The organism is Arthrobacter stackebrandtii (assembly GCF_017876675.1).
Taxonomy (GTDB): Bacteria; Actinomycetota; Actinomycetes; order Actinomycetales; family Micrococcaceae; genus Specibacter; species Specibacter stackebrandtii.
Genome location: NZ_JAGIOI010000001.1, coordinates 2,238,724 through 2,294,552 on the forward strand (window position 1 = coordinate 2,238,724; position 55,829 = coordinate 2,294,552).

Annotated in this window: 55 protein-coding genes (2 of these 55 only partly in view); 34 read left to right on the forward strand and 21 right to left on the reverse strand. The window is 67.4% G+C overall.

What is annotated here, in order from left to right; all coding sequences use genetic code 11:
- The 4 genes from JOF48_RS09480 to JOF48_RS09495 form a co-directional block, all read left to right on the forward strand.
- A protein-coding gene (locus JOF48_RS09480; protein ID WP_209680058.1) for a GNAT family N-acetyltransferase crosses the window boundary here: on the forward strand, positions 1-662 show its 3' portion. It extends 1 nt beyond the left edge of the window; only the last 662 of its 663 coding nucleotides appear in the window; only part of the start codon is in view: it crosses the left edge, with 2 bases visible at positions 1-2; it ends in the stop codon at positions 660-662.
- A 261-nt stretch (positions 663-923) separates the two neighbouring features.
- Positions 924-1,526, forward strand: coding sequence for an RNA polymerase sigma factor (locus tag JOF48_RS09485; protein WP_209680061.1), 603 nt, complete (start codon positions 924-926; stop codon positions 1,524-1,526).
- Complete coding sequence (locus JOF48_RS09490) at positions 1,523-2,296, forward strand: peptidase M56 family protein (RefSeq protein WP_209680066.1); 774 nt, start codon at positions 1,523-1,525, stop codon at positions 2,294-2,296. Before JOF48_RS09485 ends, JOF48_RS09490 begins: the two co-directional genes overlap by 4 nt.
- Before the next feature lie 123 nt (positions 2,297-2,419).
- Complete coding sequence (locus tag JOF48_RS09495; protein ID WP_209680069.1) at positions 2,420-2,866, forward strand: cytidine deaminase; 447 nt, start codon at positions 2,420-2,422, stop codon at positions 2,864-2,866.
- A gap of 626 nt (positions 2,867-3,492) precedes the next feature.
- Here JOF48_RS09495 and JOF48_RS09500 read toward each other — a convergent pair.
- Entirely contained in the window at positions 3,493-5,718 is a 2,226-nt protein-coding gene (locus tag JOF48_RS09500; RefSeq protein WP_209680072.1) for a S9 family peptidase, read from the reverse strand.
- Between the two features lie 193 nt (positions 5,719-5,911).
- Here JOF48_RS09500 and JOF48_RS09505 point away from each other — a divergent pair, with 193 nt between their 5' ends.
- The 4 genes from JOF48_RS09505 to paaZ all read left to right on the forward strand — a co-directional run bounded on the left by JOF48_RS09505 (position 5,912) and on the right by paaZ (position 11,079).
- Entirely contained in the window at positions 5,912-7,138 is a 1,227-nt protein-coding gene (locus JOF48_RS09505; protein ID WP_209680075.1) for a thiolase family protein, read from the forward strand.
- On the forward strand, positions 7,138-7,974 hold the full coding sequence (locus JOF48_RS09510; RefSeq protein WP_209680078.1) for an enoyl-CoA hydratase/isomerase family protein: 837 nt from the start codon (positions 7,138-7,140) through the stop codon (positions 7,972-7,974). Before JOF48_RS09505 ends, JOF48_RS09510 begins: the two co-directional genes overlap by 1 nt.
- The gene (locus JOF48_RS09515) at positions 7,971-8,873 is read left to right on the forward strand and encodes a 3-hydroxyacyl-CoA dehydrogenase family protein (RefSeq protein WP_209680081.1); all 903 of its coding nucleotides are present in this window, start codon (positions 7,971-7,973) and stop codon (positions 8,871-8,873) included. Before JOF48_RS09510 ends, JOF48_RS09515 begins: the two co-directional genes overlap by 4 nt.
- Positions 8,874-8,949: 76 nt before the next feature.
- Positions 8,950-11,079, forward strand: a complete 2,130-nt coding sequence (paaZ, locus tag JOF48_RS09520) for a phenylacetic acid degradation bifunctional protein PaaZ (RefSeq protein WP_209680084.1) — start codon at positions 8,950-8,952, stop codon at positions 11,077-11,079.
- A 36-nt stretch (positions 11,080-11,115) separates the two neighbouring features.
- Here the strand turns inward: paaZ and JOF48_RS09525 are convergent, their stop codons facing one another.
- Positions 11,116-11,493, reverse strand: a complete 378-nt coding sequence (locus tag JOF48_RS09525; protein WP_245346476.1) for an HNH endonuclease signature motif containing protein — start codon at positions 11,491-11,493, stop codon at positions 11,116-11,118.
- Positions 11,494-12,023: 530 nt separating this feature from the next.
- On the opposite strand from JOF48_RS09525, the gene JOF48_RS09530 reads away from it, so the two are divergent.
- Positions 12,024-12,263: a hypothetical protein gene (locus JOF48_RS09530; RefSeq protein WP_209680089.1), complete on the forward strand. Its 240-nt coding sequence runs from the start codon at positions 12,024-12,026 to the stop codon at positions 12,261-12,263.
- 104 nt (positions 12,264-12,367) lie between these two features.
- Here the strand turns inward: JOF48_RS09530 and JOF48_RS09535 are convergent, their stop codons facing one another.
- The 3 genes from JOF48_RS09535 to JOF48_RS09545 are packed head-to-tail and all read right to left on the reverse strand — an operon-like array spanning position 12,368 to position 14,896.
- Positions 12,368-12,982, reverse strand: a complete 615-nt coding sequence (locus JOF48_RS09535; protein ID WP_209680092.1) for a TetR/AcrR family transcriptional regulator — start codon at positions 12,980-12,982, stop codon at positions 12,368-12,370.
- A gap of 33 nt (positions 12,983-13,015) precedes the next feature.
- A complete protein-coding gene (gene paaK / locus JOF48_RS09540) occupies positions 13,016-14,347 on the reverse strand; it encodes a phenylacetate--CoA ligase PaaK (protein ID WP_209680095.1) in 1,332 nt (443 codons plus the stop codon).
- Between the two features lie 18 nt (positions 14,348-14,365).
- On the reverse strand, positions 14,366-14,896 hold the full coding sequence (locus tag JOF48_RS09545) for a hotdog fold thioesterase (protein ID WP_209680098.1): 531 nt from the start codon (positions 14,894-14,896) through the stop codon (positions 14,366-14,368).
- 113 nt (positions 14,897-15,009) lie between these two features.
- On the opposite strand from JOF48_RS09545, the gene paaA reads away from it, so the two are divergent.
- From paaA to JOF48_RS09575, 6 genes are read left to right on the forward strand one after another with little or no spacing between them, the layout of a single operon-like run.
- Positions 15,010-15,969, forward strand: a complete 960-nt coding sequence (gene paaA, locus JOF48_RS09550; RefSeq protein WP_209680101.1) for a 1,2-phenylacetyl-CoA epoxidase subunit PaaA — start codon at positions 15,010-15,012, stop codon at positions 15,967-15,969.
- A 2-nt stretch (positions 15,970-15,971) separates the two neighbouring features.
- Complete coding sequence (gene paaB, locus JOF48_RS09555; protein ID WP_245346477.1) at positions 15,972-16,343, forward strand: 1,2-phenylacetyl-CoA epoxidase subunit PaaB; 372 nt, start codon at positions 15,972-15,974, stop codon at positions 16,341-16,343.
- Positions 16,340-17,233, forward strand: coding sequence for a 1,2-phenylacetyl-CoA epoxidase subunit PaaC (gene paaC / locus JOF48_RS09560; protein WP_209680104.1), 894 nt, complete (start codon positions 16,340-16,342; stop codon positions 17,231-17,233). The genes paaB and paaC overlap by 4 nt, the downstream gene beginning before the upstream one ends.
- Positions 17,234-17,238: 5 nt before the next feature.
- On the forward strand, positions 17,239-17,781 hold the full coding sequence (paaD, locus tag JOF48_RS09565) for a 1,2-phenylacetyl-CoA epoxidase subunit PaaD (protein WP_342591206.1): 543 nt from the start codon (positions 17,239-17,241) through the stop codon (positions 17,779-17,781).
- Positions 17,781-19,004 (forward strand): 1,2-phenylacetyl-CoA epoxidase subunit PaaE, encoded by a 1,224-nt coding sequence (paaE, locus tag JOF48_RS09570; RefSeq protein WP_209680107.1) that lies wholly within the window; start codon positions 17,781-17,783, stop codon positions 19,002-19,004. The genes paaD and paaE overlap by 1 nt, the downstream gene beginning before the upstream one ends.
- 24 nt (positions 19,005-19,028) lie before the next feature.
- Positions 19,029-19,811, forward strand: a complete 783-nt coding sequence (locus JOF48_RS09575) for an enoyl-CoA hydratase/isomerase family protein (RefSeq protein ID WP_209680110.1) — start codon at positions 19,029-19,031, stop codon at positions 19,809-19,811.
- 106 nt (positions 19,812-19,917) lie between these two features.
- On the opposite strand, the gene JOF48_RS09580 is transcribed toward JOF48_RS09575, so the two are convergent.
- Together JOF48_RS09580 and JOF48_RS09585 are read right to left on the reverse strand one after the other, a co-directional pair.
- Positions 19,918-20,751 carry an SDR family oxidoreductase gene (locus JOF48_RS09580; RefSeq protein ID WP_209680112.1) on the reverse strand — a complete coding sequence of 278 codons (834 nt, stop codon included), beginning with the start codon at positions 20,749-20,751 and terminating at the stop codon, positions 19,918-19,920.
- Entirely contained in the window at positions 20,748-22,433 is a 1,686-nt protein-coding gene (locus JOF48_RS09585; protein WP_209680114.1) for an FAD-binding oxidoreductase, read from the reverse strand. Before JOF48_RS09585 ends, JOF48_RS09580 begins: the two co-directional genes overlap by 4 nt.
- Positions 22,434-22,450: 17 nt before the next feature.
- On the opposite strand from JOF48_RS09585, the gene JOF48_RS09590 reads away from it, so the two are divergent.
- Genes JOF48_RS09590 through JOF48_RS09600 form a run of 3 tightly spaced genes read left to right on the forward strand, consistent with a single transcriptional unit; the run spans position 22,451 to position 25,565 of the window.
- Positions 22,451-23,065: a TetR/AcrR family transcriptional regulator gene (locus JOF48_RS09590; protein WP_209680116.1), complete on the forward strand. Its 615-nt coding sequence runs from the start codon at positions 22,451-22,453 to the stop codon at positions 23,063-23,065.
- 2 nt (positions 23,066-23,067) lie between these two features.
- Entirely contained in the window at positions 23,068-24,633 is a 1,566-nt protein-coding gene (locus JOF48_RS09595) for a glycerol-3-phosphate dehydrogenase/oxidase (RefSeq protein WP_209680118.1), read from the forward strand.
- On the forward strand, positions 24,630-25,565 hold the full coding sequence (locus JOF48_RS09600; RefSeq protein WP_209680120.1) for a diacylglycerol/lipid kinase family protein: 936 nt from the start codon (positions 24,630-24,632) through the stop codon (positions 25,563-25,565). Before JOF48_RS09595 ends, JOF48_RS09600 begins: the two co-directional genes overlap by 4 nt.
- Positions 25,566-25,629: 64 nt before the next feature.
- Here the strand turns inward: JOF48_RS09600 and JOF48_RS09605 are convergent, their stop codons facing one another.
- The 4 genes from JOF48_RS09605 to JOF48_RS09620 all read right to left on the reverse strand — a co-directional run bounded on the left by JOF48_RS09605 (position 25,630) and on the right by JOF48_RS09620 (position 29,053).
- On the reverse strand, positions 25,630-26,166 hold the full coding sequence (locus tag JOF48_RS09605) for a hypothetical protein (protein WP_209680123.1): 537 nt from the start codon (positions 26,164-26,166) through the stop codon (positions 25,630-25,632).
- Positions 26,167-26,238: 72 nt separating this feature from the next.
- Positions 26,239-27,630, reverse strand: coding sequence for an LssY C-terminal domain-containing protein (locus JOF48_RS09610; RefSeq protein ID WP_209680125.1), 1,392 nt, complete (start codon positions 27,628-27,630; stop codon positions 26,239-26,241).
- A gap of 87 nt (positions 27,631-27,717) precedes the next feature.
- Positions 27,718-28,503 (reverse strand): isocitrate lyase/PEP mutase family protein, encoded by a 786-nt coding sequence (locus JOF48_RS09615; RefSeq protein ID WP_209680128.1) that lies wholly within the window; start codon positions 28,501-28,503, stop codon positions 27,718-27,720.
- A 97-nt stretch (positions 28,504-28,600) separates the two neighbouring features.
- A complete protein-coding gene (locus JOF48_RS09620) occupies positions 28,601-29,053 on the reverse strand; it encodes an Lrp/AsnC family transcriptional regulator (protein ID WP_209680131.1) in 453 nt (150 codons plus the stop codon).
- Positions 29,054-29,288: 235 nt separating this feature from the next.
- Here JOF48_RS09620 and JOF48_RS09625 point away from each other — a divergent pair, with 235 nt between their 5' ends.
- From JOF48_RS09625 to JOF48_RS09640, 4 genes are read left to right on the forward strand one after another with little or no spacing between them, the layout of a single operon-like run.
- A complete protein-coding gene (locus JOF48_RS09625) occupies positions 29,289-30,494 on the forward strand; it encodes a thiamine pyrophosphate-dependent enzyme (RefSeq protein WP_209680134.1) in 1,206 nt (401 codons plus the stop codon).
- Entirely contained in the window at positions 30,491-31,561 is a 1,071-nt protein-coding gene (locus tag JOF48_RS09630) for an alpha-ketoacid dehydrogenase subunit beta (RefSeq protein ID WP_209680136.1), read from the forward strand. The genes JOF48_RS09625 and JOF48_RS09630 overlap by 4 nt, the downstream gene beginning before the upstream one ends.
- Positions 31,558-32,910 carry a dihydrolipoamide acetyltransferase family protein gene (locus JOF48_RS09635; RefSeq protein WP_245346478.1) on the forward strand — a complete coding sequence of 451 codons (1,353 nt, stop codon included), beginning with the start codon at positions 31,558-31,560 and terminating at the stop codon, positions 32,908-32,910. The genes JOF48_RS09630 and JOF48_RS09635 overlap by 4 nt, the downstream gene beginning before the upstream one ends.
- 50 nt (positions 32,911-32,960) lie before the next feature.
- A complete protein-coding gene (locus JOF48_RS09640) occupies positions 32,961-33,722 on the forward strand; it encodes an MBL fold metallo-hydrolase (RefSeq protein WP_209680140.1) in 762 nt (253 codons plus the stop codon).
- 10 nt (positions 33,723-33,732) lie between these two features.
- On the opposite strand, the gene JOF48_RS09645 is transcribed toward JOF48_RS09640, so the two are convergent.
- Positions 33,733-34,929: an MFS transporter gene (locus JOF48_RS09645; RefSeq protein WP_342591207.1), complete on the reverse strand. Its 1,197-nt coding sequence runs from the start codon at positions 34,927-34,929 to the stop codon at positions 33,733-33,735.
- 116 nt (positions 34,930-35,045) lie between these two features.
- Between JOF48_RS09645 and JOF48_RS09650 the strand changes: the two genes are divergently transcribed.
- Complete coding sequence (locus JOF48_RS09650) at positions 35,046-36,149, forward strand: serine hydrolase domain-containing protein (RefSeq protein ID WP_209680144.1); 1,104 nt, start codon at positions 35,046-35,048, stop codon at positions 36,147-36,149.
- A gap of 53 nt (positions 36,150-36,202) precedes the next feature.
- On the opposite strand, the gene JOF48_RS09655 is transcribed toward JOF48_RS09650, so the two are convergent.
- Positions 36,203-37,105 (reverse strand): phosphatase PAP2 family protein, encoded by a 903-nt coding sequence (locus JOF48_RS09655; protein WP_209680146.1) that lies wholly within the window; start codon positions 37,103-37,105, stop codon positions 36,203-36,205.
- A gap of 59 nt (positions 37,106-37,164) precedes the next feature.
- On the opposite strand from JOF48_RS09655, the gene JOF48_RS09660 reads away from it, so the two are divergent.
- From JOF48_RS09660 to JOF48_RS09670, 3 genes are all read left to right on the forward strand, one after another.
- Positions 37,165-38,139 carry an o-succinylbenzoate synthase gene (locus JOF48_RS09660; RefSeq protein ID WP_209680148.1) on the forward strand — a complete coding sequence of 325 codons (975 nt, stop codon included), beginning with the start codon at positions 37,165-37,167 and terminating at the stop codon, positions 38,137-38,139.
- A 157-nt stretch (positions 38,140-38,296) separates the two neighbouring features.
- Positions 38,297-40,081, forward strand: coding sequence for a 2-succinyl-5-enolpyruvyl-6-hydroxy-3-cyclohexene-1-carboxylic-acid synthase (gene menD / locus JOF48_RS09665; protein WP_209684392.1), 1,785 nt, complete (start codon positions 38,297-38,299; stop codon positions 40,079-40,081).
- 69 nt (positions 40,082-40,150) lie between these two features.
- Positions 40,151-41,056 carry an intradiol ring-cleavage dioxygenase gene (locus JOF48_RS09670; protein WP_209680150.1) on the forward strand — a complete coding sequence of 302 codons (906 nt, stop codon included), beginning with the start codon at positions 40,151-40,153 and terminating at the stop codon, positions 41,054-41,056.
- 25 nt (positions 41,057-41,081) lie between these two features.
- On the opposite strand, the gene JOF48_RS09675 is transcribed toward JOF48_RS09670, so the two are convergent.
- The 4 genes from JOF48_RS09675 to JOF48_RS09690 all read right to left on the reverse strand — a co-directional run bounded on the left by JOF48_RS09675 (position 41,082) and on the right by JOF48_RS09690 (position 45,299).
- On the reverse strand, positions 41,082-41,882 hold the full coding sequence (locus JOF48_RS09675) for an amino acid ABC transporter ATP-binding protein (RefSeq protein ID WP_281067966.1): 801 nt from the start codon (positions 41,880-41,882) through the stop codon (positions 41,082-41,084).
- On the reverse strand, positions 41,879-42,865 hold the full coding sequence (locus JOF48_RS09680; protein WP_209680153.1) for an amino acid ABC transporter permease: 987 nt from the start codon (positions 42,863-42,865) through the stop codon (positions 41,879-41,881). Before JOF48_RS09680 ends, JOF48_RS09675 begins: the two co-directional genes overlap by 4 nt.
- A gap of 3 nt (positions 42,866-42,868) precedes the next feature.
- Positions 42,869-43,789, reverse strand: a complete 921-nt coding sequence (locus JOF48_RS09685) for an ABC transporter substrate-binding protein (RefSeq protein WP_209680156.1) — start codon at positions 43,787-43,789, stop codon at positions 42,869-42,871.
- 166 nt (positions 43,790-43,955) lie between these two features.
- A complete protein-coding gene (locus JOF48_RS09690; protein ID WP_209680159.1) occupies positions 43,956-45,299 on the reverse strand; it encodes an isochorismate synthase in 1,344 nt (447 codons plus the stop codon).
- Positions 45,300-45,433: 134 nt separating this feature from the next.
- Between JOF48_RS09690 and JOF48_RS09695 the strand changes: the two genes are divergently transcribed.
- From JOF48_RS09695 to JOF48_RS09705, 3 genes are read left to right on the forward strand one after another with little or no spacing between them, the layout of a single operon-like run.
- A complete protein-coding gene (locus JOF48_RS09695; protein ID WP_209680163.1) occupies positions 45,434-46,165 on the forward strand; it encodes a demethylmenaquinone methyltransferase in 732 nt (243 codons plus the stop codon).
- 31 nt (positions 46,166-46,196) lie between these two features.
- A complete protein-coding gene (locus JOF48_RS09700; protein WP_209680167.1) occupies positions 46,197-47,519 on the forward strand; it encodes a geranylgeranyl reductase family protein in 1,323 nt (440 codons plus the stop codon).
- Positions 47,516-48,619 carry a polyprenyl synthetase family protein gene (locus JOF48_RS09705; RefSeq protein WP_209680170.1) on the forward strand — a complete coding sequence of 368 codons (1,104 nt, stop codon included), beginning with the start codon at positions 47,516-47,518 and terminating at the stop codon, positions 48,617-48,619. The genes JOF48_RS09700 and JOF48_RS09705 overlap by 4 nt, the downstream gene beginning before the upstream one ends.
- Positions 48,620-48,719: 100 nt before the next feature.
- Here JOF48_RS09705 and JOF48_RS09710 read toward each other — a convergent pair whose 3' ends face one another.
- The 4 genes from JOF48_RS09710 to JOF48_RS09725 form a co-directional block, all read right to left on the reverse strand.
- A complete protein-coding gene (locus JOF48_RS09710; RefSeq protein WP_209680173.1) occupies positions 48,720-49,256 on the reverse strand; it encodes a hypothetical protein in 537 nt (178 codons plus the stop codon).
- A 2-nt stretch (positions 49,257-49,258) separates the two neighbouring features.
- Positions 49,259-49,858: a hypothetical protein gene (locus JOF48_RS09715; RefSeq protein ID WP_209680177.1), complete on the reverse strand. Its 600-nt coding sequence runs from the start codon at positions 49,856-49,858 to the stop codon at positions 49,259-49,261.
- A gap of 62 nt (positions 49,859-49,920) precedes the next feature.
- On the reverse strand, positions 49,921-50,349 hold the full coding sequence (locus JOF48_RS09720) for a hypothetical protein (RefSeq protein ID WP_209680179.1): 429 nt from the start codon (positions 50,347-50,349) through the stop codon (positions 49,921-49,923).
- Between the two features lie 42 nt (positions 50,350-50,391).
- Entirely contained in the window at positions 50,392-51,036 is a 645-nt protein-coding gene (locus JOF48_RS09725; RefSeq protein ID WP_209680181.1) for a trimeric intracellular cation channel family protein, read from the reverse strand.
- 125 nt (positions 51,037-51,161) lie between these two features.
- Here JOF48_RS09725 and JOF48_RS09730 point away from each other — a divergent pair, with 125 nt between their 5' ends.
- The 5 genes from JOF48_RS09730 to JOF48_RS09750 all read left to right on the forward strand — a co-directional run.
- A complete protein-coding gene (locus JOF48_RS09730) occupies positions 51,162-52,130 on the forward strand; it encodes an ABC transporter ATP-binding protein (protein ID WP_209680183.1) in 969 nt (322 codons plus the stop codon).
- Position 52,131: 1 nt separating this feature from the next.
- The gene (locus JOF48_RS09735; RefSeq protein WP_209680185.1) at positions 52,132-53,352 is read left to right on the forward strand and encodes an ABC transporter permease; all 1,221 of its coding nucleotides are present in this window, start codon (positions 52,132-52,134) and stop codon (positions 53,350-53,352) included.
- A 3-nt stretch (positions 53,353-53,355) separates the two neighbouring features.
- The gene (locus JOF48_RS09740; RefSeq protein ID WP_342591208.1) at positions 53,356-54,813 is read left to right on the forward strand and encodes an MFS transporter; all 1,458 of its coding nucleotides are present in this window, start codon (positions 53,356-53,358) and stop codon (positions 54,811-54,813) included.
- Positions 54,814-54,887: 74 nt separating this feature from the next.
- Positions 54,888-55,592 (forward strand): sirohydrochlorin chelatase, encoded by a 705-nt coding sequence (locus tag JOF48_RS09745; protein WP_245346479.1) that lies wholly within the window; start codon positions 54,888-54,890, stop codon positions 55,590-55,592.
- Between the two features lie 133 nt (positions 55,593-55,725).
- Positions 55,726-55,829, forward strand: the start of a protein-coding gene (locus tag JOF48_RS09750; RefSeq protein ID WP_209680187.1) for a DUF4190 domain-containing protein. Its footprint extends 469 nt past the window's final position; 104 of the gene's 573 nt are visible here — the first part of the coding sequence; its start codon is at positions 55,726-55,728; its stop codon lies beyond the right edge, outside the window.

Consider the following 55,829-nt stretch of genomic DNA (forward strand, 5'->3'; position numbering starts at 1 on the left):
TGATTGAAATTCCGTATCCTCTGGCCACGGAGCGGCTGGTGCTGCGCCGCTTCTCCACGGATGACCTCGACGCGTACTACGACTACCAGCGCCTGCCGGAGACGGCCCGCTACCTTTACGGGGAGGCGCGCAGCTACGCGCAGTGCATGCAGCGGATCGGGAACTACGTTCAGAGCAAGTTTGAGGGGCCGGGCGACTGGGCGACGTTCGTGATTGAGCGCAAGGGGCAGCCAGGGCTGATCGGCGAAATCGCGCTGAAGTGGAATTCGGGCGGGAAACCGGAAAATGGGGCCGGCCAAGGCGTGCTGGCCGACGGCGGCGCTAGGGACGACGGGACGGAGGACGGCGCGCCGGAACGCTTCGGGGAGCTCGGCTGGACCCTTGCCCCGGAGGCGCAGGGTTACGGCTACGCCACCGAATCGGCCCGTGCCGTGCTCGATTTGGCGCTGGGGTCCTGGGGCTTCCACCGGGTTGAGGCCCGGCTGGATGCGCGAAACACGGCCTCGGCCGCCATTTGCGAACGCCTCGGCATGCAGCGCGAAGGCGTGCTCCGCGACAACATGTACCTCAAGGGCGAGTGGACGTCGGAGGCGGTCTACGCCACGGTCCGCGACCCCCTTCCCGTCTCATCCAAGATGGACCGTGAAAAGGGCGAGGGCTAGGGGCGCGGTCCGATTGTAGTGAGAGAACTTCAGCAGGGGGTCGTCTCACTACAGCCGGACCAAAACCTCGAGTCCAATCGCAATATTCAGCCCGTCCACTTGCTTCCTGCCCAGGGCGTGGGGCCCGTATGGAGAACGCTGACTGGGACATGGGTGGCTTCTGATTCGTCCGGCGTCATTGCTTGGTGGACTGACGGATAGGTTCTGCATCCTTTTGTGGGGTGGGTGAAACCTTTTGGACCTTCGCGGACAATACAGTGCATGGGGAACATTCAACTCGACGACACCGAGCTGTGGTCGCGCAGTCTCAAGGGTGATGGTGACGCTTTTGGCCTGCTCTTTGACCGACATCACGGCAGGATCTTCCGTCATGCCTACCGGCTGATTCCAATCAGCCATGACGTCGAAGACGTGGTGGCGTTGGCGTTCCTTGAGCTTTGGCGGCGTAAAGAGAAAGTCAGGCTGGTTGACAGTTCGATTTTGCCCTGGCTACTAGTCACGACAACGAATGTTTCCCGTAATGCCCGACGCGCAGCGTTCCGGTACCGCAAGCTGCTCAATTCCCTGCCCCGGGCGGACGATGCGCCGGACCCTTTGGATGAGGTTCTTTCTCGTCACCCTTTGGACGCTGTAGATCACGAACTGGCGGCCGCATTGCGTGGCCTTGGGGCCATAGACCGGCAGCTGGTCTCGTTGGTGGTCTTGGAAGGTTATCCGATTTCCGCGGCCGCAACTGTTCTTGGCCTCACTCCGTCGGCCGCGAAAACCCGGATGTTCCGGGTTCGTGAGCGCCTGAAGGCCGTGATGGGGCGACCAAACAAGATTATTGCCGCCAATGAGATGACGAACGGAGTACAGCCATGAACGAGCCACATCTCGATGAAATGTTTAGTACCGCCCTCCGAAAGATCCTGGTTGCCCAGGTTGATACGTCGGTACCGGTGAAGAAACGTAAACACCGGCGCCTATGGATTGGTGCAGGGGTGTTCGCCGGTGCTGGCCTTCTCGGTGGCATTGGTGCGGCAGCGGCCGGAATCCTCGTCCTTCCCGGTGGCGATACTGTCACCAAGGTGGCCAGTCCTGTCACCGGGACGTATACCGGGACGGCCACCGTCGACCTTGGCCCCGTCCCCGATGGGGTTACCAACATGGCCGTTGAATTCACCTGCCTTACCCCTGGCCGGTTCGTATACGACGACGGAGCCAGTGTGGTGTGCGACGGTGCAGACATTGGAACGCGGTCTGCTGTGAGCCGCTACAGCATTCCCCTCACAACCGGGCAACACACGGTCACTATCACCACGGACTCAGCTGCGAGGTGGACACTCACGGCCACCTACGTCAATCAAACCACCACGGATTGGGCGACCAATGAGCAGGGACAAAGCTACGGCGTCGAGAATTCCAAGGGCAGCCCAGACCTAGTCGCTGTCATGGCCACGAACGGAAAGACCGGATACGCCTTTCGTGCTGCCCTGGACGAGGCCGACGGCTCGAACGCAGCGAAGACCTTCAAAAGCCCGGACGACGCCATTGCATGGCAAAAGGCGCGCCATGGGAAAACCTTTCCTATCCCCGTCTATGAATCAGACGGGACGACACTGGTGGGTGAATTCGTCATCGGCGGCCAATAGACAAGCCCATCCCGCAAGGGGAACGCTCAGTGGGACGCTCGACGGAATGAACAGACGAGGGACCTTGAAAGGTTAGAACTAGCCAATGACATTTTGCTGAGTGGTTCGTGCCAGAATGCGTTAATGAAACTTAACCAAGAACTCGTCAACGCGGCAATAGAACACATCAATCGTCGCTGGCCGGATGCGGAGCAGGCCGTCGCTGCCGCCTTGTACCTCGAAGATGGACAAATACTAACTAGCATCAGTCTCGACAATTTTAATGCTGCGGCTAACCTGTGTGCTGAAACGGGTGCCATCTGTCAGGCGTACAACATGGATCAACGGGTAACCGCCTCAGTTTGCGTGAGTAAGGCAGCCGGTGAAGACCAAGTTACGATTCTTGCTCCTTGTGGTCTTTGCCAAGAAAGACTCGCACTTTGGGGGCCTGGCGTTCAAGTCGCGGTATCAGATTCCAGCTCAGCTGGAGGGTGGGCTGCTCGTACTCTGCTTGAAGTCAATCCGTACTACTGGGCCACGGAGTTCACCGATGATGGGGCATGGCCAACTACTGCGGACCACAACGGATAGCCGAAGGCAACACTTCTTTCTCGCGTCATTGGCATTTCGTAACTTATGCATTCCACCGGCTAATACAAGGCCACGCTTTACAAACTGCAAAGCCATGTTGCACTAAGTGGAGCATTTTGGAGTCGTGCCAGCTTTTAGGTTCCCTAGAAATCAGAGTCTACGATCTGTCCCGTAGGCCGGTCCGCAACCGACGCAAGCAACACCCAAAATTCGCCGGATCACGATAACCGTGCTTTAGCAGCTGCTCGATTCCCGTATACCCCGCCCGCAAAAATGCCCGGTGATGGAGCCCTATACGAGACAAGATATGACGGCGCCCAGGCCTGATCGAGTCACGTTCCAGTGGCACATGTGGAGTGATACAGATTCACACGATGGTCCGACTGTAGTGAGACGGATCCTGCCAGTGGTCCAGGTGTAGTGAGAGTGGTTCACTTTGGATGAGACGGGACAACCCCGCTGAGATCCGCGCCCGGCAATCCCCCACCCTTCATGCGCCGCATCACATAACGACCATTTTCGACGAACGCTTTAGCAGTCAGTGCGAAGGCGTTCGCCAAAACACGGCATTATGTGATGCAGCGTCGGGGCAGGCGGGAGGTGCGGGGTGCCTGGGACCGTGGTGCCTAGCGGAGCTTCGTGGCGCCGATCGCATCTGCAAGGAACGCGTAGTCCCAGGCACGGGTCTTCCAGCCCTCGTACCGCCCGGACGCGCCGCCGTGCCCGCCGTCCATCTCGATCTTGAGCACAATGGGCTCCGAACCCGTGGACTTCTCGCGCAGCTCCTGCACCCACTTGGCCGGTTCCACGTACAGCACGCGGGTGTCATTGAAGCTGGTGACGGCCGCAATCTTCGGGTAGGCCACGGCCCGCACGTTCTCGTACGGCGTGTAGTCCTTCATGTACCTGTACACCTCGGGGTCGGTGATGGGGTTGCCCCATTCCTCCCACTCGAGCGCCGACAGCGGCAGCTCCGGATCCAAAATGGTGGTCAGTGCATCCACGAACGGCACCTGTGCCACAATCGCGGCGTACTTTTCCGGGGCCAAATTCGCCACGGCGCCCATGAGCAGCCCGCCGGCCGAACCGCCCAGGGCCGCAATGCGGGACGGGTCCACCCAGCCGGATTCCGCCAGCCAGTCTGTGGCCGCGACAAAGTCGGTGAAGGTGTTCTTCTTGTTCAGCTTCTTTCCGTCCTCGTACCAGTGCCGGCCCATCTCGCCGCCGCCGCGCACGTGCGCAATGACAAACACCACGCCGCGGTCCAGCAGCGACAGCCGCGGCACGCCAAAGCCGGGATCCATGCTCATCTCGTACGAGCCGTAACCGTACACAACACCCGCGTTCGCCCCGTCGCGCGGCAGGTCCGCCCGGCGCAGCACAGACAGCGGAACCTTCGTCCCGTCCGGTGCGACGGCCCATTCGCGCGTCGCCACATAGTCCTCGGGACGGTAGCCGCCCAAAACGGGGGTTTCCTTGCGCAGCAGCAGTTGGCCCTGCCCGCCCGCGGCCGGCAGCACGTAGTCGTAGACGCGCGGCGGCGTGAAGTCGGAGGTGTAGACCAGCCTGATCACGGGGGACTCATATTCGCTGCCGCCCATCCCGGCCGTGTACAGCTCTTCCTCAAAGACAGGTTCGACGGCGGCCGCCTGCTCCGCGGTCCCCAAGCCTTCCAGTGCGGTCACCTGGATGCGCTCGATGGTGTCCTTGCGCAGCGAAACCACCATGTGGGTGGCGGTGACGGTGGCGCCGTTGACGCGCACGGCGTCGTCATGCGCAACCACGGTGGCCCACTCCTGCCGGTCCAGCGGCTTGCTGAACTCCGCGGCGTCAACCAGGGAAATCATGGAGTTGACGGCGTCACGGTCATGGGTCAGCAGGACCTTTTCGCTGCCGTCCAAAAGGAAGGGCTCGGCGTCGTACAGGATCTCGGCACTGCGCGGGATCAGGACCTGCAGGCCCTTGTCGGGTGCGGCGAAGTCCAGCAGGCGGGTCTCGCTGAATTCGGAGCAGCCAATGCTGACCACCAGGTGGCGGCGGTCGGCGGAGATTTCGAAGCCGGTCCACATGGCGACGTCGTCCTCCTGGTAGAGGACCTTGTCATCGGAGACCGGCGTGCCGAGTGTGTGGGTCTTGACCTGGTGCGGGCGCCAGGAGTCGTCGGCCAGCATGTAGAACAGTGTGCTGCCGTCGGGGGAGAAGGTGAGTCCGTAGAAGGCGTTCTCGATGGTGTCCGGAAGGAGTTCGCCCGTGCGCAGGTCCTTGATGCGGATCGTGAACAGCTCGTCGCCGGCGTTGTCCACGGCGTAGGCGTAGAGGTTTCCGTCGCGGGTCACGGCGGCGCCGCCGATTGAGAAGAACGGCTGGCCCTCAGCCTCGGCGTTGCCGTCCAGCAGGATTTCCTCGCCCGGCACCGGGACGCCGGCTTCCACGAGCGGCGGGGTCCAGTCGTCCAGGGTGCCGTTGCTTTCGGCGCGGACGCGGCACTGGATGCCGTAGGCCTGGCCTTCCACCATGCGCGAGTAGTACCACCAGCCGTCCTTGCGGCTCGGCACGGAGAGGTCGGTTTCCTGCGTGCGGTTTTTGATCTCGTTGAAGATGTCGGTGCGCAGTTGCTCCTGGCCGGCCGTGACGGCATCGGTGTACGCCTGCTCGGCGTTCAGGTGCGCCACCACTTCCGGGTTTTCCTTCTCACGCAGCCACTCGTAGTTGTCCAGAAAAGTGTCGCCGTGGTGGGTGCGTTCCACGGGGACCTTCTTGGCAACCGGCGGTGCCGCGGGGGCGGTTTCGCTGTGGGCGGCGGGGGCTGCAGGGGGCATGGAAGCGGTGTCTTTGGCCTCGGAAGTCGTCATGGTTCCACTGTAGCCAGCCATGCCCACGCCGGTGAGCCCGCTGTGCTCGTGTATGCCAACAGCGGAGCCGGACATCGGGTTGCGGACGGGGGCATTCGGCATGCCGTTGCGGCCGCGGCTGTTGACCGCCCGGCGGCCGCATGGAATATTTATAGAACGAATGGTCGGTAATGTTGCACGAAGGGGTGTGGGCATGTCTGCAGGGGCACCGCAGGCGTTTTTGGTGGGCGGCGTCCGCACACCCGTTGGCCGCTACGGCGGTGCCCTCTCTGGCGTCCGCCCCGACGATCTCGCCGCCATCGCCGTAGCCGAACTCATGGCCCGCACCGGCGCCGACCCCGCCGCCGTCGACGAGGTCATCCTGGGCAACGCCAACGGCGCCGGGGAGGAAAACCGCAACGTGGCCCGCATGGCCTGGCTCCTCGCCGGATTCCCCGACACCGTCCCCGGCATCACCGTCAACAGGCTGTGCGCCTCCGGCATGTCCGCCATCGCGCTGGCCGGCGCCATGGTCAGGGCAGGGGAAGCGGACATGGTGGTTGCGGGAGGCGTGGAGTCGATGTCCCGGGCCCCGTGGGTCATGGCCAAGCCGGAGAAGGCCTTCGCGAAACCCGGCGCCACCGTCGACACCTCCATCGGCTGGCGCTTCACCAACCCCAACTTCCTCTCCGGCGAGCTCTCCCGCGGCGGCAAGATGACCTTCTCCATGACGGAGACCGCCGAGGAGGTGGCCCGCCGCTACAACATCAGCCGCGAGGACGCCGACGCCTTTGCCGTCCGTTCCCACACCCTGGCGCTCGCCGCCATCGCCGCCGGCCGCCCCGATCCCGAAATCGTCCCGGTCGCCGTGCCCGGCCGGCACGGCGCCACCACCGTCACGCAGGATGAGGGCCCCCGCCCCGGCACCACCCCGGAGGTGCTGGCCGCCCTGCGCCCCGTGGTCAGGGGCGGCACCGTGGTCACGGCCGGCAATTCCTCCACCCTGAACGACGGCGCCTCCGCCATCCTCGTCGCCTCCGAACGCGCCATCCGCCAGCACGGCCTTGTCCCGCGCGCCCGCATCACAGGCTCCGCCACAGCCGGCCTGGCCCCGGAAATCATGGGCATGGGACCCGTCCCCGCCACCCGCAAGCTCCTCGAACGGCGCGGCATCGACGTCAGCCGGCTCGCCGCCGTCGAACTCAACGAAGCGTTCGCCACGCAATCCCTGGCCTGCATCCGCGAGCTCGGCCTGGACCCCGGCACGGTCAACCTCGACGGCGGCGCCATCGCACTCGGCCACCCGCTGGGCTCGTCCGGCTCCCGGATCGTGATCACCCTGCTGGGCCGGCTGGAGCGCGAGGCTCCTGGCGGGCTGGGCCTGGCCACCATGTGCGTCGGAGTGGGCCAGGGCGCGGCGCTGCTCGTGGAGGGTGTTTGATGGAAAATCCCCTGAAGAACGAATCTCTGAAGAACGACGCCGGGCACCCCCTTGATCCCGCATCCTTCGCCACGCTGCTGGTCGCCGAGGCGCCGGACCGGGTGGCCGTGCAGCTGAACCGGCCGGCCGTGCGGAATGCGATCGACGCCGCGATGGTGGCCGAACTGCATGCCGTGTGCGCGTACGTGGAGGCTGTGCCGAAGGTGCTCATCCTCGCCGGCATCCCGGCCGACGAGGCCGCCGGCGTGCGGGGCGTGTTTGCCTCCGGGGCCGACATCGCCGAACTGCTGCAGCGCGGCCGGGACGACGCGCTGGCCGGCATCAACTCGGGCCTGTTCGAGCGGATCCACAGGCTGCCCATGCCCGTCATCGCCGCCCTGGACGGGTACGCGCTGGGCGGCGGTGCGGAGTTGGCGTATGCCGCCGACTTCCGCATCGGCACCCGGGGCCTGCGGATGGGTCAGCCGGAGACGTCTCTGGGCATCATGGCCGCAGCGGGGGCGACATGGCGGCTGAAGGAATTGGTGGGGGAGCCGGTGGCGCTGGCGATGTTGCTGGCCGGGCGGCACCTGACGGGAGAGGGCGCCCTGGCCGTGGGGCTGGTCTCCGAACTCGTGGAATCCTCCGAGCTCATGGCGGCCGCGCACGCGCTGGCGGACCGGATAGCGGCGCAGGACCCGCTCGCCGTGCAGGCCACCAAGCGCGCATTCCATGCCCCGCGCGACGCCCACCCCGAGATGGACAACCGCGAACAGGCGGAGCTGTTCGAGTCCCCGGCCAAGGCTGAACGCATGCAGGCCTTCCTCGACAAGCGCCAGGCAAGGAAAGGGCCATGACCTCCAATCCTCCGCCAACCGCAGACGCCCGCTTGCCTTCCGGGCATTTTATCCCAGCGCTCCCTCACTCTGTGGGTGTTTTGGGCGGCGGCCGCATGGGTGCCGGCATTGCGCACGCCTTCCTCATGGCAGGCTGCGAGGTGCTCGTGGTGGAGCGCGACACCGAGGCTGCCGCGGCTGCGCGCTCCCGGGTCGAAAACGCGGTCGCAAAGTCCGTGGAGCGAGGGGCTGCTGGCGGTCCCGATGGCTTTTTGGCCAGGCTGGCAGTTTCCACCGACTACGCCCACTTTGCCCGGTGCGGGCTGGTCGTGGAGGCCGTTCCTGAAATCCGGGATTTGAAGGTCTCTTCCCTGCAGGCCGTCGAAAGGCACCTGGGCCCGGCCGCCCACCTGGCCTCCAACACCTCCTCGCTGTCCATGACCGGGTTGGCTGCCGAACTGGAACGCCCGGGGAACTTTATCGGCCTGCACTTCTTCAACCCCGTCCCCGCCTCGACACTGGTGGAAGTTGTTGTCGCAGCGCAAACGCTGCCGATGCTGGTGGACTCGGCCCAAGGATGGGTGGCGGCGCTGGGCAAAACCGCTGTCGTGGTCAACGATGCACCGGGTTTTGCGTCCTCGCGGCTGGGCGTGGTGCTGGCTTTGGAGGCCATGCGCATGCTGGAGGAAGGCGTGGCCAGTGCGGAAGACATCGACAACGCCATGGTGCTCGGCTACCGGCACCAGACAGGACCGCTCCGCACCACCGATCTGGTGGGCCTGGATGTGCGCCTGGAAATCGCCGACTACCTGGCGGAAACCCTGGGTGAACGGTTTGCGCCTCCCCAGATCCTGCGCGACAAGGTGGCACGCGGCGAACTGGGCCGCAAGAGCGGCAAGGGATTCTTTGACTGGGGCTGAGCCGGCGGCGGCCCTGCCGACCACCACCCACCCCGCAAATGAACGCAACAAAGCACAGTGAAAGGACGTGCCGGCCATGGAAACTGCTACGGCGATTCAGACGGTACCCAGCTACATTCGTGATGCCTGGTGGACGCCCGCCGATGGTGCCGCCGCCACGGAGGTCCGCGACGCCAGCACGGGCGAGGTCATCGCCCGGGTGTCGGCCGAAGGACTCGACCTGGCGGCCGCCGTCGACCATGGACGCAGCGTGGGCCAGACCGAACTGGGGAGGCTGACCACCCACGGGCGCGCCCTGCTGTTAAGGGACCTGGCGCAATACCTGAACGGCCGGAGTGAGGAACTGTACGCGGTCTCCGCGCAAACCGGTGCCACGAGGATTGATTCCATGGTGGACATCGACGGCGGCATCGGCGTGCTGTTCACCCTGTCGTCCAAGGGACGGCGCGAACTTCCCAACGCGAACGTCATCGTGGAGGGGCCCGTGGAGGTGCTGAGCAAGGACGGCTCGTTCATCGGCGAGCACATCCACACGCGCATTCCGGGTGTGGCCGTGCAGGTCAACGCCTTCAACTTCCCCGTGTGGGGCATGCTGGAAAAGTTCGCGCCGGCGTTCATCGCAGGGGTCCCCACCATCGTGAAGCCGGCCACGCCCACCGGATTCCTGGCCGAGGCTGCGGTGCGCGCCATGGTGGAGTCCGGGATCCTGCCGGACGGTTCGCTGCAGCTGGTGTCCGGCCCGGCCCGCGACCTTTTGGACCGGCTGGACTACCGCGACATGGTCTCCTTCACGGGCTCCGCCAGCACCGCAACCCTGCTGCGAAACCACCCGAACGTGGCGCACGGCGGCGTCCGCTTCATGGCCGAGACCGACTCCCTCAACGCCGCCATCCTGGGCCCCGACGCCGTCCCCGGCACCCCCGAATTCGACGCCTTCATCAAGTCAGCAGCCACCGAAATGACCGTCAAGGCCGGGCAAAAGTGCACGGCGATCCGGCGCGTCATCGTCCCCAACCCCGTGCGCCATGCCGTCATTGACGCCATCGGCGCACGGCTCCGTGAGCGCGTGGTCATTGGCGACCCCCGCGCCGACGGGGTCACGATGGGTGCCCTCGCCTCCCTCGAACAGCTGGCGGATGTCCGCGCAGCCGTCCGTGCCATGCTCGCGGCCGGGGGCGAGCTGGCCTACGGCACCCTGGACGCGCCGGCGGTGACGCGCGCTGACGGGGAGGTGTCCGGCGTCGAACAGGGCGCCTTCATGTCCCCGGTGCTGCTGAACTGGCCGGATTCAGGGTCGCCTGCGGTCCACACGCTGGAGGCATTTGGCCCGGTGGCCGGGGTGCTGGGTTATGACATGCACGACGGCGATGCCTCCGAAGCGGTCAGGCTCGCGGCGCTGGGGGCCGGGTCCCTTGTGGCGACCGTGTGCACCAACGATCCCGAGGTGGCGCGGCAGCTGGTGACCGGGATCGCGGCGCACCACGGCCGCATCCTGCTGCTGAACCGCGAGGATGCCCGCAGCTCCACCGGGCACGGGGCTCCGGTTCCGCACCTGGTGCACGGCGGGCCGGGCCGGGCTGGCGGCGGCGAGGAGCTCGGCGGCATCCGCTCGGTCTGGCACCACATGCAGCGCACCGCCCTTCAGGGCTCGCCCAACATGCTCACGGCCCTGACCGGCGAATGGCACACGGGTGCAGACCGGGTTATCGCCGGGGATCCGGAGTTTGGCGGTGTGCCCGGCGCTGTGCACCCGTTCCGGAAGTCGCTGGCGGAGCTGCGCATCGGCGACGCGTTTGCCTCGGGCCTGCGGCAGGTGGAGCTCGCCGACATCTCGGCGTTTGCGGAGGGCACGGGCGACTTGTTCTACGCCCACACCGACGCTGACGCCGCGGCGAGGAACCCGTTCTTCCCCGGGATCGTGGCGCACGGGTACCTGCTGGTGTCGTGGGCGGCGGGGTTGTTCGTGGAACCCGCACCGGGGCCCGTCCTGGCCAACTACGGACTTGAAAGCCTGCGCTTTCTGACGCCCGTTGCGGCCGGCGATTCGATCCGCGTGACACTGACGGCCAAGCGCATCACCCCGCGCGTCACTGATGACTACGGGGAGGTCTGCTGGGATGCCGTGCTGAACAACCAGGACGGGGCCACCGTGGCCACGTACGACGTCCTGACGCTCGTGGAGAAGGTGGACACCCTCTACGCGTAGCGCCGTGCCCAACGGGTCCCGCCATGAAGCCGCCGGTCAGTTCCGGTGGTAGAAGTTGCGGCGCTCACGCCGGGTGATGTCTTCGGAGTAGGGCGGCTTGAACCAGGCGGCGCCGCCGTCGAGCCGGACACTCCAGCCCCTGTTGTGAAGGTAGTGGTGGTGCAGGCTGCAACAGAGAACGCCGTTGTCCACACTTGTGTCCCCGCCGTTCTGCCACGGGATGATGTGGTGCGCTTCGGTCCACTGCGGGGGCACCGTGCAGTCCGGGAAGGCGCAGCCCATGTCGCGGGCCACGAGGATCTTGCGTTGGGCGAACGTGAAAAGCCTTTGGGTGCGGCCCACATCGAGAATCTGCCCGTTGCTGTCTACCAGCATGCGGGTGACATCTGCATCGCACACCGCTTCGGAAAACAAGGGCCGTGGAACCTTTCCGCTGAAGGGGGTGTTGATGGTCCCTCCCATGGATTGGCCGTCTTTGGATTGGCGGTCAATATCTTCCTGCGTCACAGACAGGTAGAGCTGGGTTTTCAATCCGCCGTTGAGGGGGAGGGCGCCGGTGCCCGCACACCATTGACCAAGTGGGGCCACGGCCCAGCATTGCCCGGCTGCTGGTCAGGACGGTCCGGGTCATCTTCGGGCGGAACCGGCCCGGATCCCCATGGACGTGGCCTCGTCATAGCGGCAACGTCAGTTGTTACCGCCAATCAAGCTAGGAACAGTGGAAATTGCTTGGGACTCCGTTGGACCTATGTCGGCCCGCCATTCCCTGTCATCGTGAACTGTTGCGCATTGGCAACTCTGGTGGCAGTGAGTCCCTTGTTTCCTCTTAGCAATACCTCCGGGAAGCTGAGTCCTAGACAACGCGCGAACGCTCTGCGTATCGTGATGTGAGGTGTACATCTGGGGAAGTCGAGTTCTCTGACCCCACGAATTAGGAGGTCGACGTGACTTTTGATCAGCATTGGCGGCAGATCGCGCTCCGCAGTAAATATCGAACAGCCACAGCAACTGTATTCGGGATTACGCTTCTCGCGCTTATTTTGCAATTCATCATTTTTCCGCAGAATCCGGAAATTGCTTCCTTGGTGAATTCGACTGTACCTATCGTGTTGATCGGATACTTTGTGAAACTTGCAGACTTGACCCGCAAGGCCGCGAAAAGGGACAAAATTTCGATTCCTTGAGCGGTGCTGAGTGAAAGATTTGTCATGGCTGGTGCCATGTTTCGGCAGGTTGAAAGAGGCTACTTCAGCGCCAAGTATCAGGGCCGGAGAATGCAGCACTGAACCTACTTGCGAAGCCCTTCCAGTGTCATGGCCAGAACGTCGTCGGCCAGTTGCGGGGCGGACAGGCTGCCTCCGGGCTTGTACCACTCAACAATTGAATTCACGGTGCCGAACATGAGCCGGGTGATGGTGCCGGCGGCAATGTCGTCCCGCAGGGTTCCGGCCTTCTGGGCCTCGGCCACCAGGCCGGTGACGGTCCGGTCAAAGGCGCGGCGGCGCGCCATCGCCTCCCGTTCCATCTCGGTGTTGCCCCGCAGCCGCAGCAGCAGGGTGACAAAGGGCAGGCGCTCCACCAGCACCGAAATCATCTCCCGGAGCACAAACTCAAGGCGGGCATCAGGCGCTCCCGAGGTGGCGCCGTCGTACGTCAAGACCTCTTCCAGCCCGCCCAGGGCCTCCTCCAGAGCCAGCCTCAACAGCTCCTCCTTGGACGGGACGTGGTGGTAGATGGCCGACTTGGTGATGCCCAGGTTCTCGGCCAGGATCCCCATGGACGTGGCCTCGTAGCCGTGCCGGTTGAAGACGTCGACGGCGATCCGCAGGACGGTTTGCTGGTCGTAGCCGGGCCGGCCGCGCTTGGCGGGGGCGGTGGCGGGCGAGGGGGCGGTGTTGGGCATGTTCCCTAGTTTCCCATGGTGGTTTCCGCCCGCTTAATCGCGGGTCCGGTTGTCATAGACGCGCCGCAGCTTGCCGCTGGAGCGGGCCAGCGAGCCCGGGGCGGCAATGTCGACGACGGCCGTGGAACCGATGTACGTCTTGACCGCCCGCCGCAAGGCCTCCGCCGCGGCGGCGCGCGCCTCCTCCGTGGCGTCGGGGCGCGGTTCGATGTGGATGGTCATTTCGTCCCGGTGCCCGGAACGCGTCAGCTCGAGCTGGAAATGCGGGCTCAGCGCCGGGATGCGCAAGGCGATTTCCTCGATTTGGGACGGGAAGAGGTTCACGCCGCGCAGGATGATCATGTCGTCGCTGCGCCCGGAAATCCGCGCCATCCGGCGCATGGCCGGGCGCGCCGTGCCGGGGTGCAGGCTGGAGAGGTCCTTGGTGCGGTAGCGGATGACCGGCATGGCCTCCTTGGTGAGCGAGGTGAACACGAGCTCGCCCGTCTGCCCGTCCGGCAGGACGGACCCGTCGTCAAAGGGGTCGATGATTTCCGGGATGAAGTGGTCCTCCCAGATGTGGTTGCCGTCCTTTGTCTCCACGCATTCACCCGCGACGCCCGGCCCCATGACCTCGGAAAGGCCGTAAATGTCGCAGGCATCCAGCCCCATGCCAGTTTCCAGCTCCCGGCGCATTTCCTCCGTCCACGGCTCGGCCCCGCACACGGCAAACTTCAGCGACGTGCTGCGGGGGTCGATGCCGCGGCTGGCCATCGCATCCATGATGGTCAGCAGGTATGTTGGCGTGCACATGATGGCATCCGGTGCGAAGTCCTGGATCAGCTGGACCTGTTTCTCGGTCTGCCCTCCGGACATGGGAACCACGGTGGTGCCCAGCGCCTCGGCGCCGTAGTGCGCGCCCAGCCCGCCGGTGAACAGGCCGTAGCCGTAGGCGTTGTGGACAACCATTCCCGGCCGGACGCCCGACGCCCGCATGGACCGTGCAACCAGCGACGCCCACATGGTGATGTCATTCCTGGTGTACCCCACCACGGTGGGCCGGCCCGTGGTGCCTGAGCTGGCATGGATCCGCACCACCTGGTCCCTAGGCACGGCAAACATGCCAAACGGGTACTCCTGCCGCAGGTCCTCCTTGGTGGTGTACGGGAACTTGGCCAGGTCCGCCAACTCGTGAAGGTCCGACGGGTGCACTCCCGCGGCGTCAAACTTGCGCTTGTACAGCGGCACCCGGTCATAGGCGTACGCCAGGGTGTGCTTCAGGCGGATGAGCTGCAGGGCCTCCAGTTCGCCGCGGCCCATGAGCTCGGCCGGGTCCAGCCGGCCGGGGTCTGCCGGCTGGGATGCTACGGGGGATGCATTGTTCATGAGTCCGGTCTTTCGCCGTCACTGCTTCTTCGGGATGGCCCGGCTCCGGCCGCGGAATTCCGCCACCACCGTGCCGCGTTGATGGTCGACGGCGCTGCTGCCGCGGCTGCCGTTTTCGGCGCCGCCGTCGGCCCCGTCGTTGCCGTCGTCGGCGAAAACCTGGACGTCGTAGAGCCCGCTCCGGCCCTGCTGCTGGCGCCGCCTGGCCACGGCGGTGATCCTCTGCCCGGCGCGCGTCGGCGCCAGGAAATTGACGTCGACGCCGGACGCCACGCTCACGCTGTCCCCGCCGCCGTCGGCCGGGTTGCAGGCCAGCGCAAAGGCGGAATCGGCGAACGCAAAGATCATGCCGCCGTGCGTGATGCCAAAGCCGTTCATCATTTCGGGCCGCAGCGTCATGGCGATCGTCGCCCGCCCGTCGGCCAATTCCAGCACCTCGACCCCCAGCCATTCGGACGCCCGGTCATTGAACAGAAGGGCGTGGTTCTGGGCAGGGCCCGCGGCATCGTCCGCGGCGGGGCCCGGCACGGCGGGCGATTGACTGGCCATGCCCGCCATTATATCCTGAACGAACGGTCGGTAAATAAATATCCGGTGGGTTTTTCAAGAAAGTTCACGGCCGGCCGGCCACCGGGAACAAGGCATATGTCAAAGGAGACGCCATGCCGGAACTACAGGGCGACGACGCCGGACAGGCTCATTTTGACGCCGTCATCGCGAGGGACTCACGGATCGAGCCCACGGACTGGATGCCCGCGGACTACCGCCATGCCCTCATCCGCCAGATGTCCCAGCACGCGCATTCGGAGATCATCGGCATGCAGCCGGAGGCCAACTGGATCACCCGCGCCCCGAGCCTCAAGCGCAAGGCCATCCTCATGGCGAAGGTCCAGGACGAGGCCGGCCACGGGCTCTACCTCTACTCCGCCACGGAAACGCTGGGCATCACACGCGATGAAATGACAGCCCAACTGCTGGCCGGCAAGGCCCGCTACTCCTCGATCTTCAACTATCCCGCCGTGACCTGGGCGGACATGGGCGCCATCGGCTGGATGGTCGACGGCGCCGCGATCACCAACCAGGTGCCGCTGTGCCGGGCGTCGTACGGCCCGTATGCCCGCGCCATGGTGCGCATCTGCAAGGAGGAATCCTTCCACCAGCGCCAGGGTTTTGAGATCCTGCTGGAACTCTCCCACGGCACGCCCGGGCAGAAGGCCATGGCGCAGGACGCCGTCAACCGCTGGTACGGCCCCTCGCTCATGATGTTCGGCCCGCCGGACACCGATTCGCCCAACTCGCAACAGTCCATGGCCTGGAACATCAAGCGCTTCAGCAACGACGAGCTCCGTTCCCGCTTCGTCGGCATGCTTGCGGAACAGGCCAAGGTGCTGGGGCTGGAACTGCCGGATCCGGCCGTCCGCCTCAACCCGGACACCGGAAAGTGGGAGCACGGCCCGCTCGACTGGGACGAGTTCAAGAACGTCCTCGCCGGCCGCGGCCCCTGCAACGCCCAGCGCATGGAGCGCCGCCGCGCCGCGCACGACGGCGGGGCCTGGGTTCGCGAGGCAGCCGCCGCCTACGCTGCCAAACAGGCCGCGCGCGCGGCCCAGGAGGTGGCCTAGCCATGTGCCCCGCCAACACTTCCGCCGGTGCCGGGCCCGCCTCCGAGACGGCTTCCCCCGCTCCAGGCTCGACGCCGGCTCCCGCACCAGCTGCCCCGGCCTGGCCCTTGTGGGAAGTCTTCGTACGGTCAAACCGCGGACTCAGCCACGTCCACGCCGGCTCGCTGCACGCGCCGGATGCGACCATGGCGCTGCGCAACGCCCGCGACCTCTACACCCGCCGCAACGAGGGCGTGTCCATCTGGGTGGTCCCGTCCGACGCCATCGCAGCCTCCGACCCCGACGCCAAGGGCTCCTTCTTCGAATCCCCGCAGGGCAAGGACTACCGCCATGCCACCTACTACACCAAGAGCGAAGGGGTGAAACATTTATGACCGCTCCCACCGGTTCCCAACCCCAGAAGCATCGCAACCCCACCCCCTGGGCCCAGGGGGACAGCGCCGCCTCCGCCACGCGCATCACGCCCGGCAACGCGCTGCGCCCCGAGGACATTGCGCTCACAGCAGCCGAAGGCACAGCCCACCCCTCCGGGGATGTGGCCGAATACGCGCTCCGTCTCGGCGACGACGCCCTCATCCTGGCCCAGCGCCTGGGCCAGTGGATCTCCCGCGGACCCGAACTGGAAGAAGACGTGGCCCTGGGCAACATCGGCCTTGACCAGCTCGGCCACGCCCGCTCCTTCCTCAGCTACGCCGGGGCCGCATGGGGCAAGACCGAGGACGACCTCGCCTACTTCCGCCGTGAACCCGAATTCCGCTCCGCCCACCTGTTCGAGCAGCCCAACGGCGACTTTGCCGCCACGATCGCCCGCCAGTTCGTCGCCGCCAGCTGGCAGTACCCGCTCTACCGCGAACTCAGCAGTTCATCGGACCCCATGCTGGCCGCCATTGCCGCGAAGGCCGTGAAGGAAGTGGACTACCACCTGGACCACAGCACGCAGTGGGTGCTGCGCCTGGCCGGCGGCACGGAGGAATCGCGCCGGCGCATGGTGGCGGGGCTGGACCTCATGTGGCCGTTTGTGGGCGAGCTCTTTGAGGACGATCCGCTCACCACCCAACTCGGGGACGCCGCCGTCGTGCCTTCCAGCCTGACGGCGGAGTTTGACCGAACCACCGGCGCCGTCCTGGCCGAGGCGGAGCTGGCCGTTCCCGCGCACCCCATGGCCACGGGAGGCGGCCGGCGGGGCCGGCACTCGGAGCACCTTGGCTACCTGCTGGCCGAAATGCAGGTCCTGGCGCGCGATTTCCCCGGGGCAAGCTGGTGAGCGCCGTGCAGACACAGACACTGCAGCAGGCGGCCTGGGAGATCGCAGCCGCCGTGCCGGACCCCGAACTTCCCGTGCTGAGCATCGCGGACCTCGGCATCCTGCGCGCCGTCGAGGTGGGCGACGCTGCCGGGATGCCCGACGCCGGAGGGCCGGGTTCCGCGGCAGGCCGGCCTGCCGTGCGGGTCACCATCACGCCCACCTACTCGGGCTGCCCCGCCATGGACACCATCCGCGGCGACGTGCGGGCCGCGTTCACTGCGGCGGGCTGGCCGGAGCCGGAGATCGTGACGGTGCTCTCGCCCGCGTGGACCAGCGACTGGATGAGTGCCGCGGGCCGGGCCAAGCTGGAGGCGTTTGGGATTGCCCCGCCCAGCGGCCGCTCCGGTGTGCGCAGCGGGCCCGTCCGGCTGGCGCTGGCCGTGAAATGCCCGCACTGCCAGTCGCTGCACACCCGTGAGCTGGCCCGGTTCGGCTCCACCTCCTGCAAGGCGCTGTACGTGTGCACGGACTGCAGGGAACCGTTCGACTACTTCAAGGTGCTCTGATGACTGTTCCCACCACCGCCAAGGCCCGGCGCCGGGCGTCGTTTCACGAACTGGAAGTCTCGGAGGTGCGGCGGCTGACGGACGACGCCATCGAGGTCACCTTTGCCGTGCCCGCAGCCCTTGCCGGCTGGTACGACTACCTGCCCGGGCAATACGTGGCGCTGCGCGTGCACATGCCCGATGAACACGGTGTGCTCCGCGAACTGCGCCGCAGCTACTCCCTGTGCGCGGTGCCGGTGCAGTTTCCTGACGGCAGCTCGGAGCTGAAGATCGCCGTCAAGCGGGACATCGGCGGTGAATTCTCCACCTGGGCCAATGCGGAACTGGCCGCCGGCGCCGTCATGGAGGTCATGAGCCCGCAGGGTGCCTTCATTTCGCACAGCACCCCGGGCGCCGTTTCCGCATCTCAAGGAACCGGCGCAGTGTCCAATGTCCTCAACAGCATGAACCACCCCGAGGAGCTGGGCCGTCGCACGGGAAAGTACGTGGCCATCGCGGCCGGCTCCGGCATCACGCCCGTCATGGCGCTGGCCAAGTCCCTGCTGGGCGGCAGCCCCGCGGCCAGGCTGGATTTGATCTACGCCAACAAGGCCGCCATGGACGTGATGTTCCTCGAGGAACTCGCGGACCTGAAGGACCGGCACCCCGGCCGCTTCGCCGTCCACCATGTGCTCTCGCGCGAGCAGCGGATCGCCCCGCTGCTGAGCGGCCGCCTCGACGCCGAGAAGCTGGAGGCCCTGCTGGGCAAGGCCGTGCACGCCGAGGACGTCGACGAGTGGTTCCTTTGCGGCCCCTTCGAACTGGTCCAGCTGTGCCGCGACGTCCTGGCCGCCCGCGGCGTCGCCCGCAGCGACATCCGCTTCGAGCTGTTCACCACCGGCCGCCCGGACCGCCCCGCGGGCCAGCACGGCCGCCCCGTCCTGATCGACTCCTCCGAGGAAACCACCAAGATCACCTTCACCCTGGACGGCCTCACGGCAGATGTCCGCAGCCCCGTCCACGCCCGCGAAACAGTCCTCAACGCGGCCCTGCGCATCCGCCCCGACGTGCCGTTCGCCTGCGCCGGCGGCGTGTGCGGCACCTGCCGCGCCAAGCTCGTCTCCGGCAACGTCACCATGGATGAAAACTATGCGCTTGAGCCCGAGGAGCTCGACGCCGGATACGTCCTGACCTGCCAGTCGCACCCCACCACGCCGGAGGTGGCCGTTGACTACGACGGCTGACACGGCCCGCCACAAGGAGCAGCCATGATCGAACTGTCCATTGCCGACGGCGTTGCAGAGGTTGTGCTCAATGCCCCCTACAAGCTGAACGCGCTGGATGAGGCCGGGCTGGGGGAGCTGTCCGCCGCGTACGACGACGCTGCTGCCGCCGCCTCCGCGGGCACCGTCCGGGCGCTGCTCCTCCGCGGTGCGGGACGGGCGTTTTGTGCCGGCCGCGACATCGCCGGGGTGGACGGCGCCAACGACGACGCCCGCGGGTACCTCGAGGGGCTGCTCACGCCGCTGCTGCAAAAGATGGCGGACTTTCCCGCCCCCACCTTTGCCGCTGCCCAGGGCGCCTGCCTCGGCGTGGGGCTGGGCCTGCTGATTGCCACGGACGTGGTCTACGTGGCGGAGAATGCCAAGTTTGGCTCTCCGTTCGGCAACCTCGGCGCCACGCTGGATTCCGGCGGGCACTGGCTGTTCACCGAAGCCTTGGGGGCACACCGCACCCTTGACCTCATCTACACCTCAGCCTTGATCGGCGGATCCGAAGCCGTTGCATCGGGCCTGTTCAGCCGGGCCCTGCCCGCCGACGGCCTGCTGGACTTCACCCGCGCCTCGGCAGCGAAAACCGCAGCCGGCCCAACCCAGGCCTTCAACGCCAGCAAATCCCTCGTGGCAGCGATCCGGGGGAAGCGGCTGGGACTGTGGGACGCCGTCGTGCTGGAAAATGAGGCGCAGGTGGCCCTGTCCAAAACGGCCGACTATGCGGAGGGCTTCGCCGCATTCACGGAAAAGCGCAAGCCCAGGTTCACCGGAAATTAGCCCCCCCGCCCTCCAGACGCCGCATCAGATATGACGCGTTTTTCCCCAACGCGGCATCAGATAATTCCCGGTTTCCCGCAACGCGGCACCACCCAGCCGCCAACGATTACTTTCGGCCGGTGAAGTGCTCCATCGACTTGTACACGCCGAACACGCGGCCGGCCACCACGTCCCAGGCCTTGATGGGCAGGACGCCGCGCAGCGCTGTGCTGAGCTTCACGGTCCACGGCATCATGAGGACCGGGGTGCCCTCCTTCATGGCGCGCCAGACGCGCTGGGTGACAGCTTCCGGTTCCATGAGCGGGGTCAGCAGCGGGCCGCGGGCGCCCTCGAACATGCCGGTCTTGATGTAGGACGGGCAGAACGTGGTGACGCGGATGTGCGTGTGCCCGGCCTGCACGAGCTCGAGGCGCAGGGAGTCGCTCCACCCGATGACCGCCCACTTGGACGATGAGTAGACGCTCATGCGAGGGTTCGCCAGCAGCCCGGCGGCCGAGGCCACGTTCACGATCCGCGACGTCCGGCCCCCGGCGATCATCTCCGGCAGGAATTCGCGGGTGATGTGCATCAGGGCAAGCGTGTTGATGTTCATCGTGGCGGCGATGTCGCTGCGCTGGTCGTGCTCCCAGAAATACTTGCCGCGGACAATGCCGGCGTTGTTGATCAGGATGTCGGGGGTGCCCACCTCCGCACGCACCTTGGCGGCGGCCTCCTCGATCGCCTCAAGCCTGCTGACGTCCACAACGTAGGCGTGGATGTCGGAGCCGCGGCCCCGCAGCTCGGCGGCAGCCTCCTCCAGCGCCGCCGCGTTCACATCCCACAGCACTACGTGCGCGGCATGGTCCGCCACGGCCAGCCTGGCGTACATCGCCCCCATGCCCATGGCGGCGCCGGTGATGAGGATGGTCGCTCCGGAAAGGGAATCGATGGTGCCGGTCATGGTGCTTCCTTCGGGTTGGTGGGCGGGGCAGGTATCAGCTTGCCGGGGTTCATGATGCCGTGCGGGTCCAGGACGCCCTTGATGCCGGCCAGCACCTGGATCCCGAGCGCGCCAATTTCCGCCTCCATGTACGGGGCATGGTCGATCCCGACGGCGTGGTGGTGCGTGATGGTGGCGCCCGCGGCAACAATCGCCTCCGACGCCGCCGCCTTGACCCGGGCGTTTTGCGCCAGCCCGTCTTCCTCCAGCCCGGACAGGAACGTGAAATAGAGGGATGCACCGTCTGAATACACGTGCGAGATGTGCGTCTGCACAAACGCCGCCGCACCCTTTTCCCCCAGCGCGGCGAGGATGGCCGAGCGCACGGCCGCGTACGTCGACGCCACCTTCCCCCACGTCGCCGCGGTCTCGAGCGTCTCGACATACACGCCGCGGGTCAGCAGCTCGTCGCGCAGGTACGGCCCGCTGAACCGCCCGTGCTCCCACGATTTCCCCGGCAGCGGCCCCAGCGAAATCCCGCCGGCCGCCCGCATGATCCGGGCGCTGCGCCGCTTGCCGGCCCGGCCTGCGCGCTCGCTGCCCTCCCACACAAACAGGGCCATGGCCGGCCTCTTTTGCCCGCGTACGCGCAGGTAGCGCTGCAGTGCGGCGGTCTTCGCGCCGCCCAGTTTAAAGGTCGACGCCGTTTCGTCAGTATCGCTCAAGCGGCACACATGCGGCATGTCGCCCCGTGCGCCGTCCTGCCGGAGTTTGCGCATGGCCTCGGCCCCGGCCTCGAATGAGGGGAAGGACCAGGCGCCGTACACCTTGGCCTGCGGGACGGGGACCACCTTCAGCGTTGCGCTGGTGATGACACCAAGGGTCCCCTCGCTGCCCACCACAACATCGAGCAGCTTGGGGCCGGCGGCCGACCCCGGTGCCGGGGATCCGGCGTCGAACGGGCCGGCAGGGGTCTCCAGGTGGACCTGTTTCACGAGGTCATTGGAGCGGCCGTAGCCGGTGGAGGCCTGGCCGGCGGAGCGGGTGGCTAGGTAGCCGCCGAGGCTTGCCTCCTGGTGGCTTTGCGGGAAATGGCCCAGTGTCAGCCCGTGCGGGGCAAGCGCCGCCTCGATGGCCGGGCCGCGGATGCCGGCCTCGAAGGTGGCGGTGCGGGCCAGCGGGTCCACGTGCAGCAGCCGGTCCATGCGCCGCATGTCCAGCGTGATGACGGCGTTGAAGCGGCCGCGCACAGGCTCCACGCCGCCCACCACGGAGGTGCCGCCGCCGAACGTGACCACGGCGAGATTCCGCTCCACGCAAAGAGCAAGGATGCTGCGCACCTCCTCGGCGCCGGCCGGGAAGACGACGGCCTCCGGCGCCTCGAGTGCGTCGCCGCTGCGGCGCCGGATCAAATCCGGTGTGCTCTTGCCTCCGGCGTGCAGGATGCGGGTCGTTGCGTCGGTGGCAACGTGGTCCGGCCCCGTGATGGCGGCGAGTTCGTTGAGCGTGGCGGCATCCAGGGCGGAGGGGCCCACGCGGACGTCGGCCATTGTGACGGGCGGGTGGTCCCCGGCGACGCCCTTGAGCTTGAGGGTGCGGCGCAGGAAGTCCAGCGCGCCGGGGCCCAGGGGCTTTGCACGGGCGGGGTCTCCCCAGCCGTACCAAACCGACCGGGGAATTTCTTCTGTAATGTGCGTCACCATGAGATACAGTGTGACACATGAAGTCACAACGTACCAGCACTTCGGTGGATGCCCGGCTGCTGGCTGCCATCCGCCAGGCCGTGGTGGTCCACGGGGTCCGCCGCACCACGGCCAACGACATCGCCGAGCGCGCCGGCATCTCCCGCATGACCTTCTACCGGCGCATGGGTTCGGTGGAAAATGCGGTGCTGGTGTCGCTGACGGAGGAGTTCCGCACCTTCACCGCGGATGTGCCCGAGACTCCCGGCACCGGCCGCGAGCGGCTGGTCCGCTTTGCCGTGGAAAGCGTGCGCGTGTTTGCCACCTCGGAACTGTTGGCCTCCATCGCCGAGCGCGATCCGGAGTTCCTGATCCCGTACGTCACGGACCGGTTCGGATCCAGCCAGCAGCTCATCCTGGACCGGCTGCACGCCATGTTGGACGACGGCGTGGCCGACGGCAGCATCGAATCCGCGGACGCAACCGCAACCATGCTGCTGCTGGCGCTGCAGGGCGTGGCGCTCTCCTGCCGGGTGCTGCTGCGCACGGGCGTCTTTGAAGCAGCCCTTGCCGAGCTGGCGACCATGCTGGAACGCTACCTCACGCCGTCGGGCGTCAATTCAGGCGGCCGCACCACGGACTCGGAGAGGTAAAAATGGCCAACCCCACCTGGCTCAATGACGACACCAGGGCGCGCTCGCTGGACCGCGTGGCAGGGCACACCGTGGACGTGGCGGTGGTGGGCGGCGGCATCACCGGCGCGGGCGTGGCGCTCGATGCGGCGAGTCGGGGGTTGAGCGTGGCGCTTGTGGAGAGCGGTGACCTTGCGTCGGGGACCAGCGGCTACAGCTCCAAGCTGGTGCACGGCGGGCTGCGCTACCTGGCGAAGATGGATTTTGCCGTGGCGTGGGAATCCGCGGTGGAGCGGCGCTGGCTCATGGAGCGGATCGCCCCGCACCTGGTCCACCCGCTCGCGTTCGTCATCCCCGATGCCCGCAGTGCGCCGGCGTGGGAGGGCCTCGCGGCGGGGTTTGGCACCGTGCTGTACGACGGCCTGCGCCGGGCATCCGGGCTGCGCAGTTCCGTGCTGCCGCGCCCGCAGCTGCTCACGCCGGCGGCGGTGGCGGCGCTTGCCCCGGCCCTGGACGTGGCGGGGCTGCGGCGCGGCTACTTGTACTGGGACGGGCAGCTGGTGGATGACGCGCGGCTGGTTTTCGCCGTGGCGCGGACGGCGGCCGGGCTCGGGGCGCACATCCTGCGCGACGTGCGGGCGGTGGCGGTTGGCGCCGACCGGGTGGACGCCGTTGACGTCCGCACGGGTGCGCCGCTGGCTGTCCGGGCCAGGACCGTGGTCAATGCCACGGGTGTGTGGGCCGCCGGGTTCGATCCCGCCCTGACCGTCACCCCCAGCCGCGGCACCCACCTGGTGGTGCGGGCGGAGCGGCTCGGCCTGCCCCACGCGGCCCACACCGTTGCGGTTCCCGGGCACTTTGGCCGCTACGTTTTTGTCCTCCCGCAGCCGGGCGGGCTGGTCTACATCGGGCTCACCGATGAGGAGGACCGCACCGCTGACGGCCACCGTCCGCCGGTTCCGGAGCACGACGTCGAATTCCTCCTTGGCATTGTCAACGCCACCTTGGCGGTGGCACTGGTGAGGGACGACGTCGTGGGCGCCTTTGCGGGGCTGCGTCCCCTGGCCGAGGCGGCGCACGGCGACGGTTTCGACGGCACGGCCGACATCTCCCGCCGCCACCTCGTCACGGATGTGCCGGGCGCACCCATCACCGTGGTGGGCGGGAAGCTGACCACGTACCGGCGCATGGCCCAGGATGCGGTGGATGCGGCGGCCGCACGGCTTGGTGCCGGCGCGGGCGTGGGTGCCGGGATCCGGCCGTGCCGGACCAGGACGCTGCCGCTTGTGGGGGCGGCGGGGCCGGCCCAGCTGAAATCACTGGCGGCCCCGCCCCGGCTTGTGGCAAAGTATGGCACCGAGGCCGTGCACGTGCACCGGCTGGGACAGGAAGAACGAATCTTGCGCGAACCCTTGTTTGACGGCACGGACATCACCGGCGCTGAACTGCTGTTTGGCGTGCGTGCCGAAGGCGCTTGCACCGTGGCGGACCTGCTGGAGCGCCGCACCAGGCTGTCGTTTGTGCCGGAGGATGCGCAGAAGGCCCGGGAGCGTGCCGGGGAGATTCTTGCCATGGCGGCCGGGAAATGAGCGGCGCGGACACGTCCGGTTCAGGCAGTGTGGCGCTGCCGTATGGCGGGCAGGTGCTGCTTCTGGTCAACCCGACCTCCGGGCGCGGACGCAGCATGAAGGTGCTGCCCAAGACCGTTCAGGCATTCGCGGAGGCGGGGTTCACGCCGGCGGTCGTCATCACGGACAACCTGGCGGACGCCACGGCCCAGGCACGCGCCGCCGCGGCCGGATCGCTCGTGGCGGTGCTGGGCGGTGACGGCTTTCTCGGTGCCGTTGCGGCGGGCGCCATGGAATCCGGTGCCGTGCTCCTGCCGCTGGCAGGAGGCCGCGGCAACGACACCGTGCGCCGGATGGGCCTGGGCCTGGACCCGGCACGGACGGTTGCGTCCCTGCCACAACTGTCGGTGGCGGCGCTCGACCTTGGACTCGTCAACGGCAGGCCCTACTTTGGCGTGGCCAACGTCGGGTTCGACGGTCTGGCCAATGAATACGGCAACAGCGCGCGCCTGAACCTGGGCCCGTTCGTGTACCTGTACGGCGGGGTCAGGGCCTTCTTCGAGTGGAAGGACGTCGTGTTCACGGTGGAGGTGGACGGGGAGGCGAGCATCTTCACCGGCTGGTTCACCGCCGTCGGAAATGTGGGCCAGTACGGCGGCGGGCTGCGGATCAACCCCCTGGCCAAGGCCGACGACGGGCAGCTGGATGTGGTCTCCCTCGGAAGCGCGTCGATCGTGCGCGTCATTTCCGTGTTCCTGCGGGCGTTTCGGGGCGCGCACCTGCGCCAGCCCGGTGTCAGCTTTGCGCGCGGGCGGACGGTGCGGGTCAGTGCCAGCAAGCCGCTGAACATCTACGCCGACGGCGAGCGGGTGGGCCCGCTGCCCGCACTGCTGGAGGTGGCCCCCGCCGCGGTGGCGGTGCTCCTGCCGAAGGGCTCGAAGGTCCTGCGCTGACCGCCTTTTCCGACGCCGCATCAGATAAGCACCAGTTTTTCCGGACGCGGCATCAGATAAACAGCTATTTCCCCCGACGCCGCATCACAAAGGGGAAGGCCATGGTCAGGGCGCCGAGGGCGAGCAAGACCAGCGCTTCACCGGGGAAGTCGAAGATGCGCAGCAGGATGGACGCAGCGAGGTAGGGAAGCGCCGCCCACATCAGCGGGGCAAACTTCAACCGGCTGCCCCACGCCAGCAGCATGAGTGCAAAGTACAGGCTTAGTTCAAAGCGGGCAGACCATTCGACCATGTAGAACGCCGCAGCAACAATGCCCAGCACTCCGGCGGCGGAAACCGTCTGGCGGCGTGCCTCGGACTTGTCCGTGAACTTCAGCGAGATCCACAGGAGCACGGCGCAGGCAGCCGGGACCAGCGGGGCCAGCTGGAAGACTGCCGAGCCAATATTGGCGGGGTCGTTGGACCCCAACAGGATCATGAGCCCGGACAGGACGGCGCCGAGGCCGGCCGCCAGGAAAACCCGCCCATTGACCAGGGGCGCCTCCTGCGCAGCGATCGCGGATTGGTCGGGGAGGGGCTGAAGGGCGGGGGATTGCGTCATGGTTCAATTGTCGCCGCTTTGCCGAGGGCTGTTCACCACCGGCCCCGCGAAGGGTGCCGGCCGGAAATTGTCCTATGCCGGGGAGCCCTTCAAAACACCCTTGGGTTTTTGACCCGCGGCTGTGGGCACCCGTGGCCGCCTTGCCCACAACCTTGAGCTGCGCGCGGACAGGGCCAGCAGCACCAGAATGTCCAGCGGCAGCCCGAAGATGTCGCTGCCGAATGGGACGGGTTGACCTGTGAAGAAGCCAATCGCGGCTGTCACCACCAGCAGGGCGGTGTACGCCAGGGCTGCGATCCGAGCCCAGTTGCTGCCCCGGAACACCAAGATTGCCAGCAGGTAGCACAGGCCCGCACCCAGCAAGGATGCCCCGGCGATGGCAACCAGAACCAGGTCCAGCCACCACGTCTCCGCGGCTGTTGCCGTGCCCGCCGCTTCCTCGGCAATGTGCCGCCAATCCCGCACGATCGCAATCGTTGCCAGCGTGCTCATCACCCCGCCAACCAGCATCAAGGCCACCCCGAGCGTGGTGGAGAGCGGCCGATGCTGCGCCCTGGCAATGCGGCGGGCGTCCAGGCCGGGCCCCAGCGGGTTGCCTCCGTCCGGGACGTGCACCTTGGCAAGGTCAATGACGGGCAGGTTGCCGTCCGTCTTGATGGAGTCGCCGCCCCCGTTGCGTGAGTGGTAGCCGGAGGAGAAGTCCTTGATCACCCGGACCTCAACGTCGTCGCCGCTGTCCTCCAGCGTCTTGACGATGTGGTCCCGCTCAACGTCTGTGTCGGCGGCGATCTTGTGCGTGACCTGCAGGGTAAACAGGGAGAAGCCCACCGATTTGTCGAATGTGCCGCCGCCCATCCAGTCCGCCCTGTGGCCGCCGGGCAGCAGCCAGCCCTCCGGGCAGCGCCAGAACCTCACATGGTGGCGCTTGGCCGGGTTCCCCTCCACTTCCTGCTGGTAGGCCAGGTCCTGCTGGTGGCCGAACAGCAGCAGCGGGCTCACGGGCGCTTCGTCGTAGCTTCGTTTCATGACGGTGGAGGTGATGATGCGCCAGCTGGAGCCCAGCGTGACCTCGTCCGCGCGTATCCAGCCGGCACGGGTCATGGCTTGGTGCAGCTGGGCTTCGGTGCCCATGACAGCAAGGTTGATGGGGTCACCCAGCAAACCGTCGCTCGTCCTGGCCCGGCCAATGAAGTAGTTCGGAACGTAAATCTCCGTCAGGATCTTGTGGAGCCGCGGCAACACAAGGTAGGCAAGCAGCAGCCAGAACAGGAGGGCGAATGGGGCCAGCCGCCAGCCCCACCTGAAGTCTTCTGTGAACACGAGCCAGGCAAGCCAAATGGCTGCGAGTCCGCTGAACGCGAAGGCCAAGTTGTCAACGACTGCATTCATGGAGTCCCTGCGTGCGCGCCACTTGCCGGCCCCTACCTGCGGGTCCTGCCGTTCCTGTGCTGGGTGGGCCTCCATGGGGCCATCCTAGTCTCGGGACTGCGGCAGGCGGGTCAACCGCAGGGCCGCCCGTCCGCCGTCGGGCATCAAGGGAAAATCCGCACCTTAGTTGAGCACACGGGTGCCCGCCGGCAGCGCGCCGTTGTCCATGAGGGCGAGGGCGGCGTCGGCCAGAGCGGTCAGGGCCACGCGCTGCATCCATGGGCCGTAGGAAATCCGGGCCACGCCCAGTTCCTGCAGCCTGGACGGCGGCAGCGAACCCGGCACATTGATGACGGAAACAAGCCCAGGCCCGACGCCGGCAACAAGCGACTTGACCGTGTGCTCGTCCAGCTTGCCGGGGAAGAACACGCAGGCGGCGCCCACCTCCAGGTAGGCCCGGCCGCGCTCAATGGCGGACTCGAGGACCTCGCCCGGATCGCGGTCGCCGGCCAGCAGGAATGCATCGGTGCGGGCGTTGAGGACAAAGTCGATGCCCTCGGCTGCGCCGGCGTCGACGGCCTGCTTCATGCGCGCCACCGACTGCGCCAGCGGCAGCATCTGGTCCTCGATGTTGGCGCCCACGATGCCCACGCCCACGGCCCGCCGGACGGTTTCGGCGGGATTGCCGTAGCCGCGCTCCAGGTCCGCCGTGACGGGCAGCTCGGTGGCGGCGGCGATCCGCCCGACCGCCTCAATCATGGTGGCCACGGGCATGTGCTCGCCATCCTCATAACCGTACGACGCCGCGATCGAATGGCTCGCCGTGGCGAGCGCCGTGGTCCCGGGCAGGTCCGCCACCACCTTCGCGCTGACGGCGTCCCACACATTCGCCAGCTGCAGGATCTGCGGCGCGCGGTGGAGGCGGAGCAGTTCGGACGCCTTGCTTGCAGTGCTGGAAGTAGTGTTCATACTGATTGAGCGTAGCCCGGTGGACCGCCGGCCGGTACCCCCTGCCGCGGGGCTGGTGCGCCGTGCATGATTGCGCCGGCGCCGCCAGGGCCGACCGTCAGCGGGTGTCCAGGTCCTCGAAGATCAGGAAGGTCTGCGTGTCCAGCACCCCGGGCATGGACTGCAACTGGTCGAAGACGACCCGCCGCAGCCCCATGTTGTCCTCGGCGCGCACCAATAGGATCACGTCGAAGTCGCCGCCCACCAGGGCAATGTGGGCCACCTCCGGAATGGCCCGCAGTTCCTCGCGCAGTTCCCGCCACGCATGCTGGCTGACCTTCAGGGTCACGTAGGCGCTTGACTTGAGCCCCGCCTTGACCGGGTCCACGAGCGCCGTGAACTTGGTCAGGATCCCGGTCTCGGTGAGCCGGGAAATCCGCGCATAGGCGTGGGCGCGGGAGACATGCACGTTGGCGGCCACGGCGCTGACGGATATCCGCCCGTCCCGGACCAGTTCGGCAATGATCTTCCGGTCCACGTCATCCAGGGGGACCTGGCTGCCTGTTTCCATGATGTTCCTCCCCACCGTCGCCGGGCCGGGCAGTTCCCGTCCGCCGGGATGGCCGGCAGCCGGACGAGCTGCGCGCCAGGGCGCCTCCCGCCACGATTGTGTCTTTCAGACTATGCAGTACGTGCGTAAAGTTCCAGAGTTTCCCCGAGTAATGGCGACGTTCCGCAATCAATTCCATACTGAAATGAACGGAACATCTTTGCTGGCAGGACCAGCTGGGAGGAGTGAGTGTTCAATGACGAACCATCCGGAATTCTTGAACCACCCCGGGAATGCGGCGCTGCAGGCGGGCAGCCGCGGACTGACGGGCGAGTACCTGCTGCCGTCCGCGGAACCCGTCCGGCTCATCAACGCCGACGGCACGGCGCACTCCGGCGGCAAGTACAAGGAAAGCTACACGCTGCCCGCGCCGGAAACCCTGCTCCAGGGGTACGGCGGGCTGGTCACGGGCCGGCGGATCAACGAACAGGCCGGTGCGCTGGTGCGGCAGGGGCGGATGGCGGTGTATCCGTCGTCGTACGGTCAGGAAGCGTGCCAGGTTGCGGCGGGGATGTGCCTGCGCCGCAGCGACTGGCTGTTCCCCACCTACCGCGATTCCGTGGCCGTCATTGGCCGCGGCGTGCCGCCCATGGCAGCGTTCGAGGCGCTGCGCGGGGACTGGCACAGCGGCTTCGACCCCAACCGCTACAACACGGCCTTGCCGGCCACGCCGCTGGCCACCCAGCTGCTGCACGCGGTGGGTGTGGCGCACGGGGCCAAGCTGCGCGGGGAGGACACCGTGGTGCTGGCCCTGTGCGGCGACGGCGCCACGAGCGAGGGCGACTTCCACGTGGCCCTGAACTTTGCCGCCGTCTTCCACGTTCCGGCCGTGTTCCTGGTCCAAAACAACCAGTACGCCATCTCGGTTCCGCTCATCCACCAGTCGGTGGCGCCGTCCCTGGCCCACAAGGCCATTGGCTACGGCATGCCCGGCGAGCGCGTGGACGGCAACGACCTCGCCGCCCTGCTGGCCGTGCTGGGCAGTGCCGTGGACCGGGCCCGCAACGGCGGGGGCCCCGCCCTGGTGGAGGCCCACACCTACCGGATGGAGGCGCACACCAACGCCGACGATTCCACCCGCTACCGCTCCGCCGCAGAGGTGGCGCAGTGGGTTCCGAGGGACCCGCTGATGCGGCTGAAAAAATACCTGTACGACGCCGGGGCGCTGGGTTCCGCTGCAGCGGAGCGTTTCGCCGCGGCCGCCGAGGAGACGGCGCAGGCGCTGCGTGACGGACTCAATGCCGAGACCCGGCCCGACCCGCTGGACATGTTCCGCTTTGTGTTCAGCGAGCCCACCCCTCAGCTGCGCGAGCAAGGCCGGCAGCTGGAAGCCGAACTCGCCGCGGGCCAGGCTGCCGCCGGCCATGCATCCGCAGCCCAGCCGTCAGCGGGCCGGCCATGACGGCGGCACCAGCCATCAACGCCCCGGCATTGTCCGGGGTGCAGAGCCTGACGTTTGCCAAGGCGCTGACCCTGGCCATGGCGGACGCCATGGAGGCCGACCCTTCAGTGGTGGTTTTTGGTGTGGACGTGGGGAAGCTGGGCGGCGTGTTCCGCGTGACGGACGGGCTGACCTCCCGGTTCGGGGAGGAACGCTGCTTTGACACGCCGCTGGCCGAGTCCGGCATTGTTGGCATGGCCACCGGCATGGCCATGAACGGCATGCGCCCGGTGGTGGAGATGCAGTTCGACGCCTTTGCCTTCCCGGCGTTTGAACAGATCACCAGCCACGTGGCCAAGACGGGCAACCGCACACGCGGGCAGGTCCGGCTGCCCCTGGTCATCCGCATCCCCTACGCCGGCGGGATCGGCGGGGTGGAGCACCACTGCGATTCCTCGGAGGCGCACTACGCCCACACCCCAGGCCTGGTTGTGCTGACGCCGTCGTCGGTTGCGGACGCCTACACCCTGCTTCGCGAGGCCATCGAGTCCCCGGACCCCGTGGTGTTCATGGAGCCGAAGAAGCTGTACTTCACCAAGGCCACGGTGGACCTGGACGCGCTGCGCTCCCGGCACTCATCGCCCGCCGATCGGGGAGGGGCCAATGGCGTGCCGTCCAGCATCGGGCGGGCAACCGTGCTGCGCGAGGGCACCGACGCCACGCTCATCGCGTACGGCCCGTCCGTGGCGCCGGCGCTCGCCGCCGCGGAGACCGCGGCCGCCGAGGGCCGCTCCTTGCAGGTCATCGACGTGCGTTCACTGGTGCCGTTCGACGACGACACCGTCAACGCCGCTGTCCGGTCCACGGGCCGCGTGGTGGTCGTCGCGGAGGCGCCGGGCTTTGCCTCGATGGCGTCGGAGATCGCGGCGCGCATCCAGGAGCACTGTTTCCATTCGCTGGCCGCACCCGTGCTGCGCGTGAGCGGATTCGACGTCCCCTACCCGCCGCCGCGGCTGGAAAAGTACTACCTGCCCGGCGTTGACCGTATTCTCGACGCAGTCGACCGGCTCCAATGGGAGGAATCATGAGCGTCCAAACAGGAGGGCAGGTGTTCCTGCTGCCGGACCTGGGCGAGGGGCTTGTCGAGGCCGAACTCGTCTCGTGGCTGGTCGCCGTGGGCGACTCCGTGCAAGTCGACCAGCCCATCGCAGAGGTGGAAACCGCCAAGTCCGTGGTGGAGGTGCCCTCGCCCTACGCGGGAACGGTGGCCACGCTGCACTGCGAGGAGGGCGGCACCCTGGAAGTGGGCCAGCCGCTGGTCACGATCGCGGCGGACGGCACCGCGGTCCCTGAACCCGAAGTTGCTGGCTCCGGAAATGTCCTCATCGGCTACGGGACCTCCGGTGTGGGCGGCCCCGGCCGCAGCCGTCCCGCCGTGCAGGCCGCGGCGGCACGGCAGGCGCCGCTGGTGGTGTCGCCCGTGGTGCGCAAGCTGGCGCACGAGAACCGAATTGCGCTCGCCGGTCTCGAGGGCACCGGCGCGGGCGGGCTGATCCTGCGCGCCGACGTGGAAGCGGCCATCGCAAGGGCCGGGGCAGCAGGCATGGCCGCGGCCGGGACGCCAGCCGCGCCCGGCACACCTGCGGAACCACTCGGGAAGGAACCGCACATGGCAGACCAGCGCGGGGAGGCGCCGGCACCCGGGGAGGTGTCCGCCGTCGTGGATCAGCGCACGGGCCTGGCGGTGCTCTCACGGACCCCGCTGGCGGGGCTGCGGAAGGCGGCGGCCGAGGCCATGGTGCGCAGCCGGCGCGAGATCCCGGATGCCACGGTCTGGGTGGACGTGGACGCCACGGCGCTGATGGAGCTGCGGCGCGGGCTCCAGACGAAGGGTTCTGCACCGGGGCTGCTGGCGTTCGTGGCGCGGTTTGCGGCGGCGGGGCTGGCCCGGTTCCCGCAACTCAATTCGCAGCTGGCCAGCGAAGGCGGCACGGATTTCCTGGTGGAGTTCGGCGGCATCAACCTGGGCTTCGCAACGCAAACCGAACGCGGGCTGGTGGTGCCGGTGCTCCGCAACGCGCAGGGCCGCAGCGCCCGGGAACTGGACGCCGCCATCCGCGGGCTGACCGGGCGGGCGCTGGAGGGGCATGCCGGGCCGGGCGAACTGGGCGGCGGCACGTTCACCATCAACAATTACGGGGTGCTGGGCGTGGACGGATCGGCCACCATCATCAACCGTCCGGAGGCCGCCATGCTGGGCCTGGGGCGCATCACGGACAAGCCGTGGGTGGTGGACGGGGCGCTGTGCGTGCGGAAAATGACGGAGCTGACGCTGTCGTTCGACCACCGGGTCTGCGACGGCGCAGTGGCCGCCGGCTTTCTGCGCTTCGTGGCCGACGCCATGGAAAACCCGGCCTCGGTGTTGGCCGACTTGTAGGGTTGGGGCAGGCCGCCCGGCCCGGATCCACTTGAACGGAGGGACGCAGCATGCCCGAACAGCCGGCATGGCAGGACCTTGGCGGCGGCAGCTACGTCCTCGCCAGCAGTGCCGCGCGGGCACTGGTGAACATCGGGCTTGTGGTGGGCACCCGCCGCGCGCTGCTGATCGACACCGGCTGCGGGCCCCGCCATGCCGCCGAAATCCTCTCCGCCGTGCGGGAGCTCACCGCCCTGCCGCTCACCGTGGTCAACACCCATGCCCACTGGGACCACTTCTTCGGCAACGCCTTCTTCGCAGCGGAGGGCGCCAAACGTGCCGCCGGGAGTGCCGCGATTGATGCCGGTGGTGCCAAGCACGACGGCGGCACCGAGTTTTGGGCACACGCCGCCGCCCTGCGTGGCATGCAGGAGACGGGGGAGTCGCAGCGGGTTGCGGTGGCGGGCCCCGAACCCGAGATGGCGGCCGGGGCCGGGCCATGCACGGAACTTGTCCTGCCCACGCACCTTGTCCGCGACCGGCCTGTGCGCCTGGACCTGGGCGGGGTGGCCGTGGAGTTGTTCAGCATGGGCCGGGGCCACACGGACGGCGACCTCATGGTGGGCGCACCCGGCGTCCTGTTTGCCGGCGACGTGCTGGAGGAGGGCGCCCCGCCGCAGTTCGAGGACGCCTTCCCGGCCGAGTGGTCCGCGGTGCTGATGCAGTTGGGCCGCATGGGGGAACGCTACCCGGTCATGGTGCCCGGACACGGCCGCCCGGTCGATGCGGCGTTCGCCGCCAGGCTCGCAAGCGCCGTCGAGGCCCGCGCCTGAGAGATCCGCTTTAGCGTTGCACTGGCCGGTTGCGCGGGATCCAGTAGCCGAGCACCGCAGCAGCGGCCAGACCCAGCACGCCCGTCGCGGCGATGCCGAACGCCAGGCTGACGGCGGCCGTCAGCCCGGCCAGGATGGCCGGGCCGCTCGAGCCGCCGATGTCGGAGAAGAAACGCCAGATGCCCAGAAACTGGGCGCGTCCGCTGCGCGGTGAATAGTCGGCGCCAAGCGTCATGATCAGGCCCGAACCAATGCCGTTGCCGAATCCCACCAGCAGCGCCGCCAGCAGCAGGGTGATGGCGCCCGTGGTCAGCGGCATGAGCAGCAGGGCCACGCCCATGAGCACCATGGACGGAACGGCCACCCAGTTGCGGCCCTTCCTGTCCATTACCTTCCCTGCCGGGTAGAACACCAGCATGTCGATGGCCCCGGACAGCCCGTAGATGATGGAGGTGGCGGCCGGGCTGAGGCCCAGGTTGTCAGCCCACAGCGGCACCACCACCTGGCGGGAGGAGCGGACGGCACTGACCAGCAGCACGCCGATGCCAACCGTCAGGAAAATTCTTCGGTTGGCGGCCAGCAGGGCCCCGATCGGGGGGGCAGGCCCGGCAGGTGCCGGCCCGTCGCCGCTGACAAGGTCCGGCAGGCCCCATGCGAGCGCTCCCGCACCGGCCACGGCAATGGCCGCCACCCAGTAGGCGCCGGGCAGGCCCCACAAGTGGATGACCAGGGCGCCCACAAACGGTCCCGCGAACAGCCCGATCCGCCCCACGCCGCCCAGCGTGGACATGGCCCGCGCCCGCATGAGCGGCGGCACCGCCTCTGTCAGGTAGCTTTGGCGCGCCAGGTTGAATACCGCCGCCGCGGCCCCGATGAGGAACACTCCGGCCGCAAACATGAAGAGGTTGAGCGCAAACACACAGCACAGCATGGCGCCCACGCTCAGGGCCGCCGCACCCAGCATGCCGCGGCGCTCACCAAACCTTGCCGTGATCATGGAGGCGGGGATGTTGCTGACCAGCGAGCCGATGCCGATCAGGGCCACGACCAGCGCCGCCCCGGCCAGCGAGGAGCCCTGCTCGCGGGCGGTGAGCGGGATGATGGGCAGGATGGCGCCTTCGCCGATCCCAAACAGCAACGACGGCCCAAACGCCGGAACGGCAATGGACCACAGGCTGAAGTCTCCGGGATTCCCTGATTTGCTCACTGACCCCACCTTAGCCCCGAGCCCCGCCCCGCCCGCGGACGCCCGCCCGCCTTGGAAAACCCGGCGGACGGAAAACACCATTGACGCGGCGGCGCCAACACGCGAATCATGGAACCATGAGCTCACAACTCGCTGGCGTGTGGCATGCCCTGGAGGACAAGGTGGCGCAGGGCTGGGCCCCGGGCATGGTGGCCGGGATCCGCCACGGCGGCGAAACGGAATTCTTCGCCACCGGCGTCCGCACACTCGGCCGGCCCGAACCAATGCGCGCCGACACGCCGTTCCGGATCGCCTCGCTCAGCAAGCCCATCGCCGGGGCGCTCGCCGTCTCCATGATCGCCGACGGCTCCCTGTCACCCGACGACCCCGCCGACATCTGGCTCCCGGAACTGGCCTACCCGCGCGTCCTCACGAGCCCCGGTGCACCCCTGGAGCACACCGTCGCCGCCGAGCACGACATCACCGTCCGCCAGCTCCTGACACTCACCCACGGCCTCGGCGTCAGCCTCGAGGACACCCCGCTGGCCCGCGCCGTCGCCGCTGCCGGACTGCTCCCCGGCGCCCGCCCGCTCCCCATGGCCCCGGACGATTACATGGCCCGCATCGGCGCCCTCCCGCTCGCGCACCAGCCAGGCACGCGCTGGAGCTACCACATCGGCTCCGACATTCTCTCCGTCCTCATCGCCCGCGCCGGCCAGGCTCCGCTGGGCGACATCCTGCGCGAACGCATCACCGGCCCGCTCGGCATGGCGTCCACCGGCTTCACCGGAAATCCCGCCGAGCTGCCCACCGCCTATGAATGGACGACGGCGGGACCTTCCGTCTTCGATGGACCGGAAGGCATGTTTTCCCGGCCTCCGGGAACGGAGTCGCTCGGCGGGGGACTCGTCTCCACGGTCCCGGACTACATGGCGTTCCTGGCCGCACTGGCGGACGACACCCTGCTGCCGCCGGACCTGCGAGCCCTCATGACCAGCGACCAGCTCAACGATTCCCAGAAGGCCGGACTGGACGGGATGCTGGACCCCGGAACGTCCTGGGGCTGGCAGGTCTCCGTGGAACCCGGCGGACGCTACGGCTGGACGGGCGGCACAGGCACCACCGCGTATGTGGATCCGGAAAAGGATGTCATCGGGGTGCTGTTCACCCAGCGGCTGATGTCCGGCCCGGACGAAGACTTTGGCTACTTTTGGAAGCCCCTCGCCGCGGCACTCGGCTGAGCCGGCGCAAAGCCTGGGCACACAGCGGCCCGGCGCAACGGCACGGTGCCCGCTCAGCGGGAGGAACGCCGTCGTACGGGAAGGGTGAGAAGCAGCGTTGCGGCAAATGTCAGGCCATAGCCCACCGCCATGATCTGGGCGACGCCCACCAGAAAATAGCTGACAGTGCTGTTGGTGTTGGGCATGGGCGAGGAGGTCATGATGGCAGCCACCACAGCCGCCGATGCCAGCGCCAGGACCAGGTTCAGCACCGTCCACCAGCGCCGGGACGCCCAGTGCGCCGCGGCCCCCAGCCACACGTTCCACGTTGGTCCGGTGCGCATTACGGGCAGCGCCGCCAGGGCCGTCCAGAAGGCCACGATGAAGTACGCGGCCACGACGTCGGAGGGGCGGTGCCACTGGTTGATGAGCGTGGAAATGCCGGCGGCGATCGCATAGCTGCCGCCCACAAACGCGGCCGCCGGGCGCCAGCGGGGCGAGACCACCAGGAACACCGCAGCGGCGGCGCTGGCAGCCAAGGTGCTGTGGCCCGACGGCAGCGAATTCAGGGCGAGCGTGTTGACGCCAAGGTTGGGGCGGTCGGGCAGGCCGGCCTTGATGAGCTGCGTGGAGAGGTTGGCGGCGGCCATGGCGACCAGGGCGATTCCAGCCGCCTTCCAGCGCCGCCGCGCAAGTGTTACGAACAAGACCACGAAGGCTGCGATGACCACGGACGTGGCTGGAAGCAGGTCCAGGACCTGGGCCGTCTGCACCCCGATCCGCTGCCGGGCCGCAGCAGCCTCCACCAGTGCGGACTCGTCAATGAACTGTCCGGTGGTGGTTTTGACGAAGAAAATATAGGTGGAGAGCAGTCCAGCCAAACTTATGACCGCCGCCGTCAGGAACGGCCAGGCGGCAATGCGCGACACAGCATGGCCGGTGCGGCCAGGGCGGTGGGGTGCGGCGTGCGTATTCATCGCCTCTAGGTTCCCACAGATTCGCAGGAGGGCCGTGATCGAGCCGCTACAGTGGTGACATGTTTTCACCCCCCACCCTTGATGAACTCTTCGCTGCCTCGCACGTGGTTTCGCTGCCCATGCGCACCAAGTTCCGGGGGGTGATGGAGCGGGAGGTCATGCTGTTTGACGGGCCTGCGGGCTGGTCGGAATTCGGTCCCTTCCTGGAGTACGGCGACCTGGAGGCGGTCCGCTGGCTGGCCTCGGCCGTGGAAGCCGGGTGGCTGGGCTACCCCGAGCCGGTGCGCCAGTGGGTCCCGATCAACGCCACGCTTCCGGCGGTTCCCGTGGAGCTGGTGCCGGAGGTGCTGGGCGCCTTCGACGGAGTGCACACGGTGAAGATCAAGGTCGCAGAGCCGGGGGAGTCCCTGCGCGACGACGCTGCCCGGGTCGGTGCCGTGCGGCACCTTCTGCCGGAGGCCAAGATCCGCATCGACGCCAACGCCGGCTGGACGGTTCCGCAGGCGGTGGCTGCGCTGCGCATGCTCTCGGTCTTTGACCTGGAGTATGCGGAGCAGCCGGTCGCGACCGTGCCCGAAATGGCCGCCGTGCGCCGGGCCATGGGCGGGTCCGTGCTGATCGCCGCCGACGAAAGCGTCCGCAAGGTTTCCGACCCGCTGGCCGTGGCCCGCGCCGGAGCCGCCGACCTCATCGTGGTCAAGGCCGCCCCGCTCGGCGGCGTGGGCCGGGCACTGGACATTGTGGCCGAGGCCGGCCTGCCCGCCGTTGTCAGCTCCGCCCTGGACTCCTCCGTGGGCATCCGGACAGGGCTGGCCCTTGCGGCGGCGCTGCCGGAACTGCCGTTTGCCTGCGGCCTGGGCACCGTGGCGCTCATGGCCGGGGACGTAACCGGCACCAGCCTGCTGGCCTCCGTGGGCGGCATGTCCGTGCGGGATGTCACGGCCGACCCCGACCGACTGGAGTACTTCGCCGCCGCGCCCGAACGCCAGCAGTGGTGGCGCGAGCGCCTCCGCCGCTGCCAGGCCCTCCTGTAACCTCTCCCCTCGGCGCCTGTAACCCCTCCCCTCGGCGCCTATGACGCACTTGTTGCACTGGAAAGCGCTTCCTAGGCCAGATTTGGTGCATCTGCTGCGTCATAGACGGCTGGCAGGAAGGCATGGCTAGAGTTGAGGCGTGACTTTACTTAGCTCCATGGATGCCGCCCGCTACGTTGTTGACGCGCTGGAACGCGCCGGGGTGCGCCACGTGGTGGTGGCTCCCGGCTCCCGCAGCGCCCCGCTGGTCTACGCCCTCGCCGAGGCAGAGGCCGACAACCGCCTGGCCAGCCACGTCCGTATCGACGAGCGCGTGGCCGGGTTCACCGCCCTTGGCCTGGCCCTGGGCACGGGGGAGGCTGCCGCCGTCGTGACCACCTCCGGCACGGCCGTGGGCAACCTGCTGCCCGCGGTGATGGAGGCAAACCACGCGGGCGTGCCCCTGGTGGTGCTCTCCGCCGACCGCCCCGAGGAGCTCCGCGGCACCGGCGCCAACCAGACCACCGTCCAGCTGGACATCTTCGGCGAGCACGTCCGCTTCGCCACCGACGTTCCCGCCGGCACCGACCCCTCCAGCGCCGTGGCCACCGCCCTGACGGCTGCACTGGGCCGCCTCCCCGGCATCCCCGCCGGCCCGGTCCAGGTCAACCTCGCCTTCCGCGACCCCCTGACACCCGCGCTCGACGGCTCCGAATGGGAACGCCTGCTGCCCGTGGTGGACGCCCCGGAGACCCCCAGCATGGACGACGGCGGACCCACCTCCCAGGTCCCCGGCGCCACCGCGGCCGCCGGGGATGGTGACGGCGCAGCCGCTGCCGCTGCCGCTGCCAACGCGATTGCGGCAGCGATCCCCGACGCAGCCCTCCCCGGAACAAGCCACCGCACCGTGGTGGTCGCCGGGCACGGTGCCGGGCCCGAAGCCGAGTTCTTTGCCCGGCTGCTGGGACTGCCGCTGCTGGCCGAGCCGTCGTCCAATGCCCGTTTCGGGCCCAATGCCATTGGCCCGTACCGGTTCCTGCTGGAGCGGTTCGGCCCGGACAGCGGCCAGCCCATCCAGCGCGTGGTCGTCTTTGGCCGGCCCACGCTCTCACGCCAGGTCAGCGCCCTCCTGGCCCGGACGGACCTTGAGCGTGCATTGTTTGTCCCTGCGCCCGTCCCGTGGTTTGAGGCCGGGCGCCGCACAGAACTGGTGCTGACCCAATGGGGCCAGCTTCTCGGCTTTGCCGGCCGCGGCCCGGACGGCTGGCTTGCAGCCTGGCAGGCCGCGGCCGCCGACGCCGAACACGCCCTGGACGGCATGCTTGAAGGTGTCGGCACCGGGCACCCGGACGACAGGCCCACCGGCCTGGCCACGGCCCGTGCACTGTGGCGCACAGCCCAGCGGGACCACGGCAGCAACCTCGTCCTCGGCTCCTCCAACCCCGTCCGCGACGCAGACCTCGCCGCACGCCCCACTCCGGATAACCACATCACGGTGCACTCCAACCGCGGCCTCGCCGGGATCGACGGCACCATCGCCACCGCCACCGGGATCGCCCTGGTCACGGACCGCCCCACCCGCGTCCTGCTTGGGGACGTGACGTTCCTGCACGATACCGGCGCCCTCAACCTCGGCGCCACGGAAGCCCGCCCAGCCCTGCAGATCGTCGTCCTGAACGACGGCGGCGGCGGCATCTTCACACTGCTGGAGCACGGCAGGCTGGCCGAGGCGCCCGGCTACGCGGCCGCCGTCGAGCGCTTCTTTGGCACGCCGCACACGGCCGACATCGGGGCACTGGCGGCTGCCTTCGGCTGGGGCCACGTCTTGGTGCGCACGACGGCGGAACTCGCCCGCGCACTCGCCGCACCGGTGGAGGGGCCCGTCATCGTGGAAGTTGCCGCCGCCGGCCGTGACGGTTTGCGGGCCCTGCACGCCCGGATCGCTGCCGCCCTGGGATCGTAGGGGCTTTTCCTAACTTTCGTCCAGACGGCGCGCAGGAACTGTGGAAGAAACGCTGGTGAAGTGGTTGGCATGGACAAGAACACACCACACCCCAACCACGACAAGGGCCTTGAGTTTGACCTGGGCACCATCCTCAGCAGGCGCCGCACGCTGGGGCTGGTGCTCGGAGCCGGCGCGATCGCCGGCCTCACTGCCTGTGCACCGGCGCCGGAGACTGCAGCGGGCACTGCCCCGGGAACCACAGCGGCGCCCGGCAGCACGACGCCGGCCGCCCCTTCCGCCGTTGCGACGGCCACGTCGGAGCCCACCGCCGAGGTCACCCGGGCCATCGCCGAGTGCGCCGCCAACACGCCTGACACGCCGGAGGAAACCGGCGGCCCCTACCCGGCCGACGGCTCCAACGGTCCCGACGTGCTCACCGCCTCCGGCGTGGTCCGCCAGGACATCCGGGGCAGCTTCGGCGCCTCCACTGCGCAGGCCGAGGGAATCCCGCTGACCGTCACCCTGACGCTCCTGGACAACGCCCAGGGCTGCAAACCGCTGGCCGGCGCCGCCGTCTACCTGTGGCATGCCACCCGCGACGGCAAGTACTCGCTCTACGACCAGGGCCTGGAAAACGAGAACTTCCTGCGTGGCGTCCAGGAGACCGACGCCAACGGCCGGCTCAGCTTCACCACCATCTTCCCCGGCGCCTACAACGGGCGCTGGCCGCACATCCACTTCGAGGTGTTTGAATCAATGTCCAACGCCACGTCCGCGGGCCAGATTCTGCGCACCTCACAAATCGCCATGACGGAGGCCTCCTGCAACGAGGTTTACGCCACCGCCGGGTACGAGTCGAGCCTGCAGAACTTTCCCCGCACACCCCTGGCCAGGGACATGGTCTTCGGGGACGACGGCGGCATCCACCAGCTGGCGTCCACCTCGGGTTCCGCTGCGGATGGCTACAGCGCAGCCCTGAACGTGGTCATCTAGCCGCCATCCAGCCACGGCACCTGGGTTAGAGGACGCGGCTGAGGAATTCCTTGGTGCGGTGGTGTTGTGGGTTGGCGATGATGTCGCGGGGGTTGCCGCTTTCGACGACGACGCCGGCGTCCATGAAGGTCAGGGTGTCCCCGACCTCGCGGGCGAAGCCGATTTCGTGGGTGACTACGATCATGGTCATGCCGGATTTGGCGAGGTCTTTCATGACTTCCAGGACGTCGCCGACGAGTTCGGGGTCGAGGGCGGAGGTGGGTTCGTCGAAGAGCATGAGTTCTGGTTCCATGGCCAGGGCGCGGGCGATCGCGACGCGCTGCTGCTGTCCGCCGGAGAGTTGGGCGGGGTAGAAGTTGGCGCGGTCGGACAGGCCCACCATTTCCAGCAGCTCCAGGGCCTTTAGCTTGGCTGCCGCCTTTGACTGGTGCTTGACCTGGGTGGGGGCTTCGATGACGTTTTGCAGTGCTGTCATGTGGGGGAAGAGGTTGAAGCGTTGGAAGACCATGCCGATTTCCCGGCGTTGTCCGGCGATGGCTTTGGAGCTGAGGTCGTGGAGTTTTCCGTTGACGTCCTTGAATCCGATGAGTTCGTCGTGGACGTGGATTCGTCCGGCGCTGATGGTTTCCAGGAGGTTGATGCAGCGCAGGAGTGTGGATTTGCCGGAGCCGGAGGGGCCGATGATGACGGAGACTTCCCCGGCCTTGACGGTCATGTCGATGCCCTTCAGGACGTGGTGTTCGCCGAAGAACTTGTGCACGCCCGCGATGCTGACCATGGGCTTGAGCGTGGGGCCGGGGGTGGGTGTTGTGGTGGTGCCGGTCATGGGTTGCCGCCTTCTGTGGTGTCCCGTGCGGTGATGTTGCCGGCCGTGGGTTCTCCGGCGTGGGCTGCCTGGGCGACAGCCGTGGCCTTGACCGGGGCCATGGTGACGTTGTCAACGCCCTTGCCGTAGTGCTTCTCGATGTAGTACTGGCCCACCATCAGCAGTGAGGTGATGACCAGGTACCAGATCGCGGCGACGATCAGCAGCGGGATGGGCAGGTAGGTGCGGTTGGCGATGGTGTTCGTGACGAACGTCAGGTCCAGGGTGAACGGGATGGCCAGCACCAGTGAGGTGGTCTTGAGCATGCCGATCGTTTCGTTGCCGGTGGGCGGGACGATCACGCGCATGGCCTGGGGCAGGATGATCCGCCACATGACCTTGGACTTGCGCATGCCCAGGGCCTCGGCGGCCTCCATTTGGCCGTTGTCCACGGATTTCAGGCCGGCCCGGAAGATCTCGGCCAGGTAGGCGGATTCGTTCAGGCCCAGGCCGACGATCGCGGCAACCAGTGCGGTGATGATGGTTTCGGTGTCGAAGGAAAACCATTCCGGGCCAAAGGGGACGCCGATGATGATCTTGGGATACAGCACGGAAACCAGGCCCCAGAACACCAGCTGCGTGTAGACGGGGGTGCCCCGGAAGAACCAGACCCAGGCCCAGGAAATGTACCGGAACAGGGGGTTTTCGGACTGGCGCATGAACGCCAGGAAGATGGCCAGCACAATGGCCAGGGCCATGGAACTGACGGTCAGCAGCAGGGTCCAGCCAATACTCTGCAGCACCAGGACATCGAAGAGGTACTTGCCAACGGTTTCCCAATGGAAGTTCTTGTTGGTGACCAGGCTCTGGATGGCCAGTGCCACGAAGAGAAGGATGAACGCGGCACCAACCCACCGCCCGGGGTGACGGACCGGAACCGCATCGATCAGTTCCACTCCGTCACGCCGGTGCGGCGAATTGGGGTTCTTGTCTGTGGGGCTCAACGCCTAGCCTGCCGTCGGGTTCAGCACAGCCTTGGTGATTGCGCCTTCATCGTTGTTCCAGTCCTTCAGGATCTGGGTGTAGACGCCGTCTGCCATGAGCTTGTTCATGACCTTCTCGATCACCTCGGCAAAGGCGGTGTCACTCTTGGCGATGGCAATGCCCTGTTCCGCCGAGTCGTAGACATCGCCCAGGGTTTCCAGCGAATCGCCGGTCTTCTGCAGGGCGTTCTTGATGATGGGGGAGTCGGCGCTCATGGCATCGATGCTGCCGTTGACCAGGCGAGTGGTGACATCCGTCTGGTTTTTCAGGGAGATGACCTCGATGGCCGGCTTGCCGTCGGCAACACACTTGGCGGAGCGGTCCTTCACATCCGGATCCTCCTCCACGGTTCCGGTCTGCACGCCAACCTTCTTGCCGCAGATGTCATCGAGGCTGAAGTTCTTCGGGTTGCCCTTTTGTACAGCCCACCAGACTCCGGCGTTGAAGTAACTGACAAAGTTCACGGCCTTGGAACGCTCGGGGTTGATCGTGAAGGAGGAGATGCCCAGGTCGTACTTTGAGCCCAGGCTCGGCAGGATGGTGGAGAACTCCGAGGTCTGGACCTTCACTTCCTTGCCCAGCACGGCACCAATGGCGTGGGCCAGGTCCACGTCGTAGCCAACGGGGGTCTGGCCGTCGGCTGCCAGGAATTCGGCGGGCTCGTAGGAGGTGTCCGATCCGACGGTGAGGGTCTTCTTGTCCTTCAAGGCCGCAGGCAGCAGGGCAATGAGGGACTCGTCCGGCTTGACCGTTGAGGGATCGAAGGTGGGAGCGCCGCTTGAACCGCCAGGGGTCTGTTCGGCATTGTTGCAGCCGGTCAGCGCCAGTGCTGCCACGGCCAGAACAGCCGCGAAGCGCAGGCCCAGCTTGGATGAGATGTGCATTGTTTACCCTTTGTGAAGTCCCTAAGGAGCCGTCAATTGGAATCTAGTGTAACCCTCCGTGATTTACATCACGGTAAACAAGTTTTCACTATTGAACAACTCAACGGGGCAATTGCGCAAGGGGTGCGGGACCATCCGTGTCTGGATTCCCGGACGGCAATGGTGGCTAAGGGTGGTTCGGCAGTTGCAGGGCCTGCAGCATGGGGCGGAACTTGGCCCATGTCTCGGCAAGTTCGGCCTCGGGGTCGGAAGCTTCCACAATGCCTGCGCCTGCGTACAGGCGCACGTGATGGGGGTCCTCCAGCACAGCCCCGCGCAGGGCAATGCCCCACTCGCCGTTGCCGGCACCGTCAAGCCAGCCGACGGGTCCGGCGTACGGGCCGCGGTCCATTTTCTCCAGTTCCAGGATGAGCTTTCCAGCATCCTCCCGGGGCGTCCCGCACACGGCGGCTGTGGGGTGAAGGGCCTCAACCAGCGCCAAGGACGTGGGCAGGTGGCCGTTGGAGCTGGCCAGCTGGGCCGTCACGTCGGAGGCCAGGTGCCACACATTGGGCAGTTCCAAAATGAACGGTTCCGCCGGGAAGGAGAGGTCGGTGGCGAAGGGCGCCAGCTGCCGGGTCAGGGACCGGACGGCAAAGTCGTGTTCGTGGCGCTGCTTGAGTGAACCTCCCAAAACAGCATCGGCAAAGCCCGTCGAACCGGCCGGTTCGTCCTCCCGGTCCAGGGTTCCCGCCAGCACCCGGGCCTGGGCAACGGAGCCATCCACCTTGATCAAAATCTCGGGTGTGGCGCCCACCAGTCCGCGGACGCCGTAGGTCCAGCATTCGTCGTACAGCGCCACCAATCGTTGCAGAATTGAAACCCGGCTGACGGGTTCCGGGAACTCTGCCACCACATCCCGGGCTAAAACCACCTTTTCCAGCCCTCCCCGGGCGATGGCCGCCACGCCGGAGCGGACGGATGCCTTCCATTCCTCCTCGGTGAGCGCCCCGGAACGCACGGTGCCCACGGAGGGGGTGTCCGGCGTCGTGCTTAAGGAAGTGGGCACAGTGTGTGAGGCGGCGATGTCCCGCAGCAGCGCGAGTGCAGCGCCGGCCGTGGGGACTGTTCCGTCGACGGTCAGCTGGGTGAGCCAGGCGGTGCCGTCGGAGAAGCCGACCACCAGGGCCGGGACGATCAGGGCGGATTCGGAGGCGCTGGTCTTGGAGAAGGCGAAGGAGCCGAACGCCATGGCGCCGGTGCCGGGCATGCGGACGGAGTCGTCGACGGCGGCGCTGGCGAGGAGGGTTTTCCACCATTGCTCGGCGTCGGCGAAACGGGACGGGCCGGAGCCGGTGAAGGAGGTGATCTCGCCGAAGCCCAGCAGGCCCTCGCCGCGGCGCAGCCAGCTCAGGGGGCCGTCGGGGGAACTGGCGCCCAACAATCCTGCCGGGCCGGTGATGCCAAGCTCCGCCAGCGTGGCCGGATCCAGTGCCAGGGTGTGGGCGCGCAACGGAAAGGAAGCAGTCATGATGAGTCCAGATTACTCGTTGGGCGGGCAGTTTCCGCCGCCGGGGCGGTGTGATCGCCCACAAACGGGCCCCGGGAGCCGCCTTCAGGGCGCCTTGGCGGGCGAAGCCGGACAAAGTTTGAGAGACTAGGGAGGTGAACCGTGCATCTTTGGAGAAGCGTCCGGAAGAAGTGGCCGCCATGTTTGACGACGTGGCCCCCAAATACGACATCGTCAACGACATTTTGTCCATGGGACAGACGCGCCGCTGGCGCCGTGTCGTGGTGGATGCGGTCGGCGCCGTGCCCGGGCAGCGGGTCCTGGACCTGGCCGCCGGCACCGGCACCTCGAGCGAGCCGTTCGCGGACGCCGGCGTGCACGTGGTGGCCTGCGACTTCTCCGTGGGCATGCTCAAGGTAGGCAAGCGCCGCCGCCCGGACATCGACTTCATTGCCGGGGACGCCACCAACCTGCCCTTCGCGGACAACTCCTTTGACGCCGCCACCATCTCCTTCGGCCTGCGCAACGTTGTGGACCCGAAGAAGGCGCTACGCGAGATGCTGCGCGTCACCAAGCCCGGCGGCACGCTGGTGGTGGCCGAGTTCTCCCACCCCACCTTTGCCCCGTTCCGTACCGTCTACACCGAATACCTGATGCGGGCACTGCCGCCCATCGCCAAGAAGGTGGCCTCCAACCCGGCCGCCTATGTCTACCTGGCCGAGTCCATCCGCGCCTGGCCCAACCAGGACAACCTCGCCGGCTGGCTCGGCGAATCCGGCTGGGGCAAGGTCGCCTACCGCAACCTGAGCGGCGGCATCGTGGCCGTCCACCGTGCCACCAAGCCGCTGCAGCCCGCAGGCCAGGCCGATCCCGCGCCCGCCACCTGAGCGAAGCCAAACAAAGGAAACACCACCCACCGTGAAGGTACTTGTTGTAGGTGCCGGCCCCGCCGGGTCCACAGCTGCATACCACCTGGCCTCCGCCGGGATCGAGGTCACCGTCCTGGAAAAGACCCGGTTCCCGCGTGAAAAGGTCTGCGGCGACGGCCTGACCCCGCGCGCCGTGCGCGAAATGCAGCTCATGGGGCTGCCACATGACACCGCTGACGGCTGGCGCCGCAACCAGGGCCTGCGCCTGATCGCGGGCGGGCGCCGCATCGAGGTTCCCTGGCCCGAGCTCACCGACTTCCCCAATTACGGCCTCATCCGCACCCGCCTGGGCTTCGACGAGGCCCTCGCCGCGCACGCCCGCGCCGCCGGTGCCACCATCCTTGAAGGCCATTCCGTCACCACCGCCCTGATGGACGACGCCGGAACCGTGGTGGGTGCCAGGGCATCACTTTTGGACAGCTCGGGCAGGAAGACGGGCGAAACGGCGGACTTCCATGCCGACGTCGTGCTGGCCGCCGACGGCAACTCCACCCGGACCGCCGTGTCGCTGGGCATGGCCAAGCGCGACGACCGGCCCATGGGTGTTGCCTACCGGACCTACTTCACCTCACCGCGCCACAACGACGACTGGATGGAGGGCTGGCTGGAGCTGTCCTCCCCGGACGGAAAGGTCCTGCCCGGCTACGGTTGGGTGTTTGGCGTGGGCGACGGCACCTCCAATGTGGGCCTTGGCATCCTGAACTCCTCCAAGGAGTTCGGCAAGCTGGACTACCGCGCCGTGCTGCGCGACTGGACGGCGGCCATGCCGGCCGAATGGGGGTTCTCGCCTGAGAACCAGGTGGGGCCCATCCGCGGCGCCGCGCTGCCCATGGGCTTCAACCGCACCCCGCACTACTCCAAGGGCCTGATGCTGCTGGGCGATTCCGGCGGCATGGTCAGCCCGTTCAACGGCGAAGGCATCTCCTACGCCATGGAATCCGCCCGCTACGCTGCAGACTTCATCGCCCGTGCCGCCGGAACCAACTCCCGGCTTGCCGCAGACCACGCGCTGAGCGGCTACAGCGGCTTTGTCCGCGAACAGTGGGGGAGCCACTTCACCCTGGGCCGCACCTTTGCCTCCCTGATCGGGAACCCGCGCATCATGAAACTGGCGCTGCGCACGGGCATGCCCGTGCCGGTCCTGATGCGTTTTGTGGTCCGGTTCATGGCAAACCTCACCGACTCCGGGGAGCGGGGGATTGAGGATAGAGTGATTCATCTACTGGAGAAGCTTGTCCCCGCCACCAGCAACCAGGACGACACACGCACATCCAAGCAACAATCCCTACCAATAGTTAGTGTTAAGCAGTGACTACTTCCGCGAACCACAGCTGGACCCCCGCAGGGCAGGGCCGCCCAGATGGCCATGACCCCGAGCCCAGCACCATGGCCATCGCCACCGGGCTGCAACTGCCGACAGGCTTCTCGGCCGTGGCCGGGGACCCCGACCTTGGACCGTCCATCTCGATGAGCATGGCCAAGGTGGAAAAGGTGCTGCGCGAGGCGATCGCCCACTCCGACCCCCTGGCCGACGCCACGAGCCGGCACCTGGTGGAAGCCGGCGGCAAGCGCATCCGCCCGCTGCTGGTCCTCCTGGCCGCCCACCTCGGGGACCCGGGCCGGAAGGAAGTGGTGCAGGCCGCCGTCGTGGTGGAACTGACCCACCTTGCCACGTTGTACCACGACGACGTCATGGATTCCGCGCCGTTCCGCCGCGGCGCACCCACCGCCCACGAGGTGTGGGGCAATACGGTGGCCATCCTCACCGGCGACCTCATCTTTGCCCGGGCCTCGATCCTGGTGTCCGAACTGGGGTCCAAGGCGCTTGGCATCCAGGCCCGCACCTTCGAACGCCTGTGCCTGGGACAGCTGCATGAGACGGTTGGCCCGCGCCCCGACGAGGACCCCATTGACCATTACCTGTCCGTGATTGCCGACAAGACCGGCTCGCTGGTTGCCGCATCCGGGCAGCTGGGCGCCATCTTTGCCGGGGTCGACGAGGACGTCCAGGACGTGCTGGTGGACTACGGCGAAAAGGTCGGCGTGGCCTTCCAATTGGCTGACGACGTCATCGACGTGACCGGGCTGAAGCAGGTCTCCGGCAAGTCGCCCGGCACCGACCTGCGCGAGGGTGTGCCCACACTGCCGGTGCTGCTGCTGCGCAACGCCGTGGCTGCCGGTGACGCCGCTGCCGCCGCCGTGCTGGATCTGGTGGATGGCGACCTCACCAGCGACGAATCCCTCGCTGCCGCCGTGACCGCGCTGCGCGAACATCCCGTCACCATGGAATCCTGGGCCGTGGCCCGCGAATGGTCGGACGCCGCGATCCGGGCACTGGACCCGCTGCCGGAAGGCATCGTCAAGACGGCCCTTGCCAACTTCGCCGAAGCCGTGGTCTCCCGCGACGTCTGACACTGACGGCGTGGCAAACTGGCGAGGACGTGGGAAATTTCCCACGTCCTCGCCAGTTTGCCACGTCCCGGCTCAGCCGGGGCCCCAGTTTGCCACGTAGTCAGGGAGCCGGAGGCTGCTCCCGTGCTGTGAGGGCCGCCAGCAGTCCGTCGGAGATCGCAATCATGAGGGAGCTGCGGGCCTCGTTGCCATAGTGGACGTCGAGCTCCAAACCGTTGGCGTCCCACATGCGGCGCAGGCCGTTTTGGCCGTGCCAAGGGACTTCCGGCTCGCCGTACAGTTCCGTGAACCGGTGCAGGATCTCGTCGAAGCACTCGGTTGTTTCCGGACTTGGCGGTGACGAATCCCAGCGGAGCTGGAAATAGACCTGCGTGAAGGCGCCGCCGTCCAGGGTCCAGGTGCCCATGACCGGGCCGTCAAGTGGGACATCCAGGGCGTGGTGCAACTCGGTCCCGACCGTGTGCGGACCGCCTACCCGACGCCCGGAAGCCTTCAGTCCGAGCCGGGCAAACAGGCGTTCCCGCCCGGCCACCGAGGCGGGCCAGGGATCCTGGACGATGCGTTGTACAAGGGCCACGACGGCGGCCGGATCGATGGACCCGTCCGGATCCAGGCCGGGCGGGTGGGACCCTGACACGCTTACGCCTCCCGGCCGATCCTCGGGATGTTGAATGGGCTTGAACCTTCCGCGCTTGAGTTCCAGTGGGCCGGTTCCATGCGCCGCCGCGCCGCCGCCTCGGAGGCACTGGCCAACCCGGCGTCGTCCACGCTGACCATCACACCGCTGTGCTGGAGGTTGAAGAAGCGGATCACAATGCGCCGGCCGTTGACGTTCCAGACGCAGGCCTGCACCACGGGGTCGCGCCAGGGGTTGCTGCCTTCGCCGTACAGTCCGGCCAGCCGGGAATGAATGTCCTCGTACCCTTCCTGCGTGGAGGGGTTGTCCGTCTGCATGGACGAGTACAGCTGCATGCTGATGCCCAGGAACCTGGCGCCGTAGGAGCTCCACGACGAGGAGATCTCGCCCCCGGCCAGCGGCGTCCGCAGTGAATAGTGTGCCACGGCGGGGGCGGCACTGGCCTCATCCCAGGGTGCGCCGGAGACCAGCCCGTGAGTGTCAAACCAGGTTTTTCGGTCAAAGTCGGAGCGGGGCCACATGCCCGCAACCAGGCTTTCAACCAGCTCGACAACCGCAGCCGGTGAGGGATTCAATGCGTTCGAAGGCTCCTGAGTGTTCATAACGCCACCGTACCGCTATCGGAGGGATATTCCCATAGCTTCCGGAGGTGTTGCTGCGCGGCCTAGTCTTCGGCGAGCACTTCGTTGAAGACCCAGTCGAACATGTCAAAGACAAACTCGCTGAAGGTGCCTTCCTCATTGATCCATTCGCCGGTGGCGTTGTTGCGGCGCCAGACGAGGGGGTCGGGGACATCGGCCTGGTCGGCCAGCATGCCCCACGTGTAGGTCTCGTCTTCGTCTTCGAGGAAGAGCAGGTAGCCGTCCTCGACTTCCAATTCTTCAGGGTCCCAGAAGTAGTAGTACGCCTCCATGAGGTCCTCGCAGTTGCCGAGGGCGTGCAGGAATTCGCGCAGGGCCAGCGGCACGGTGAGCTTCAGCTCGGCAAAGACCTCATCCAGGTCCTCCCACGTGATGCCGTCGGCTTCCTGCCAGGGCTCCTCCAGGTACAGGGGCACCAGGCCGCGGAACTTCTCTACGAACATGTCAGACATGGAAATCCTTCAACATTTGGCGGGAACTGCTCCCTATCAATCCTAGCCGCGCCGGGGCCTGCGCGCCGCCCAGCTGCGGGCGGCCAGCGGGGCATGCCAGCCGTAGCGCAGGCTCAGCATGCGCAGGGTGAACACCACGACGGCGGCGGCCGTCCCGGAGGCGAGGTTGAGCCATTCCAGGTGCCACATCGCGGTCGTCAGTCCCGCGCCCACAAAGGCCGGGATCGCGTACAGGTCCTTCGGATCGAACACCTTGGGCACGTCGTTCGCAGTGATGTCGCGCAGGATCCCGCCGCCCACAGCGGTGGTGACACCCAGCAGGATGCAGGCCACCGGGTTCATCCCAGCATCCAGCGCCTTCAGAGAGCCGGTGACGCAAAACAGGGCCAGCCCGCCGGCGTCGAACATGAACAGCAGCCGCCCGCTGCGTTTGACATTCTTGACGGTGAAATACACGAGCAAGGCCGCGGCAAGGGGCGGCACCAGGTAGATCTGGTTGGAAAAGGCGGCCGGCGGTCCCTGATTCAGGACGATGTCCCGGACCACGCCGCCGCCCAGGCCAACCATGGAGCCGAGCAGCACCGAGCCGACGATGTCGAACCCCTTGCGGGCCGCGAGCAGGGAACCGGAGACGGCGAAGAAGAACACGCCCAGCAGGTCGAGGATGAGCGGAAGGTCAATGGTCATGGGTGCCTTTGTGGTTCGGCTGGTGGCCAGCCGGCATGGAAAGCGGCAGCGCTTAGCGTACGGTGTCGGCGTGAAAAAGGCGAATTTTTCCCCGAAAATCCGGCACATGTGACTACTCTGGAAGAATGAACGCCGCCGAGCCGTTGATCCACATCCAGGACTTCCACATGCGGTTTGGTGCCAAGCAGGTCATCGACGGGCTCTCCTTTGACGTGCTCCGCGGCGAGACCTTCGGATTCCTGGGCAGCAACGGCAGCGGAAAAACGACGACGATCCGGGCCCTGCTGGGCATCTACCGTCCCACGTCGGGAACCCTGCGGATCAACGGGAAGGTGTTCAGCGACGACTTTGGCGCACGGCTCGGCTACCTGCCGGAGGAACGCGGGCTGTACAAGAAGGAGTCGGTGCGCGATGTCATGGGCTACTTTGGCCGGCTGAAGGGCATGAGCAAGGCGGCCGCCAACGATTTCTGCCGCCAGTTCCTGGACCGGGTGGACCTGGCAGACAAGGCGGAGCTGCGCGTGGACAAGCTCTCCGGCGGCGAACAGCAGAAGATCCAGCTGGGGGTGACCATCATGAACGAGCCCGAGCTGCTCATCCTGGACGAACCCACCAAGGGCTTTGACCCGGTCAACCGGCGCCTTCTCATGGACATCATCGAGGAGCGCAAGCGGGCCGGGGCCACCGTCATGATGGTCACCCACCAGATGGAGGAGGTGGAGCGCCTGTGCGACCGGATCATCCTGCTCAAGGACGGCCGGGCCGCGGCGTACGGCACCATCGACGAGGTGCAGAACCAGTTTGGCGGGCGCACCGTCCGGGTCAAGCACACGGGCACCATCCCGCCCTCGCCCAGCTACCAGGTCACCCTGGCGGAGACCAACTATGCGGAGCTGTCCGTGGACGACGGCGTGGACGAGGCCCAGGTGCTGAAGGAGCTGGTGCAGGCCGGGGTGGTGGTGCGCGGCTTCACGGCCGCCAAGCGCAGCCTCGACGACATCTTCATCCAGGTCTACGGCGAGAACGGGGCCGGGCCTGCCGCAATGTCCGGGCCGGCCGGGCAGCAACCGGCACCGGCAGGGAGGGCGGGTTGAGATGGCACGGCACAACCTGCGCACCGTGGTGGCATTTGAGTTCACGCGCACCATCAAGAAGCGCCGCTTCTGGATCGCCACCCTGGCCATCCCCGTGCTGCTGGGCATCGTGTTTGGCCTGGTGTTTGCCAGCAGTTCCGCAACACAGTCGCGCTCCGAGGCGCAAAAGAACCAGACCCTGGAATTCACCTACACGGACGCCTCCGGGCTGATCGACCCGAAGCTGGCCACGGCGATGGGCGGGACGGTCGAGCAGGACCCGGCCTCCGCCGTCGACCGCGTCAGGGAAGGCACACTGAACGCCTGGTTCAATTTCCCGGCGGACGTGTCCAAGGAGCCGGTGCACGTGTACGGCACGGACCAGGGCATCTTCAAGAACGGCAGCTACGACGCCGTGGCCAAGCAGCTGGTGGTGGTCTCGGCGCAGGAGAAGGTGGGCTCGGCGGAGCTGACGGCAGCGGTGCAGGGGAAATTCAGCACGGATTCGCAGACGTTCAAGAACGGGGAGCCGTCCGGCGGGCTGGACACCGTGGTGCCGCCGCTGCTGTTCCTGGTGCTGTTCTACGTGGTGATCATCCTGCTCGCGAACCAGATGCTGGCGTCCACGCTGGAGGAGAAGGAGAACCGGGTCACGGAAATGATCCTGACCACGCTGAACCCCACGACGCTGGTGGTGGGCAAGGTGATCTCGCTGTTCCTGGTGGGGGCCGTGCAGGCGCTGGTGTTCGCCACGCCCATGCTGCTGGGCTACGTATTTTTCCGCGACGAGCTGGCCCTGCCCGACTTTGACCTCTCCAACTTGCAGTTCCAGTTCGGTCCCATGCTGTTCGCGGTCCTGTTGTTTGTGGGCGGCTTCATCCTGTTTACCGGCGTGCTGGTGGGGATCGGCGCGGTCATGCCCACGGCCAAGGATGCCAGCGCCGTGTTCGCCCCGGTCATGATCATGATGTTCATCCCCTTCTACATTGTCACGATGATCGTCAGCGACCCCGGCTCGATGATCGTTCAGATCTTCACCTACTTCCCGTTCACCGCGCCCATCACGGCCCTGCTGCGCAACGCGTTCGGCTCGCTCACCGCGGTCGCCGCCATCATTGTCATTGTGGAGCTGTTCGTGTTCGGCGTCCTGGCGCTGCGCGTGGCCGTGCACCTGTTCCGCTACGGCTCCATCGAGTACTCCCGCAAACTGTCCCTCCGCGCAGCCTTCGCCAAAAAGGCCTGAGCCGTGCAGCGGCGCGTGCTGTGGGTGGCCATCCTCGCCTCGTTCGTGGCCTTCCTGGACGGCGCCATCGTCAACGTGGCCCTGCCCGCCCTGACCCGCGAGCTCGGCGGCGGCATCACCACGCAGCAGTGGGTGGTCGACGCCTACCTCCTGGCCCTGGGCTCCCTGATCCTGATCGCAGGCTCCCTGTCCGACACCTTCGGCCGCGTCCGCATCCTCCGCGCCGGCCTGCTGATTTTCGGCGTGGCCTCCCTCGCCTGCGCCGCCGCACCCACCGCGGGCTTCCTCATTGTGGCCCGCGGCATCCAGGGCGCCGGCGCGGCACTGCTGGTGCCGAGCTCGCTGGCACTGATCACCTCCACCTTCAGCGGCGCCGCGCAGGGCAAGGCGATCGGCTCCTGGACCGCCTGGACCGGCACCGCCTTCCTCGCCGGCCCGCTGCTGGGCGGGCTGTTGTCCGACTACGCCACCTGGCGCCTCATCTTCGCCATCAACGTCCTCCCCATCGCCGCCACCCTGATGCTGCTGCGGGGTCTGGCCCTGCCGGTGCGGGGGCTGCAACCTTTGCCCCTTGTGAAGCACGACGCCGCTGCCCCCTCTGCCGGCACCGCACCTCCTGTTTCTTCCGTCACCCGGGCGGGCGCGGCGCAACGGATCGACCTGGCAGGGGCGGTGCTGGTCGCCGTCGGACTTTTTGGGACGGTGTTTGCCCTGATTGAGCAGGAACGGCTGGGGTGGGGCAGCCCGTTGGTGATGGTGCCGTTTGTGGTGGGCGTTGCCGGGCTGGCCGGATTCCTCTGGTGGGAGGCGCGGGTCCGGGCGCCGATGATGCCGCTGGGGCTGTTCCGGATCCGCAATTTTGGGATGGGGAATGCGGCAACGGCATTCATTTATGCCGGCGTCTCCCTGGGCGGGCTCATGATGGTGCTGTTCCTGCAGGAAGTGGCGGGGCTGTCGGCGGCCGTGGCGGGCTTGGCGTCCATGCCCACGGCCGTGGTCATGCTGCTGCTCGCGGGCAGGTTTGGCACGCTGGCGGGGAAGTACGGGCCGCGGCTGTTCATGGCGGTGGGGCCCGTGGTGGCCGGTGCGGGGTACCTGCTGATGTCCTCGGCATCGGAGCCGTTTGATTTTTGGTGGCAGATGATGCCCGGAATCCTCGTGATGTCGCTCGGCATGTCCGTCACGGTGGCGCCGCTGACCGCCGCGATACTGGGGGCCGTGCCGGTGTCGCAGGCGGGGATCGGCTCGGCCGTGAACAACTCCGTCTCTCGAGTGGCGGGGCTGATAGCGGTGGCGCTCGCCGGGGTCATGCTGGGCGGGGTGCTGGACTTTGCGTCGTTTCGGCGCGTCATGCTGATCACGGCGGCCCTGTTTGTTGTAGGCGGCGTCGTCGCCGCGCTGGGAATCAGCAATGCTGCGGCCCGGGCGGATGCCGGCGAATCGTCGGGAGCCGACACGTGAGGAAACATTCTGCAGCGATCGCCGCGCGTGTGCCGTACATTGTCCACAGGCCCCACCACGAAAGGACCTCTCACATGGCGGATTCAGCCATCATGATTGCCTGCGCCCACGGCACCAACAACGCCGACGGGCAGGGACGCATCAACGCGCTGCGTGCCGGGATTGCTGCGCTGCGGCCCGGCCTGACGGTGCTTGAAGCATATGTCGATGTGCAGGGGCCGGAACTGCCGGACGTCGTGGCCGGGCTGCCGGCGGGGGCCCGTGCCGTGGTGGTGCCGCTGCTGCTGACAGTGGGCTATCACGTCCAGGTGGACATTGCCGAGGCTGTGGCCTCACGCCCCAACACCTTCGCCGCCGCCCCGCTGGGGCCGGATCCCCGGCTGGCCAAGCTGCTTGATGAACGGCTGGGGGAGCTGCCGGAGGGGTGGGGCATTGTGCTGGCTGCCGCGGGATCCTCGCGGCCGGAAGCAGCCGAACAGGTCGAGGTGCTTGCCGCGGACCTGGCCGTCCGCCGCAGCGAACCAGTCCTCGCCGCCTACGGTGCCAGCGCCCGGCCGTCCGTTTCCGAAGCGGTTGCCGTGCTGAAGGACAAGGGGGCTGCCGGCGTCGCCGTGGCCTCCTACCTCCTGGCGCCCGGCTATTTCCACGACCAGCTCGCCAAGGCCGGGGCCGACCGTGTGTCTGCGCCGCTGCTGCCGTCCACGCTGCTGGCCGAGCTGGCGCTCGAGCACTTCGACGCTGCACTAACCGCAGCACCGCCGGCCGTGCCGGGGTCCTGACCCGGAGGCCAGGCACGGAACCCTGGCCGGCAGCAGAAAGAAGAGCCGCCTGGCGGGCCTGCCTCTTTCCGGCAGGTCAGGTATCTTATGGGGATACGCATGATGCTTGTTCCCAGACACACGGAGGCCTTCCTTGGGCGAAAACCCGACGCCAGATCCTTACGTTGCCCCCGGCACCGCAGCCCCCAACGGCGGGACGCCCGGATACGGTTACGGCCAGCCGGCACCCTACCCGGG

Bases quoted from the DNA above. Each gene is read 5' to 3' on its own strand.
- paaA (WP_209680101.1), top strand. From the start codon at position 15,010: ATGCCGGAACTACAGGGCGACGACGCCGGACAGGCTCATTTTGACGCC.
- JOF48_RS09735 (WP_209680185.1), top strand. From the start codon at position 52,132: ATGGCACGGCACAACCTGCGCACCGTGGTGGCATTTGAGTTCACGCGC.
- JOF48_RS09535 (WP_209680092.1), bottom strand. From the start codon at position 12,982: ATGCCCAACACCGCCCCCTCGCCCGCCACCGCCCCCGCCAAGCGCGGC.
- JOF48_RS09505 (WP_209680075.1), top strand. From the start codon at position 5,912: ATGTCTGCAGGGGCACCGCAGGCGTTTTTGGTGGGCGGCGTCCGCACA.
- JOF48_RS09730 (WP_209680183.1), top strand. From the start codon at position 51,162: ATGAACGCCGCCGAGCCGTTGATCCACATCCAGGACTTCCACATGCGG.
- JOF48_RS09500 (WP_209680072.1), bottom strand. From the start codon at position 5,718: ATGACGACTTCCGAGGCCAAAGACACCGCTTCCATGCCCCCTGCAGCC.
- paaB (WP_245346477.1), top strand. From the start codon at position 15,972: ATGTGCCCCGCCAACACTTCCGCCGGTGCCGGGCCCGCCTCCGAGACG.
- JOF48_RS09610 (WP_209680125.1), bottom strand. From the start codon at position 27,630: ATGGAGGCCCACCCAGCACAGGAACGGCAGGACCCGCAGGTAGGGGCC.
- JOF48_RS09650 (WP_209680144.1), top strand. From the start codon at position 35,046: ATGAGCTCACAACTCGCTGGCGTGTGGCATGCCCTGGAGGACAAGGTG.
- JOF48_RS09600 (WP_209680120.1), top strand. From the start codon at position 24,630: ATGAGCGGCGCGGACACGTCCGGTTCAGGCAGTGTGGCGCTGCCGTAT.
- JOF48_RS09620 (WP_209680131.1), bottom strand. From the start codon at position 29,053: ATGGAAACAGGCAGCCAGGTCCCCCTGGATGACGTGGACCGGAAGATC.
- JOF48_RS09625 (WP_209680134.1), top strand. From the start codon at position 29,289: ATGACGAACCATCCGGAATTCTTGAACCACCCCGGGAATGCGGCGCTG.
- JOF48_RS09690 (WP_209680159.1), bottom strand. From the start codon at position 45,299: ATGACTGCTTCCTTTCCGTTGCGCGCCCACACCCTGGCACTGGATCCG.
- JOF48_RS09635 (WP_245346478.1), top strand. From the start codon at position 31,558: ATGAGCGTCCAAACAGGAGGGCAGGTGTTCCTGCTGCCGGACCTGGGC.
- JOF48_RS09640 (WP_209680140.1), top strand. From the start codon at position 32,961: ATGCCCGAACAGCCGGCATGGCAGGACCTTGGCGGCGGCAGCTACGTC.
- JOF48_RS09490 (WP_209680066.1), top strand. From the start codon at position 1,523: ATGAACGAGCCACATCTCGATGAAATGTTTAGTACCGCCCTCCGAAAG.
- JOF48_RS09595 (WP_209680118.1), top strand. From the start codon at position 23,068: ATGGCCAACCCCACCTGGCTCAATGACGACACCAGGGCGCGCTCGCTG.
- JOF48_RS09715 (WP_209680177.1), bottom strand. From the start codon at position 49,858: ATGAACACTCAGGAGCCTTCGAACGCATTGAATCCCTCACCGGCTGCG.
- JOF48_RS09575 (WP_209680110.1), top strand. From the start codon at position 19,029: ATGATCGAACTGTCCATTGCCGACGGCGTTGCAGAGGTTGTGCTCAAT.
- JOF48_RS09585 (WP_209680114.1), bottom strand. From the start codon at position 22,433: ATGGTGACGCACATTACAGAAGAAATTCCCCGGTCGGTTTGGTACGGC.
- JOF48_RS09605 (WP_209680123.1), bottom strand. From the start codon at position 26,166: ATGACGCAATCCCCCGCCCTTCAGCCCCTCCCCGACCAATCCGCGATC.
- JOF48_RS09580 (WP_209680112.1), bottom strand. From the start codon at position 20,751: ATGACCGGCACCATCGATTCCCTTTCCGGAGCGACCATCCTCATCACC.
- JOF48_RS09655 (WP_209680146.1), bottom strand. From the start codon at position 37,105: ATGAATACGCACGCCGCACCCCACCGCCCTGGCCGCACCGGCCATGCT.
- JOF48_RS09745 (WP_245346479.1), top strand. From the start codon at position 54,888: ATGGCGGATTCAGCCATCATGATTGCCTGCGCCCACGGCACCAACAAC.
- paaE (WP_209680107.1), top strand. From the start codon at position 17,781: ATGACTGTTCCCACCACCGCCAAGGCCCGGCGCCGGGCGTCGTTTCAC.
- JOF48_RS09720 (WP_209680179.1), bottom strand. From the start codon at position 50,349: ATGTCTGACATGTTCGTAGAGAAGTTCCGCGGCCTGGTGCCCCTGTAC.
- JOF48_RS09685 (WP_209680156.1), bottom strand. From the start codon at position 43,789: ATGCACATCTCATCCAAGCTGGGCCTGCGCTTCGCGGCTGTTCTGGCC.
- JOF48_RS09485 (WP_209680061.1), top strand. From the start codon at position 924: ATGGGGAACATTCAACTCGACGACACCGAGCTGTGGTCGCGCAGTCTC.
- JOF48_RS09545 (WP_209680098.1), bottom strand. From the start codon at position 14,896: ATGGCCAGTCAATCGCCCGCCGTGCCGGGCCCCGCCGCGGACGATGCC.
- JOF48_RS09515 (WP_209680081.1), top strand. From the start codon at position 7,971: ATGACCTCCAATCCTCCGCCAACCGCAGACGCCCGCTTGCCTTCCGGG.
- JOF48_RS09675 (WP_281067966.1), bottom strand. From the start codon at position 41,882: ATGACCGGCACCACCACAACACCCACCCCCGGCCCCACGCTCAAGCCC.
- paaK (WP_209680095.1), bottom strand. From the start codon at position 14,347: ATGAACAATGCATCCCCCGTAGCATCCCAGCCGGCAGACCCCGGCCGG.
- paaZ (WP_209680084.1), top strand. From the start codon at position 8,950: ATGGAAACTGCTACGGCGATTCAGACGGTACCCAGCTACATTCGTGAT.
- JOF48_RS09660 (WP_209680148.1), top strand. From the start codon at position 37,165: ATGTTTTCACCCCCCACCCTTGATGAACTCTTCGCTGCCTCGCACGTG.
- JOF48_RS09590 (WP_209680116.1), top strand. From the start codon at position 22,451: ATGAAGTCACAACGTACCAGCACTTCGGTGGATGCCCGGCTGCTGGCT.
- JOF48_RS09495 (WP_209680069.1), top strand. From the start codon at position 2,420: ATGAAACTTAACCAAGAACTCGTCAACGCGGCAATAGAACACATCAAT.
- JOF48_RS09510 (WP_209680078.1), top strand. From the start codon at position 7,138: ATGGAAAATCCCCTGAAGAACGAATCTCTGAAGAACGACGCCGGGCAC.
- JOF48_RS09670 (WP_209680150.1), top strand. From the start codon at position 40,151: ATGGACAAGAACACACCACACCCCAACCACGACAAGGGCCTTGAGTTT.
- paaC (WP_209680104.1), top strand. From the start codon at position 16,340: ATGACCGCTCCCACCGGTTCCCAACCCCAGAAGCATCGCAACCCCACC.
- menD (WP_209684392.1), top strand. From the start codon at position 38,297: ATGGATGCCGCCCGCTACGTTGTTGACGCGCTGGAACGCGCCGGGGTG.
- JOF48_RS09725 (WP_209680181.1), bottom strand. From the start codon at position 51,036: ATGACCATTGACCTTCCGCTCATCCTCGACCTGCTGGGCGTGTTCTTC.
- JOF48_RS09630 (WP_209680136.1), top strand. From the start codon at position 30,491: ATGACGGCGGCACCAGCCATCAACGCCCCGGCATTGTCCGGGGTGCAG.
- JOF48_RS09615 (WP_209680128.1), bottom strand. From the start codon at position 28,503: ATGAACACTACTTCCAGCACTGCAAGCAAGGCGTCCGAACTGCTCCGC.